Origin of the sequence: Methylophilus sp. 14, from assembly GCF_015354345.1 — a bacterium.
Lineage (GTDB): Bacteria > Pseudomonadota > Gammaproteobacteria > Burkholderiales > Methylophilaceae > Methylophilus.
The window spans coordinates 282,473-340,143 of record NZ_JADKYS010000002.1; the positions used below are offsets into that span (position 1 = coordinate 282,473).

Annotated in this window: 59 protein-coding genes (2 of these 59 running past the window's edge); 40 read left to right on the forward strand and 19 right to left on the reverse strand. The window is 50.6% G+C overall.

Going from position 1 to position 57,671, the window contains the following annotated elements:
* Positions 1-254, forward strand: partial view of an aminopeptidase N gene (gene pepN, locus INP78_RS06560; protein ID WP_194741391.1) — the final stretch only. Its footprint begins 2,353 nt before the window's first position; only the last 254 of its 2,607 coding nucleotides appear in the window; the start codon falls outside the window, past its left edge; the stop codon is at positions 252-254.
* A 180-nt stretch (positions 255-434) separates the two neighbouring features.
* Here the strand turns inward: pepN and INP78_RS06565 are convergent, their stop codons facing one another.
* Positions 435-1,340 (reverse strand): NmrA family NAD(P)-binding protein, encoded by a 906-nt coding sequence (locus INP78_RS06565; RefSeq protein ID WP_228522708.1) that lies wholly within the window; start codon positions 1,338-1,340, stop codon positions 435-437.
* A gap of 78 nt (positions 1,341-1,418) precedes the next feature.
* Between INP78_RS06565 and INP78_RS06570 the strand changes: the two genes are divergently transcribed.
* A complete protein-coding gene (locus INP78_RS06570) occupies positions 1,419-2,318 on the forward strand; it encodes a LysR family transcriptional regulator (protein ID WP_194741392.1) in 900 nt (299 codons plus the stop codon).
* A gap of 62 nt (positions 2,319-2,380) precedes the next feature.
* Here the strand turns inward: INP78_RS06570 and asd are convergent, their stop codons facing one another.
* The 4 genes from asd to ilvB form a co-directional block, all read right to left on the reverse strand.
* Complete coding sequence (gene asd / locus INP78_RS06575) at positions 2,381-3,229, reverse strand: archaetidylserine decarboxylase (protein ID WP_194741393.1); 849 nt, start codon at positions 3,227-3,229, stop codon at positions 2,381-2,383.
* Positions 3,230-3,411: 182 nt separating this feature from the next.
* The gene (ilvC, locus tag INP78_RS06580; protein WP_194741394.1) at positions 3,412-4,428 is read right to left on the reverse strand and encodes a ketol-acid reductoisomerase; all 1,017 of its coding nucleotides are present in this window, start codon (positions 4,426-4,428) and stop codon (positions 3,412-3,414) included.
* Between the two features lie 55 nt (positions 4,429-4,483).
* Positions 4,484-4,975: an acetolactate synthase small subunit gene (gene ilvN / locus INP78_RS06585; RefSeq protein ID WP_018987330.1), complete on the reverse strand. Its 492-nt coding sequence runs from the start codon at positions 4,973-4,975 to the stop codon at positions 4,484-4,486.
* Positions 4,975-6,738: a biosynthetic-type acetolactate synthase large subunit gene (gene ilvB / locus INP78_RS06590; RefSeq protein WP_194741395.1), complete on the reverse strand. Its 1,764-nt coding sequence runs from the start codon at positions 6,736-6,738 to the stop codon at positions 4,975-4,977. The genes ilvN and ilvB overlap by 1 nt, the downstream gene beginning before the upstream one ends.
* A 205-nt stretch (positions 6,739-6,943) precedes the next feature.
* Here ilvB and INP78_RS06595 point away from each other — a divergent pair, with 205 nt between their 5' ends.
* From INP78_RS06595 to INP78_RS06720, 26 genes are all read left to right on the forward strand, one after another.
* Positions 6,944-7,267: a hypothetical protein gene (locus INP78_RS06595; RefSeq protein ID WP_194741396.1), complete on the forward strand. Its 324-nt coding sequence runs from the start codon at positions 6,944-6,946 to the stop codon at positions 7,265-7,267.
* Positions 7,268-7,331: 64 nt separating this feature from the next.
* Complete coding sequence (rpsD, locus tag INP78_RS06600; protein ID WP_194741397.1) at positions 7,332-7,949, forward strand: 30S ribosomal protein S4; 618 nt, start codon at positions 7,332-7,334, stop codon at positions 7,947-7,949.
* Between the two features lie 194 nt (positions 7,950-8,143).
* Positions 8,144-8,371 carry a hemin uptake protein HemP gene (gene hemP / locus INP78_RS06605; protein ID WP_194741398.1) on the forward strand — a complete coding sequence of 76 codons (228 nt, stop codon included), beginning with the start codon at positions 8,144-8,146 and terminating at the stop codon, positions 8,369-8,371.
* 78 nt (positions 8,372-8,449) lie between these two features.
* A complete protein-coding gene (locus tag INP78_RS06610) occupies positions 8,450-9,313 on the forward strand; it encodes an energy transducer TonB (RefSeq protein ID WP_194741399.1) in 864 nt (287 codons plus the stop codon).
* A 44-nt stretch (positions 9,314-9,357) separates the two neighbouring features.
* Positions 9,358-10,101: a MotA/TolQ/ExbB proton channel family protein gene (locus INP78_RS06615; protein WP_194741400.1), complete on the forward strand. Its 744-nt coding sequence runs from the start codon at positions 9,358-9,360 to the stop codon at positions 10,099-10,101.
* Positions 10,101-10,517, forward strand: coding sequence for a biopolymer transporter ExbD (locus INP78_RS06620; protein ID WP_194741730.1), 417 nt, complete (start codon positions 10,101-10,103; stop codon positions 10,515-10,517). The genes INP78_RS06615 and INP78_RS06620 overlap by 1 nt, the downstream gene beginning before the upstream one ends.
* A 21-nt stretch (positions 10,518-10,538) precedes the next feature.
* Complete coding sequence (locus INP78_RS06625) at positions 10,539-11,675, forward strand: PepSY domain-containing protein (protein WP_194741401.1); 1,137 nt, start codon at positions 10,539-10,541, stop codon at positions 11,673-11,675.
* Positions 11,676-11,754: 79 nt separating this feature from the next.
* Positions 11,755-11,961, forward strand: a complete 207-nt coding sequence (locus tag INP78_RS06630; protein ID WP_194741402.1) for a hypothetical protein — start codon at positions 11,755-11,757, stop codon at positions 11,959-11,961.
* A 225-nt stretch (positions 11,962-12,186) separates the two neighbouring features.
* Entirely contained in the window at positions 12,187-12,735 is a 549-nt protein-coding gene (locus tag INP78_RS06635) for a HugZ family protein (protein ID WP_194741403.1), read from the forward strand.
* A gap of 17 nt (positions 12,736-12,752) precedes the next feature.
* A complete protein-coding gene (locus tag INP78_RS06640) occupies positions 12,753-13,829 on the forward strand; it encodes a hemin-degrading factor (RefSeq protein ID WP_194741404.1) in 1,077 nt (358 codons plus the stop codon).
* A gap of 2 nt (positions 13,830-13,831) precedes the next feature.
* Positions 13,832-14,749 (forward strand): hemin ABC transporter substrate-binding protein, encoded by a 918-nt coding sequence (locus INP78_RS06645; protein WP_228522709.1) that lies wholly within the window; start codon positions 13,832-13,834, stop codon positions 14,747-14,749.
* 23 nt (positions 14,750-14,772) lie between these two features.
* Positions 14,773-15,807: an iron ABC transporter permease gene (locus INP78_RS06650; RefSeq protein ID WP_228522710.1), complete on the forward strand. Its 1,035-nt coding sequence runs from the start codon at positions 14,773-14,775 to the stop codon at positions 15,805-15,807.
* Positions 15,808-15,809: 2 nt separating this feature from the next.
* Complete coding sequence (locus INP78_RS06655; RefSeq protein ID WP_194741406.1) at positions 15,810-16,613, forward strand: ATP-binding cassette domain-containing protein; 804 nt, start codon at positions 15,810-15,812, stop codon at positions 16,611-16,613.
* 153 nt (positions 16,614-16,766) lie between these two features.
* Positions 16,767-18,902: a TonB-dependent siderophore receptor gene (locus INP78_RS06660; RefSeq protein ID WP_194741407.1), complete on the forward strand. Its 2,136-nt coding sequence runs from the start codon at positions 16,767-16,769 to the stop codon at positions 18,900-18,902.
* A 194-nt stretch (positions 18,903-19,096) separates the two neighbouring features.
* A complete protein-coding gene (locus tag INP78_RS06665; RefSeq protein ID WP_194741408.1) occupies positions 19,097-21,190 on the forward strand; it encodes a TonB-dependent siderophore receptor in 2,094 nt (697 codons plus the stop codon).
* Positions 21,191-21,253: 63 nt separating this feature from the next.
* A complete protein-coding gene (locus INP78_RS06670; protein WP_194741409.1) occupies positions 21,254-23,452 on the forward strand; it encodes a TonB-dependent siderophore receptor in 2,199 nt (732 codons plus the stop codon).
* Between the two features lie 17 nt (positions 23,453-23,469).
* Positions 23,470-24,774, forward strand: coding sequence for a PepSY domain-containing protein (locus INP78_RS06675; protein WP_228522711.1), 1,305 nt, complete (start codon positions 23,470-23,472; stop codon positions 24,772-24,774).
* Positions 24,775-24,960: 186 nt separating this feature from the next.
* Positions 24,961-27,207 (forward strand): TonB-dependent siderophore receptor, encoded by a 2,247-nt coding sequence (locus INP78_RS06680; protein ID WP_194741410.1) that lies wholly within the window; start codon positions 24,961-24,963, stop codon positions 27,205-27,207.
* An 8-nt stretch (positions 27,208-27,215) separates the two neighbouring features.
* Positions 27,216-27,896: a Fe2+-dependent dioxygenase gene (locus INP78_RS06685; RefSeq protein WP_194741411.1), complete on the forward strand. Its 681-nt coding sequence runs from the start codon at positions 27,216-27,218 to the stop codon at positions 27,894-27,896.
* Positions 27,897-27,901: 5 nt separating this feature from the next.
* Positions 27,902-28,945 carry an alpha-hydroxy acid oxidase gene (locus INP78_RS06690; RefSeq protein ID WP_194741412.1) on the forward strand — a complete coding sequence of 348 codons (1,044 nt, stop codon included), beginning with the start codon at positions 27,902-27,904 and terminating at the stop codon, positions 28,943-28,945.
* Between the two features lie 16 nt (positions 28,946-28,961).
* The gene (locus tag INP78_RS06695; RefSeq protein ID WP_194741413.1) at positions 28,962-29,240 is read left to right on the forward strand and encodes a PepSY domain-containing protein; all 279 of its coding nucleotides are present in this window, start codon (positions 28,962-28,964) and stop codon (positions 29,238-29,240) included.
* Between the two features lie 8 nt (positions 29,241-29,248).
* Positions 29,249-29,794 (forward strand): cytochrome b/b6 domain-containing protein, encoded by a 546-nt coding sequence (locus tag INP78_RS06700; protein WP_194741414.1) that lies wholly within the window; start codon positions 29,249-29,251, stop codon positions 29,792-29,794.
* A 219-nt stretch (positions 29,795-30,013) separates the two neighbouring features.
* Entirely contained in the window at positions 30,014-31,441 is a 1,428-nt protein-coding gene (locus INP78_RS06705) for a TolC family protein (RefSeq protein ID WP_194741733.1), read from the forward strand.
* A gap of 19 nt (positions 31,442-31,460) precedes the next feature.
* A complete protein-coding gene (locus INP78_RS06710) occupies positions 31,461-32,702 on the forward strand; it encodes an efflux RND transporter periplasmic adaptor subunit (RefSeq protein ID WP_194741415.1) in 1,242 nt (413 codons plus the stop codon).
* Positions 32,703-32,706: 4 nt separating this feature from the next.
* Complete coding sequence (locus INP78_RS06715; protein WP_194741416.1) at positions 32,707-33,426, forward strand: ABC transporter ATP-binding protein; 720 nt, start codon at positions 32,707-32,709, stop codon at positions 33,424-33,426.
* On the forward strand, positions 33,419-34,648 hold the full coding sequence (locus INP78_RS06720) for an ABC transporter permease (protein WP_194741734.1): 1,230 nt from the start codon (positions 33,419-33,421) through the stop codon (positions 34,646-34,648). The genes INP78_RS06715 and INP78_RS06720 overlap by 8 nt, the downstream gene beginning before the upstream one ends.
* Positions 34,649-34,675: 27 nt before the next feature.
* Here INP78_RS06720 and INP78_RS06725 read toward each other — a convergent pair whose 3' ends face one another.
* Both INP78_RS06725 and nadC read right to left on the reverse strand, forming a co-directional pair.
* The gene (locus tag INP78_RS06725; RefSeq protein ID WP_194741417.1) at positions 34,676-36,466 is read right to left on the reverse strand and encodes a GspE/PulE family protein; all 1,791 of its coding nucleotides are present in this window, start codon (positions 36,464-36,466) and stop codon (positions 34,676-34,678) included.
* Between the two features lie 987 nt (positions 36,467-37,453).
* A complete protein-coding gene (nadC, locus tag INP78_RS06730) occupies positions 37,454-38,326 on the reverse strand; it encodes a carboxylating nicotinate-nucleotide diphosphorylase (protein ID WP_194741418.1) in 873 nt (290 codons plus the stop codon).
* Positions 38,327-38,490: 164 nt separating this feature from the next.
* On the opposite strand from nadC, the gene INP78_RS06735 reads away from it, so the two are divergent.
* From INP78_RS06735 to INP78_RS06750, 4 genes are all read left to right on the forward strand, one after another.
* Complete coding sequence (locus INP78_RS06735; RefSeq protein ID WP_194741419.1) at positions 38,491-39,114, forward strand: glutathione S-transferase family protein; 624 nt, start codon at positions 38,491-38,493, stop codon at positions 39,112-39,114.
* A gap of 257 nt (positions 39,115-39,371) precedes the next feature.
* Positions 39,372-39,566, forward strand: coding sequence for a hypothetical protein (locus tag INP78_RS06740; RefSeq protein ID WP_194741420.1), 195 nt, complete (start codon positions 39,372-39,374; stop codon positions 39,564-39,566).
* 151 nt (positions 39,567-39,717) lie between these two features.
* Positions 39,718-40,374, forward strand: a complete 657-nt coding sequence (locus INP78_RS06745) for a PEP-CTERM sorting domain-containing protein (protein WP_194741421.1) — start codon at positions 39,718-39,720, stop codon at positions 40,372-40,374.
* A gap of 79 nt (positions 40,375-40,453) precedes the next feature.
* A complete protein-coding gene (locus tag INP78_RS06750) occupies positions 40,454-42,805 on the forward strand; it encodes a TonB-dependent receptor plug domain-containing protein (protein WP_228522712.1) in 2,352 nt (783 codons plus the stop codon).
* Between the two features lie 8 nt (positions 42,806-42,813).
* On the opposite strand, the gene INP78_RS06755 is transcribed toward INP78_RS06750, so the two are convergent.
* From INP78_RS06755 to INP78_RS06790, 8 genes are all read right to left on the reverse strand, one after another.
* Complete coding sequence (locus tag INP78_RS06755; RefSeq protein WP_194741422.1) at positions 42,814-43,143, reverse strand: hypothetical protein; 330 nt, start codon at positions 43,141-43,143, stop codon at positions 42,814-42,816.
* 80 nt (positions 43,144-43,223) lie between these two features.
* Entirely contained in the window at positions 43,224-44,318 is a 1,095-nt protein-coding gene (mnmA, locus tag INP78_RS06760; protein ID WP_194741423.1) for a tRNA 2-thiouridine(34) synthase MnmA, read from the reverse strand.
* Entirely contained in the window at positions 44,315-44,746 is a 432-nt protein-coding gene (locus INP78_RS06765) for an NUDIX hydrolase (protein ID WP_194741736.1), read from the reverse strand. The genes mnmA and INP78_RS06765 overlap by 4 nt, the downstream gene beginning before the upstream one ends.
* 164 nt (positions 44,747-44,910) lie before the next feature.
* Positions 44,911-45,468: a DUF2971 domain-containing protein gene (locus INP78_RS06770; protein WP_194741424.1), complete on the reverse strand. Its 558-nt coding sequence runs from the start codon at positions 45,466-45,468 to the stop codon at positions 44,911-44,913.
* A complete protein-coding gene (locus INP78_RS06775) occupies positions 45,434-45,865 on the reverse strand; it encodes a hypothetical protein (RefSeq protein ID WP_194741425.1) in 432 nt (143 codons plus the stop codon). The genes INP78_RS06770 and INP78_RS06775 overlap by 35 nt, the downstream gene beginning before the upstream one ends.
* 98 nt (positions 45,866-45,963) lie before the next feature.
* Positions 45,964-46,599, reverse strand: coding sequence for a YchE family NAAT transporter (locus INP78_RS06780; protein WP_194741426.1), 636 nt, complete (start codon positions 46,597-46,599; stop codon positions 45,964-45,966).
* A 73-nt stretch (positions 46,600-46,672) separates the two neighbouring features.
* Positions 46,673-47,230 carry a PEP-CTERM sorting domain-containing protein gene (locus INP78_RS14535; RefSeq protein ID WP_368667971.1) on the reverse strand — a complete coding sequence of 186 codons (558 nt, stop codon included), beginning with the start codon at positions 47,228-47,230 and terminating at the stop codon, positions 46,673-46,675.
* A 127-nt stretch (positions 47,231-47,357) separates the two neighbouring features.
* Positions 47,358-49,295 (reverse strand): U32 family peptidase, encoded by a 1,938-nt coding sequence (locus INP78_RS06790; RefSeq protein WP_194741427.1) that lies wholly within the window; start codon positions 49,293-49,295, stop codon positions 47,358-47,360.
* Between the two features lie 106 nt (positions 49,296-49,401).
* On the opposite strand from INP78_RS06790, the gene INP78_RS06795 reads away from it, so the two are divergent.
* The 7 genes from INP78_RS06795 to INP78_RS06825 all read left to right on the forward strand — a co-directional run bounded on the left by INP78_RS06795 (position 49,402) and on the right by INP78_RS06825 (position 54,238).
* Positions 49,402-49,689, forward strand: coding sequence for a CopG family ribbon-helix-helix protein (locus tag INP78_RS06795; RefSeq protein WP_228522715.1), 288 nt, complete (start codon positions 49,402-49,404; stop codon positions 49,687-49,689).
* Positions 49,686-49,979 carry a type II toxin-antitoxin system RelE/ParE family toxin gene (locus INP78_RS06800; RefSeq protein ID WP_194741428.1) on the forward strand — a complete coding sequence of 98 codons (294 nt, stop codon included), beginning with the start codon at positions 49,686-49,688 and terminating at the stop codon, positions 49,977-49,979. The genes INP78_RS06795 and INP78_RS06800 overlap by 4 nt, the downstream gene beginning before the upstream one ends.
* Positions 49,976-51,289 (forward strand): adenosylmethionine--8-amino-7-oxononanoate transaminase, encoded by a 1,314-nt coding sequence (gene bioA / locus INP78_RS06805; protein ID WP_194741429.1) that lies wholly within the window; start codon positions 49,976-49,978, stop codon positions 51,287-51,289. Before INP78_RS06800 ends, bioA begins: the two co-directional genes overlap by 4 nt.
* On the forward strand, positions 51,289-52,698 hold the full coding sequence (dacB, locus tag INP78_RS06810; RefSeq protein WP_194741430.1) for a D-alanyl-D-alanine carboxypeptidase/D-alanyl-D-alanine-endopeptidase: 1,410 nt from the start codon (positions 51,289-51,291) through the stop codon (positions 52,696-52,698). The genes bioA and dacB overlap by 1 nt, the downstream gene beginning before the upstream one ends.
* A gap of 64 nt (positions 52,699-52,762) precedes the next feature.
* Positions 52,763-53,227, forward strand: a complete 465-nt coding sequence (locus tag INP78_RS06815; RefSeq protein ID WP_228522716.1) for an FKBP-type peptidyl-prolyl cis-trans isomerase — start codon at positions 52,763-52,765, stop codon at positions 53,225-53,227.
* A 169-nt stretch (positions 53,228-53,396) separates the two neighbouring features.
* On the forward strand, positions 53,397-53,822 hold the full coding sequence (locus INP78_RS06820; RefSeq protein ID WP_194741431.1) for an OsmC family protein: 426 nt from the start codon (positions 53,397-53,399) through the stop codon (positions 53,820-53,822).
* Between the two features lie 11 nt (positions 53,823-53,833).
* Positions 53,834-54,238: a VOC family protein gene (locus tag INP78_RS06825; protein WP_194741432.1), complete on the forward strand. Its 405-nt coding sequence runs from the start codon at positions 53,834-53,836 to the stop codon at positions 54,236-54,238.
* A 67-nt stretch (positions 54,239-54,305) separates the two neighbouring features.
* On the opposite strand, the gene INP78_RS06830 is transcribed toward INP78_RS06825, so the two are convergent.
* The 3 genes from INP78_RS06830 to INP78_RS06840 are packed head-to-tail and all read right to left on the reverse strand — an operon-like array spanning position 54,306 to position 56,796.
* Positions 54,306-54,623, reverse strand: a complete 318-nt coding sequence (locus tag INP78_RS06830; RefSeq protein WP_194741433.1) for a DUF2322 family protein — start codon at positions 54,621-54,623, stop codon at positions 54,306-54,308.
* A gap of 25 nt (positions 54,624-54,648) precedes the next feature.
* Positions 54,649-55,311 carry a 2-polyprenyl-3-methyl-6-methoxy-1,4-benzoquinone monooxygenase gene (gene coq7, locus INP78_RS06835; RefSeq protein WP_194741738.1) on the reverse strand — a complete coding sequence of 221 codons (663 nt, stop codon included), beginning with the start codon at positions 55,309-55,311 and terminating at the stop codon, positions 54,649-54,651.
* Positions 55,312-55,368: 57 nt separating this feature from the next.
* Positions 55,369-56,796 (reverse strand): S41 family peptidase, encoded by a 1,428-nt coding sequence (locus tag INP78_RS06840; RefSeq protein WP_194741434.1) that lies wholly within the window; start codon positions 56,794-56,796, stop codon positions 55,369-55,371.
* 174 nt (positions 56,797-56,970) lie between these two features.
* Here INP78_RS06840 and INP78_RS06845 point away from each other — a divergent pair, with 174 nt between their 5' ends.
* On the forward strand, positions 56,971-57,267 hold the full coding sequence (locus INP78_RS06845; protein WP_194741435.1) for a SelT/SelW/SelH family protein: 297 nt from the start codon (positions 56,971-56,973) through the stop codon (positions 57,265-57,267).
* A 22-nt stretch (positions 57,268-57,289) separates the two neighbouring features.
* On the opposite strand, the gene INP78_RS06850 is transcribed toward INP78_RS06845, so the two are convergent.
* Positions 57,290-57,671, reverse strand: partial view of a C40 family peptidase gene (locus INP78_RS06850; RefSeq protein ID WP_194741436.1) — the 3' portion only. The gene runs 173 nt beyond the window's last position; the window shows 382 of its 555 coding nt (coding positions 174-555); the start codon falls outside the window, past its right edge; its stop codon occupies positions 57,290-57,292.

Genomic DNA, 57,671 nt, shown 5'->3' on the forward strand with positions numbered 1-57,671 from the left:
CATTTGCGATTAATAACCCGGTGAAGTTCCATGATGTTAGCGGCAAAGGCTATGCGTTCTTGCGCGATGTGATTATTGAGCTGAATACCATCAACCCACAAATCGCCGCACGCATGGTGACGCCGTTGCGTGAGTGGAAGCGCTACACCCCTCAATTGCAGGCGCATATGAAAGCCGCACTGGAAGCCATTCTCGCCACGCCGAGTTTGTCTGGAGATGTGTTTGAGATCGTGAGCAAGAGTTTAAATGCCTAATTGGATATTAATGTGCTTGGCTTGTGTTGATTACGTGTTATCCGTTTGTCCGTGAGTGCTAAGCCGGATGATTCGGCTGTAGTTATATGAGACGAAGGCGTCAGTGAAGCGGCGCCTTCGTTTTCGAGTTGATCGATTTCTATCTACTAGAAATTTAGTGTAATTGAAAAACAAATCATCTTAATTGTTGGCGTTGGCTATCAGTTTCTCCAATACACGTTCCATTTTCACTTTACCTTTCCTGATTTCTGTTCCATGTGGGCTAAACTCAATCCAACCTTGGTTAAACCCATTAAGCATTTGAATTCGAGGCAGAGGATTCTTCATTCCTTGAGAGGTGAACAAAATGAACCAGATATCTTGGGGTACAGATTCAGCATTGACCGTTTTTCCTAGTGTTTTCGTAAAGGCGGCCGCGATATCATTGGGGCTTATACGGACTTCCGTTTCTAGATTGATAATGCGAATACCTTGCCAATCTTCCTGTAGCAATTCCGCTGCGGTCTGACCTACATCTGCTGTGGCAATCATGGGGAAAGGTTTGTCCAGTGGTTGCAGGAAGGAATAGATCACCCCCTTCTCAAGAGCTGATGCAATATCCCAGTTTGAATTCTCCATAAACCAGGCCGCACGCAAGAATGCGATTGGCATGTCGAGTGTACTCAATTCATGTTCAAGCATACCAAGCTGATTGAGCAGGTTTGGATTCTTACTGTCGGCACCTATGGTCGATAAACATACCACTTTAGGTGGGTTGGCTCTCGCAAGCGCCTCCCGGATGACTTTGATTGTCTGTCTGGCTTCAGTAAATCCCGCAGACGGGTCAAATGTTGGGGGGAGCATAATGAAAACGCCTTCAGTGCCAGTAAAGGCTTTGGTTAGTGCGGTAGCATCATTCATATCTGCAATGAAAATGTGGCTCCCCGGCTTTTCCCAGTGTTTTGCCTTATCAGCATTACGCACAACCGCACGTATTTGTTTTTCGTTTGCCATTAGGTTTCGGGCTACTTCCCCACCCACTTGCCCCGTAATTCCAGTAATCGCGAACATAACATTCTCCTTAATAATTGCGACGTTTGTCGTCATGTGTGAAATTCTCTACTCTTTAACTAAGTTATGCGATAGCATGAGTGTCATTTTATATATGACAAAAAGGCATTAATTGTGGCGTTTGATGAGAAACTGCTAAATGGTATAAGCGTCCTTTCAGCCATTATTGATAGCGGCTCTTTTGCTGGCGCAGGTGATATATTGGATATGTCACAATCTGGCGTCAGTAGGGCCGTGGCAAGACTTGAGGCTCGGTTAGGCGTGCGTATGTTTGATCGTACTACGCGCTCTGTGAGTCTGACGGATGAAGGGCGCCGATTTTACGAGCAAATCCTGCCGTTACTGACAAAAATGGAAGAGGTCACAACATCTCTCGCTACAGACAAGGTCGAAGTGCGAGGGCGTTTGCGAGTAACGGTTGACCCCTTTTTCTCTAGACTTGTATTGGGTCCGCAATTAGGTGCATTCATTGCACAGCATCCCGGACTACATCTAGAAATCATGACAAGACATCAGCTTGGTGACATGGTGGCTGATGGTTTTGATCTGGCGTTACGCTTTGGTAATCCCCGTACATCCAGCTTAATTGCCAGCAAGTTGTTCGATACCAACATCCTTACCGTTGCTTCGCCCGCTTACATTCAGCGCCATGGGCGACCGCAAACGCCGCAGGATTTGGTTGCTCACGCCTGCATTCAATTCAGAGATCCTGAAACTGGTAGGCCATTCGAGTGGGAGTTTCATACAGCAAAAGAGAAAGTGGTGATTCCAGTCAGTGGACCGATTACTGTAAATGATGCAGGGACGCTTCATAGCGTTTGCCTGGCAGGCGTTGCGATCGCCCAAACGATGAGTTTTGGAATCAGCGAATTGTTGGCCGAGGGGCGGTTGGTTAACTTGTTTCCGGATTGGTCAGAAGAGCAATTTCCTCTGTATGCGCTCTATCCAAGTAGGGCGCATATGCCCTTGAAAACAAGTGTATTTCTTGATTTTGTGCGAGGTTTGAAAGGCTAAACTGATTTGCAGAGTGAGATGGGCTGCTGCGTATTGATCTTGTCTAAACCACAGAGATGACGTTATTTCCCCATCGCTTCACCGAGGCGAATCGGTTTGCCCGCATGCCAGCTATCATTAAAGGCGAGCACGTCTTTTTCAAACAGCATCACCACCGTAGAGCCTAGCAGGAAGCGGCCCATTTCTTCGCCTTGCTTCAGGCTGATGTTGCGGTCGCTGTAGTCCCAATGCACCACTTTGCCTGGGCGTGGCGGGTTGATAATGCGGTCTTTAGCATCGTGCCAAACAGTGGCCATGCTCCCAACAATCGTTGCGCCAACCAGTACTAATACAAACTTGCCATGCTGGGCAGATTCAAAGGTACACACGACACGCTCGTTGCGCGCAAACAGGCCGGGCACATTGGTCGCGGTGAGTGGATTCACTGAGAATAAGTCGCCTGGCACATAAGTCATACTCAGTAGCTTGCCATCGCAAGGCATATGAATGCGGTGATAGTCTTTGGGGCTCAGATACAAGCAGGCAAAGCTGCCGCTATCGAAATTAGCCGCTAGTGTCGTATCGCCGCCGACGAGTGTCTGCGCTGTGTAATGATGCCCTTTGGCCTGGAAGATCTGGCCGTTTTCAATCTTGCCAAACTGGCTGATGGCACCATCGACCGGGCAGACAAACGCATTATTCGCTAAAGGTCTTGCGCCTGGTTTGAGTGGGCGGGTGAAGAACAGGTTGAAGGTCGCGTAGCTGCCAATATCGCCATTGAGCGCTTCTTCCATATTGACGTGGTATTTGTTGACAAACCAGCCGATAAACGCCGTGGTCAGGCGTCCAGCTTGCCAGTGCGCCAGTTTGCCGGCGGCGGCCGTCAGTAATTGTTTGGGGGCGATGTATTGCAGCAGAATGGCGAGTTTCACTTTTGTCCTTCTTCTCTTGTATCCCTTATTGGGCGGCTCTCACTTTGTTGCAAGAATCCGTTTTTATCATGTCTTTATTAGTGTGATTTTACAAATAAAAAAGCACAGGCGATATATCAGCCTGTGCTTTTTGCCTACCGTTGTTTAATTAAACAGAGTTCAGCTTGGTTGAATTCCAAAAATTAGTTCTTAGATTGATCAACCAGTTTGTTTTTCGCAATCCAAGGCATCATGGCGCGCAATTTGTTACCGACTTGCTCGATTGGGTGAGCAGCGTTCAAACGACGGCGTGCAGTCATTTCTGGGTAGTTTGTACGGCCTTCCAGGATGAACTGTTTAGCGTAGTTACCGTTCTGGATGTTAGCCAGGCACTGACGCATTGCGTCTTTAGACTGGCTGTTGATCACTTGTGGGCCTGTCACGTACTCACCGTACTCCGCGTTGTTGGAGATGGAGTAGTTCATGTTGGCAATGCCGCCTTCGTACATCAGGTCAACAATCAGTTTCAGTTCGTGCAAGCACTCGAAGTAGGCCATTTCTGGCGCGTAACCAGCTTCAACCAATGTTTCGAAACCAGCTTTAACCAACTCAACCGCGCCACCACACAGCACAGCTTGTTCACCGAACAAGTCAGTTTCTGTTTCTTCACGGAAGTCAGTCTCGATCACGCCACCTTTGGTGCCGCCGTTAGCTGCTGCGTATGACAATGCGATGTCTTTCGCTTTGCCAGAAACGTTTTGGTAAACAGCGATCAGTGAAGGTACGCCGCCGCCTTTGAGGTATTCGGAGCGCACGGTGTGGCCTGGGCCTTTAGGCGCGATCATGATCACGTCCAGATCGGCGCGTGGCACGATTTGGTTGTAGTGAATGTTAAAGCCGTGGGCAAATGCCAACGCTGCGCCTTTTTTCAGGTTAGGTGCGATTTCGGCATTGAAGATTTCTGCCATGGTTTCGTCTGGCAGCAATACCATCACAACGTCAGCTTCTTTCACTGCGGCTGCGATTTCTAAAGTCGTGTGGCCAGCGCCTTCGGCTTTTGCCCATGAGCCGCCGCCTTTACGCAAACCGATAGTGACGTTCACACCGCTGTCACGCAGGTTGGCTGCGTGTGCATGGCCTTGTGAACCGTAGCCCACGATAGTCACTTTTTTGCCTTTAATGATGCTTAAGTCGGCGTCTTTGTCGTAATAAACGTTCATGTCTGCTTTTGCCTTTCAATACAAATGCTTAGGTAATAGGTGGAAATACTGTCGATTAAACTTTGAGGATGCGGTCGCCACGACCAATGCCGGACGCGCCGGTACGCACGGTTTCCAGAATCGCGCTGCGGTCTATGGCTTCAATAAATGCATCCAGTTTGCTGCAAGAGCCGGTAAGCTCAATGGTGTAACTATTGTCGGCCACATCGATAATACGGCCGCGGAAAATGTCGCACATACGCTTCATTTCGTCTTTATGGACGCCGGTGGCTTTGACCTTGACCAGCATCAGTTCGCGCTCAATGTGCTTGCCATCGTTGAGGTCCAGCACTTTGACCACGTCAATCAACTTGTTGAGTTGCTTGATAATTTGTTCAATCACATCATCGGAGCCAGTCGTTACAATAGTCATGCGTGACAGGGTAGGGTCTTCGGTGACCGCCACGGTGAGTGATTCAATGTTGTAACCGCGCGCAGAAAACAGGCCTGCCACGCGTGACAGGGCGCCTGCTTCGTTTTCCATCAGCAGTGAAATAATATGGCGCATTATTCTTCCCCTTTCAGACGGCTGGCGGTGCGTGGGCTCAATACCATTTCGGAGAGGCCCTTGCCGTTTTCAACCATCGGGAAGACGTTTTCGGCTTGGTCAGTTAAGAAGTTCATAAACACAAACTTGTCTTTTTTATCAAATGCTTCTTTGAGCGCGCCTTCTACATCGGCAGGGTTGGTAATGTTCATGCCCACATGGCCATAAGACTCGGCCAGTTTGACGAAGTCTGGCAGGCTGTCCATGTAAGACTCGGAGTAGCGGTTCTCATAGAAGAACTCTTGCCACTGACGCACCATGCCCAGGTAACGGTTATTGAGCAGGATGACTTTGATCGGCAAGCCGTATTGCGCACAGGTTGACAGCTCCTGGATATTCATCTGGATGCTGCCTTCACCGGTGATACAGGCCACTTGCGCATTTTTATCCGCAAACTGGCAGCCCATGGCGTAGGGCAAGCCCACGCCCATGGTGCCCAGGCCGCCAGAGTTAATCCAGCGACGTGGTTTGTCGAATTTGTAGTATTGCGCAGCCCACATCTGGTGCTGGCCCACGTCAGAAGTTACATAGGCTTCGCCTTTGGTCACTTCCCACAGTTTTTGCACCACGTATTGTGGTTTGATCACGGTGTCTGAATAGGCGTAATCCAGTGACTGGATGCCACGCCATTCGTTAATCTGCGTCCACCAGTCAGCGGTATCCGTGGTCTGGTTTTCTTCCTGTGACAGGATTTCATTCATGTCAGCTAATACAGACTGCACATCGCCCACAATCGGCACATCAACCTTCACGCGTTTGGAAATGCTGGAAGGATCGACGTCGATATGAATAATGGTACGTTTCTGGCCGGAGAAGTGTTTTGGGTTGCCAATCACGCGGTCGTCAAAGCGTGCGCCTACCGCCAGCAACACGTCACAGTGCTGCATGGCCATGTTGGCTTCATAGGTGCCGTGCATGCCCAGCATGCCGACAAACTGTCGGTCAGTGGCTGGATAACCACCCAAGCCCATCAGGGTGTTGGTCACCGGGAAGTTGAGTGCCTTGGCCAGTTTAACCAGCTCAGCTGCGCCATTACCCAATACCAAGCCGCCGCCGGTGTAAATCATCGGGCGTTTGGCACCCAGCAGTAACTTGACTGCTTTTTTGATCTGGCCGCTATGGCCTTTCAAAATTGGGTTGTAAGAACGCATTTCTACCGTTTTTGGGTAGATAAAGTCTGCCACGTGCGCCGTGATGTCTTTAGGAATGTCGACCACGACTGGGCCTGGACGGCCGGTTTTGGCAATGAAGAATGCTTTCTTGATGGTAGGCGCAATGTCTTTGACATGCTTGACCAGGAAGTTGTGTTTTACACAGGGGCGAGTGACACCCACCATGTCCACTTCCTGGAAGGCGTCCATGCCAATGGCCGGTACAGGTACCTGACCACTGATGACCACCATAGGGATGGAGTCCATATAAGCCGTGGCAATCCCAGTCACCGCATTGGTGGCGCCTGGGCCGCTGGTGACCAAGGCGACGCCCACATCACCTGTTGCACGTGAATAAGCATCTGCCGCGTGTACGGCTGCCTGTTCGTGGCGCACCAGAATGTGCTTGAAGCCATTCTGTTTGTAGAGTGCGTCGTAAATGTGCAAGACCGCACCGCCTGGATAGCCAAAGACGAATTTGACTTTTTCCTCATTCAGGCAGGAGACAACGATGTCCGCACCTGTCATGGATTTGGCGTGGGTGTCTGTCGCGGAGTGGGCTGAAGCGTCCATAAAACCTTGATTTTTCGGCTAATAATTGTTGAACCCTATACATTAGCTTGCTTTACTAATTTGGTCAAGATTGTCGATCAATCGGGCGGGTTGATATCTCTGGGATGTTGGGTGTATGCCTAATAGCAGGAAAGGCTTTGCTGGTGATTGCAAACAATAGTTGACATCATAAATGAGAAACATTATCATTTGCATAAACGATTAAATGAAAGTCATTGCAATGCAAGTTGATTACGCAGCGCCAGCCAGTCATTTGTTTGATCCAGATTTGCCAACGGCTAGTGCGGTGTTGGTTTCACTGAGTTGTGTGGCCACGCGCTATGCGGTGAATCCTTCTGAGGACCTGGCTTTGTTGGGTTGTAGTCTGGCGCAGACGCTGACCGCGCCTGAATATGCGGAAAGCGGGTTGATTCAATCCGCAGCCAAACAGTTGTTGCAGGATTGGCAGGCTTTGCTGCAGGCACACCAGGAGTTTGCGATGCAGCAGGCGGTGACAGATTTTGTGCCGCAGCCAGCCACCCTGCAGTAACAAGCGGCTGACGATACATTTAAAAGATAGTAATAAAAGATAAATCAAGAAAGGCTATAGATTCATGGCAAGAACCACAGGACCCAGACTGAAGATTATGCGTGCATTGGGCGTTGAGCTGCCCGGATTGTCACGTAAGTCGATTGAAAATCGCCCTAATCCACCAGGTCAGCATGGGCAGCAGGCGTCACGCCGCCGCCGTTCTGACTTTGCGGTCAAGCTGGTTGAAAAGCAGAAGATTCGTTTTAACTACGGTGTGAGCGAAAAGCAGATGCGTCGCCTGATCTTGGAAGCGCGTAAAGGCAGCGAGCCAACGGGTGAAAAGTTGATGTCTTTGCTGGAGCGCCGTTTGGATAACGTGGTGTTTCGTGCGGGTTTTGCGCCTACAGGCATTGCCGCGCGTCAACTGGTGAACCATGGCCATGTGCTGCTCAACGGTAAATCAGCCAACATTGCCTCTATTCGTTTGCAAATTGGGGATGTGGTGACGGTGAAAGAAAAGAGCCGCAAAATCCCAATGGTGGTCGATGCCATGGCAACGCCTAGCCTGACGATTCCTGAGTGGTTGTCGGTAGAAACAGCGTCTGCAAGCGCAAAAATCGGTCATTTGCCGTCTATTGAAGATGTGCCGTTCCCGATTGATGTGCAGCAAGTGGTTGAGTATTACTCTAACCGTGTTTAATTTCACTGGCGGTCCTGATGCATCAGGGCTGTTGGTAAAGCATTTGAGCAATGCTCCTAACCCCAACATGTCATTGCTCAAATTAGGCGTGATTATTCATGCGCCAAATTACCCCTGGTAAGGGTGTTCCTTGAAATCCTATGCCGCGATGCTTTTGCATATAAGTCGGCCTTTTTTTGACTGGATTATAAAGCATGACGAATCGCTTGCAATCATCGTTAGGTGAGGCGCAGAATGCGACCGGTATCACATCGCAGCGGGTGCCGACGATAGAAGCCGGGCAATTGTTGGGCGAAGCCGGCGTATTGGCGATTGTGCATGGTGGTGAGACTTACAGGTTGACCCGCACCAAGCAAAATAAATTACTGCTGACCAAGTGCCCAGGATATTCGGTGTCAGAATGTGTTCAGCAAGATCAATAGAGGTTTTTGCGTGAGATGTATGTGTAATGCAGGCAACCATCGTGTTGCCTTTTGTGGTTTTATCAGAGGAGTGTGCTAATGGTGCAACGTGAGTCCTTGCGTGGGATATCGTTAAAGCCTGAGCGCAGCCAGGTGTCGCAGATGCCTGAGCTTAGCCTGCATCGTCGGCAGTTGGGCGAGTTGGCCGGTATTTTTCGCTGGTCTGTGCTGGCTGCTGAAGACTGGTTATTGCGAGAGCAGCGTCAGGGTTGGCATGGTCTCGGTATGCTGGCTGTGGTGGCGTTGCATGCCGCAGTGATTGCCTGGTTGGTGTTACATGAAGAGCCGCAGATTATTGAGCCTAAACCTGAGCCAATGACAGTCTCCCTGATCACCTTGCCGGCTAAGAAAGAAGAAGCGCCTGCGCCGGAGCTGGTGCCTATCATCAAACAGCAACCCGTGGTCAAGCCAGTGGCGAAGCCCAAGGACACCCCCAAGCCTATAGAGCGTCCGGCCCCGGTGGTGGAGCGTATTGTAGAAACCACGCCGGACCAGCCGCGGTTTGAAGCCAGCACACAGCCATCGGCGCCGCCATTAGAGGCGCCTGTGGCTGCTGCGCCGAGCAAGGCTGCGCCAGTCGCCGCCGCGCCGCCTAAACAAGAGGTTGAGGAAAAAGAGGAGCCGCCAAAATTCGGGGTGGCTTACCTGAATAATCCGCGACCAGAGTATCCTAGATTGTCTCAGCGTGCGGGCGAAGAGGGTAAAGTGCTGATGAATGTACTGGTTTCTGTTGAGGGTCGTCCGGAATCCGTAGAAGTGATTAATAGCAGTGGTTTTGAGCGCTTGGATAAAGCGGCGGTGGCGGCGGTGAAACAGTGGCGTTTTGTGCCCGCACGCAAAGGTCAAAAAGCCATCAGTGCTTATGTGCATGTACCATTGTCATTCTCGCTGACGCAAGAATAGTCAGTTTGCGGGATAAGTAAGTTTAAAGTGAAAGGGAATTTTTGATGCAATCAACAAGTGGTTTGGCTTTTATCACCGAAGGCGGTGTGGTGTCGGTTTTGGTGGCGCTGATTTTACTGACCATGTCAGTATTGAGCTGGTACTTTATCCTGGTGAAATCCTGGCAAGTGTTTAAGCGCAAGCGCGATGTGTCTGCCTATGTGCGCCAGTTCTGGCGTAAGGCCACCTTGCAGGAGGCATTGCAAGAGGCGCAGTTGCAGTCACCAGCGTTCCGTCTGGCGCTGACTGCGGTTGAATCTACTCAGCACCATCAGCAATATGCCAGCCAGTCATTAGGCGCGGCTTGCAGCCAGGATGAGTTTATTGCGCGTCAATTGCGCCGCACACTGTCGCAAGAGCAGGCCGCGTTGGAGAGTGGTTTGTCCGTGTTGGCCTCTGTCGGTAGCGTAGCGCCATTTGTTGGTTTGTTCGGTACGGTGTGGGGCATTTACCATGCGCTGACAGCCATTGGCCAATCAGGCGTTGCGACCATTGATAAAGTGGCCGGCCCTGTCGGTGAAGCGTTGATCATGACGGCGATTGGCCTGGCGGTGGCGATTCCTGCCGTGCTGGCGTATAACGCGTTTATCAAGGCTAACCGCAGTGTGATGGCTGAGCTGGAAAGTTTTGCCCAAGATCTGCATACCTTGTTGACGACAGGTGCACCGCTGGTGATTAAAGCCGGTGGCAAACCAGCCAATGTCACAGAGCTGCACGCCAAAGTGGCAACCAAAGGTGGCAATGTATGATGGGCCAAAATCCATTCAGTGCGGGTGAGCACACCCAGCCCATGAGTGAAATCAACACCACGCCATTGGTGGATGTGATGCTGGTGTTGCTGGTGATTTTTATTATCACGGCACCTTTGCTCACGCATGCGGTGAAGATTGACCTGCCGCAAGCGACCTCGCAACCATTGGAAGAAAAGCCGGAAGTCATTGACCTCGCGGTCGATGTGGATGGCAAGATTTTCTGGAATGACACTGAAATCCAGTCTGCTGACCTGGCTACCCGCATGTCCGAAGAGGCTGGCAAACAACAGCAGCCAGAACTGCAGATTCGTGCTGACAAAAATACACGTTATCAGGTGTTGGCCGAAGTGTTGGCGAAAGCACAGACGGCTGGCATGAAAAAAGTGGGTTTTGTTAGCCAGCCGCAACCGTAAGCACACCGCTAGAGTTTTTATATGACGCAGTCCTCTATCCGAACCTGGGCATGGGTGCATAAATGGTCCAGCCTGGTATGCACGGTATTTATGCTGTTGCTGTGCCTGACCGGGCTGCCATTGATCTTTCACCATGAAATTGGTGACTGGTTAGGCAACCATATCGCAACGCCCGAGATTGCGCATCAAGGGCCGATGGCCAGTATGGATGCCATGCTTGCTGCGGCCAAAACCAAACAGCCCGGCATGGTGCCTTTGTATATGTACCGTGAAGAGGATGAGCCGCTGCAATGGGTCATCAGCATGGCTAAAACGGTAGATGCCGAGAGCGGGTTCAGGCAAGTGGTGCTGGACGCACGCACGGCACAAGTGCTGGGTGAGCCGCCGGTAGAAGAAGGCTTTATGTACATCATGTTCAAGCTGCATGTGGATTTGTTTGCCGGTTTGCCGGGCATGTTGTTTCTGGGCTTGATGGGCTTTTTGCTGGTGATCGCGATTGTGTCGGGTGTGGTGCTGTATGCGCCGTTTATGCGCAAGCTGGCATTTGGCGAGATTCGCCGTCAGCGTGGCAAAAAACTCAAGCGGCTGGATATTCATAACTTCCTCGGTATTGTGACCTTAAGCTGGGCGCTGGTGGTCGCTGCGACGGGGGTGATTAACGCCTGGTCTGATTTGCTGGTGAAATATTGGCAGTTTGACCAGATGTCGCAAATGATTGCGCCTTACAAAAATCTGCCGCCGCCGGAGAAATTTGCCTCATTGCAGGCTTCTGTACAGGTCGCGCAACAAACCGAACCCGACATGCAATTGGGCTTTATTGCCTTCCCCGGCACGGCTTATGCCAGCCCACATCATTTCGGTATTTTTATGCGTGGCGATTCACCCATCACCAAGCGCCTGTTTAAACCTGTGCTGGTTGATGCACGTACGGCCACCTTGACCGATAGCCGTGACTTACCTTGGTACCTGGTGGCCTTGCTGATTTCGCAGCCACTGCATTTTGGGGATTATGGTGGCACCACTTTGAAATGGTTATGGGCGGTGCTGGATGTGATTACGATTATTGTATTGTGGACCGGTTTGATGCTGTGGTGGAAAAAACGGCACCAGTATGTGCCGGATATCCGTTCAAGAATTACGCTAAGCGAGGCTTATTGAAAAACAAAGCCTACTAAAGCGACACTGATCAAACGAGTGAAGCCTATGAAACGCAGTTTTTCTGTGGAGGTTGAGCAATATGGTGACGCACTTATTTATGCCTAATAAACAACTCTCCCAAATTTTTTTCTGGCCCTTGCTCATCGCCGTGATTTCATTGGCCGGGCTGATTTTTGCCCTGGTCTATGACGATGCGCGTGAGTGGCTGGCGAATGCCGCCATTGGCATCCCTGTGCTGGTCGCTATCTTTTTCTATTGGCTACAGCCACTCATCATCCGTCGTTAAATGGCTGGCGGCTTGCTTTTGCGCAAGCGCTGTCATGACGCCCTGACTTTTCATAAAGACCTCTTGAACCTGCTGTCGGCAAGCATCAAATCATTATTGTAAATAATAATGATTATCATATAGAATATCATTAATTGCTGTGATGGTCTGTCGCAGTGTCTGCAAGCGCTGTGTGAATAAAAACAATACGCAGTGTATTGCTTCATGAACAATAGGAGAAGTTGCATGAACGAGAACGAAAAGTTGCAATCCGTGGGCGAGGAAGCCATTGCTTTTAAAGGGTTGTTTAAATCTGTGCAGTTGGCGACGACCAATGCCCAGGGCATCCCTGAGGCGAGTTATGCCGCATTTGTTGAGCGCGATAACAAGTTTTATATCTACGTGAGTGAGTTGGCGACGCATTGCGCTAATCTGCGTGAAACTGGCCGTTGTTCAGCCATGTTTATCGAGAGTGAAAAAGACGCTGGCCACCTGTTTGCCAGAAAACGCCTGGTGTTCAAATGTGACACGCAAGAAGTGGCTAGAAACACGCCCAAGTTTGATGAAGTGATGGCTTTGTTCTATGACAAGTTTGGCAAGTTCATGGATGCGATTGGCAAACTGACCGATTTTCATATGGTGGAATTAACGCCTACCCATGGTAGTTATGTGGCTGGGTTTGCTAAGGCCTACCATCTCAATGGCCAGGATTTGCTGCAAATCACACACCGTAATGACCAAGGCCATGCTGCGCCAGACCAGGCCAGCCAGCAAAAACTGGACGAATTGGCTTAAGCCTGAGAGATGCCGTCATGAGTCACACGAGTGCGTTTATCCGTCAGCAATTTGTCATTGAGCGCCAGTCGGGCAAGGCGCGCCATCGCGATATTGCAGAAAAGCTGCAGATTTCTGAAGGCGAGCTGATTGCTGCGCATGTGGGTGCCGGACATGAGGAGCCCTTGATGCGTGCGACCCGCCTGCAGCCTGTGTGGCCAACGTTAATCAAGTCGCTGGAGCCATTGGGCGAGGTGATGGCTTTAACGCGTAATCTTTCATGTGTGCATGAAAAAACCGGCGTCTATACCAATGTGAGTGATAGCAATCACGTAGGGCTGGTGCTGGGCGCAGAGATTGATTTGCGTGCGTTTTATGGGCAATGGGCACATGGTTTTGCCGTGTCAGAAAGCGGCGAAAACAGCATTCAACAGAGTTTGCAGTTTTTTGATGCCACTGGCACCGCGATTCATAAAGTCTTTATCAAACCGCAAAGTCATGTGGCAGCCTATGAGGCTTTTGTGGCGCAGTTTGCGGATGCAGACCAGCAGCCCGGATTGGTGCCCCTGCCAGCCGCCACGCCAGTTGCCGAGCAAGCTGATGACAGTATTGATGTCGATGGTTTTCAGGCGGCATGGGCAGCGTTGCAGGATACGCATGATTTTTTTGCCTTGTTAAAAAAGTTTGGTGTGTCACGCCTGCAGAGCATGCGCCTCGGCGAAGCGCGTTTTGTGCAGCAAATCAATCCCGCCAGCGCCCGTCAGTTGCTGGAAACGGCTGCCAGTGACAACGTCGCCATCATGATCTTTGTCGGTAATCCGGGCATGATCCAGATTCACTCTGGCCCAGTGAAAAAGATTGCGGTGATGGGCCCGTGGCTCAATGTGCTGGATCCCGGTTTTAACCTGCATTTGCGTGAAGACCATATTGCCAGTGCGTGGATTGTGCGTAAGCCAACCGTCGATGGCTTGGTGACTTCACTGGAGCTGTTTGACCAGCATGGCGAGGTGATTGCCATGTTTTTTGGTGAGCGCAAACCTGGCAAACCAGAGCTTGCTACATGGCGGATCTTGGTTGAAGGTCTGCTCAATGATAATGCGTTATGTCTGAGTTAAATATGTCATTTTTAAATATGTCCCAAGACGATCTGGCAATCATACCCGCTCGCCGTCAATTTTTGTTGCAGGCGGGCGCGCTGGCTGCCAGTGTTTGCCTGCCGCAAAGCCTGTGGGCAGCGGATAAAAAGTCTGCACGCCGTATCGTCAGTATCGGTGGTGCACTGACGGAGATTATTTATGCCTTGGGTGCCAGTCAGGAGCTGGCGGGGGTAGATACCACTTCGCTGTATCCGGAGGCGGCAACCAAGCTACCGAGTGTGGGCTATGCGCGCACTTTGTCCAGTGAAGGCATTCTGGCATTGGCGCCCAATCATGTCATCGCGACTGAAGATGCCGGACCGCCTGCGGTGCTGCGTCAGATCAGTGCTGCGGGCGTGCCGGTCACTATTTTGGCCGCGAATGATAAATTTGAAGGCGTGCTGGATCGCGTGGCTCGACTAGGCACTTTAATTGACCGCCCAACACAGGCAACACAACTGGTCGAGAAAATGAAAGCGGACTGGCAGCGTGCACGTGAGCCTATCCTGGCCCGTAAATCGCCTGCGCCACGTGTGCTCTTTATTCTCTCGCATAGCCCGGGTCAGGTCATGGTGGGCGGCAAGGGCAGCAGCGCGGAAGCCATGCTGCATTATGTGGGTGCACAAAATGCCGTGCAGGGTTTTGATGGCTTCAAGCCATTGACGCCGGAAGCCGTGATTGCGGCCCAGCCGGATGTGGTGTTATTTACTGACCAGGGCTTGAGCATTGTCGGCGGGATTGATGGCGTATTGAAACTGCCGGGCGTGGCGCAAACCCCTGCGGGGCAAAAGCGTCGCGTCGCTTCGTTAGAAGCCATGTTTATGCTGGGCTTTGGCCCGCGCATGCCACAAGCACTGACTGCGCTGGACAACGCATTGCTGAAAGTGATGAGTACATGAGTGCAACGGCAGGAGCGATATCCTTGACTTCGCGTTTCACCACCGGCCTGCTCAACAGGCCGGTCTGGTTTTTATGGATAGTGTTGCTGCTCTGTTTTTGGGTGGCGGCCTGGGCGGGTGCAGTGCCTGTCACTGCTGATGACTGGCGGGTGTTGTGGCGTCACGAAGAGCCGCTCACCAGTGGTGCCTATGTGCTGTGGAACCTGCGTTTGCCGCGTATTTTGTTTGCGGCTTTGGTGGGCGCGGTGCTTGGCTTGTCTGGTGCATTAACGCAAGGCCTGTTTCGTAACCCGCTGGCTGATCCTGGCTTGTTGGGTGTCACCAGTGGCGCCGCCTGTGCGGCGGCTTTGACCATTGTGGTGCTCGCGGGCAGCGGCATTGATATCCCAATTGCCTGGCGTTTTTGGGTGCTACCGCTGACGGCGTTTGCGGGTGCTGTGGGTGTGTGTTTGCTGCTGGATACGGTCGCCCGTTGGCTGACAGCAGATTCGATCGCCGGATTATTGCTGACCGGCATTGCGCTCAATGCGCTGGCTGCGGCCATCATTGGTTTGTGTACTTACCTGGCGACTGACGAACAATTACGCAGCCTGACCTTTTGGACGCTGGGCTCGCTGGCAGGTGGTAGCTGGTCGTTAGTGGCGGCATTGTCGTTGTTATTGCTGGCCGCGATCTGGTATGCGCGGCGACTGGTAGGCGCCATGAATGCCCTAGCGCTAGGCGAAGCCGCTGCCGCGCACGTGGGCATTCATGTCCGCCATCTGCGCCGCTGCGTGATTATTCTGGTCGCGCTGTTATGTGGCTTCTCAGTTGCCTGGTGCGGTGTGATCGGCTTTATTGGCCTGGTGGCACCGCATATTGTGCGGCTGGTCGTAGGGCCCGACCAGCGCCGTCTAGTGCCATTGGCCATGCTGGTCGGTGCCATCATTTTACTGGTCGCTGATACCACTGCCAGAATCGTCGCGATCCCGGCAGAAATCCCGGTGGGTATCTTTACCGCCTTGCTTGGTGCACCTTTCTTTCTGGCCTTGTTAACCAGCGTTAGAAAGGGCGGTTAGACATGCCTCACGCACAACAAGACACGCCCATGCTATCGCTAGACCGTGTCACGGTGAATCTCGGTCAACGCACATTTGGCCCCTTTTCACTTGCCATTCAACCCGGCGAGCGTGTCGCCGTATTGGGCCCCAGCGGGGCGGGCAAGTCGACCTTGCTTAAACTGCTTGCGCGAGAGTTAAGTCCGGCGAGTGGCCACGCCGATTTTTGCCAGCAACCACTCCAAGGCTGGTCACTGCCGGATTTAAGCCGCCGTCGTGCCATTTTGCCGCAGTCGCATGAAGTCGCATTCGGGTTGCCGGTAGACCTGGTCATTGGATTGGGCCGTGTGGCGCGCATGCATGATCCATCCCTGGCCTCCATTGTGCAGCAAGCGGCCGAGCAGGCCTGCGCCGCGCATCTACTGGGTCGCCGGTTTGATACCTTGTCAGGCGGTGAAAAAGCGCGCGTACAAATGGCGCGCGTGTTTGCCCAGCTATGGGACGTAGAGCAGGGCTTGTTGCTGGTCGATGAACCGTTGGCCGCGCTGGATCCCGGCTTGCAGTTCAGTTTGATGGAGGCGATTTATACGTTTGCCGCCAAGCGCGGTCACGCCATCCTGGCTATCTTGCATGATATTAATCAGGCCTTGCAAGGTTTTGAACGGCTGCTCTTTATCAAACATGGCGCCATGGTGGGTGACTATCAAACCCCACACGTCACTTTGCCATTGCTAGAGGCATTGTACGACGTTAACCTGGCCTGTGCCGTGACCGAAGCGGGCGAAATGATTGTCGCACCTAGTCTGAAACAGCGAATTTCTGCTTAAGGTGAAACGCTAATTTGATTTGTTTCCAACCGGATACAATTAAATATCCAGCATTTTGTTGATGAGTTAAATGATAATTGTTATCATTTAAGGCTTAGTGCAAGCCAACGAGTATGACTCCTGTAGCCAGCAATCAATTTACTGGAGCTTTGAATGTACTCGTTTTGTATTAATGCGATTTCGCTGGCCTTAATGCTGGCTTTCCCATTTGCTGCTGTGCAGGCAGAAGAATCTGCACAGGCGGATCAGGCGCAAACCATGACGGAGGTCAAGGTAAAAGCACAAAAAACCGCTGATATTCCTTCAGAAAAAACAAAGTCCTACACCATCCCTGCATCAACGACTGCGACCAAAATGAACCAGTCGCTCAAAGATACGCCGCAGTCTGTTTCTGTTGTGACCAGAACGCTGATGGATGATTTTCACTTGAATAACATCAACGATGTGTTGGATTACGCCACCGGCATCAAAGTTGAAAGAGTGGAGCCAAGCAGAAATTATTACACTGCACGTGGCTCTGATATTACTAACTTTCAGATTGATGGTATCGGTGTTCCATTTGCTTACGGGCTGGTATTTGGGGATATTGATACGGCCGTTTATGACAGGATTGAAGTGTTGCGTGGTGCGAATGGTTTGATGACCGGGGCAGGTAATCCTTCAGCAACAATTAACTTTATTCGTAAGCGCCCAACAGTCGATACACAAGCCAAAATATCGGCTGGCGTAGGGAGTTGGGATTATCGTAGATTGGATGCCGATGTTTCAGGCCGTTTAAATGAATCAGGCTCCGTGCGCGGTCGTTTAATCGCTGCTAGCCAGGAAGGTAACTCTTATCTGGATCGTTATTCTACTGAGCGGAATGTGCTCAGCGGTATTGTTGAAATGGATTTGTCTGAGCAAACTATGTTAACGGTTGGGCATACCTTCCAACAGCATAACGCTGATGGCGTCATGTGGGGCAGTTTGCCATTGTTATATTCTGATGGATCAAAGCGCCAATACTCACGTTCCGCATCAACGGCACCGGATTGGACCTTTTGGCATACCAAAAACAATGTCACTTTTGTTGAGTTGCAACATGCCTTTGATAATGAGTGGAAGCTCAAGGCGCAAGCCACTAGGCGAGAAACCAATGCGGTCTCTGAGTTGTTCTATATTTCAGGTACTCAAGATAGAACTAATGGGACTGGGTTGACCGGGTCGCCAGGCTTATATCGTGACACTATTAAAGAATATGTTGCGGATATTTACTTGAGTGGTCCGTTTGATTTAGGTGGTCGGACACACGAGATGGTGGTTGGAACGACATGGTCAAGAACGCGGTTGGCTGAAACTGAGGCAAGTGCATTAGATGTTGCTTTAAGTAGTTTCGATACTATAAGCAGTGTCGCAGAGCCTGCTTTCGTTCGTTCAGGTAATTTTGCTGCGATGCGGAATTTGCGACTGAATACATATGCAGCAGGTAAGTTTAATCTGACTGATGCGCTGAAGTTGACAGTTGGTGCCAATATGCTGACCTATAAATATAGTGGGGAAAGTTATGGTGCGTCGCAAGATGGCGATGCCAAAGATAAAGTGACGCCATATATCGGTGCCGTGTATGCGCTGGATGAGCAGCACTCGGTTTATGCTAGCTACACTGAGATCTACAACCCTCAGGTTGCCGTGGATGTAAATACAAAACAGATTTTGGCGCCACTGCAAGGCTCAAATCGTGAGGTTGGCTTAAAGAGTACATGGTTTAATGACAAGTTGAATACATCTGTTGCCTATTTCGATAACAAGCAAGAAAATTTTGCGCAAGGCACGGGTGTTTATCAGGGTCGGCAAGAGTTTTCTGAAGCGATTGATATCCGCACAAAAGGGTTTGAGTTCGATGTGTCGGGAGAAGTGGCTGATGGCTGGAGTGCAAATGCCGGTTTTACCCGCCTTATGAGTCTTAAAAATGATGATGGGCAAACTGCCAGAACCTATATCCCGCGTAATATGGCACATATTGCAACGACTTATAAAGTTGCTTCAGTGCAGGGTTTAAAGGTGGGGGCTAGCGTCAATTGGCAAGATGAGATTTATGTCAATATTGGTACCGTTAAATATACCCAGAAAGATTATGCTGTGCTGAATTTAATGTCGACCTATGATATTAATGCGCATTGGCAGGCTGCTGTAAATGTTAATAATGTCACTAATCAAAAATATTTGGCCAGCATGATGTGGGCTAACTATGGTCAAAGTTATTATGCGCCTGGCATGAATGGCTATGCGACACTGACATGGAAGTACTGAGTCAAACTAGCTGAGAGCTGTATATTCTTGAAAGCCCTGCCCCGTCGGCAGGGCTTTATTTTTTATTGGTATAAATAAATTAACGTGCCAGTCTATTGTTTTTAAAAATGAGAATTGTTATTATTATTGATTGATCAAATTGCAAGCCAACGAAGCCTTCCAGTAGCCAGCAATCAATTTACTGGAGTTTTTGTATGTCTGCATCCCGTATCCATGTGATACCGCTAGCGTTGGCGTTGGCTTTCCCTTCCATTTATACAGGCGCAGAAGAGGCTTCCAAAGGCGAGGCTGATACCTTGCCCGAGGTTGCTGTGAGCGCCAAAAAAAATAACAAAAAAGACAAATTCATTACGCAAGACCGTGCAACATCCGTGGGTAAGAGCCCGGTTGCAGTTCAAGACATGCCGCAGTCTGTGACGGTGGTGGATGTGGAGCAGGCGCGTGAAATGGGGGCTTTAAATATTCAGGATGCCCTGACATATAGTGCCGGTGTCTATGCGGGTAATTTTGGATTTGATACCAGGGGTGACTCGGCTTCTGTGCGCGGACTGAATCCCTCTATGTTTCAAGACGGTTTACGTAATTTGTATGGCTCATACAATAATACGAGAACTGATATCTACATGCTGGAACGTATTGAAGTGCTGAAGGGGCCATCGTCATCGGTATTTGGTCAATCAGACTTGGGTGGGATTGTGAATAGTGTTTCCAAACGCCCCAAAAAAGTCGCTGCACGTGAAGTTAATTTGCAATATGGTATGTATGACCGTAAGCAAATTGGTATTGATTTTACAGGCCCGCTCACTGAGGACGGTGAGTGGCTTTATCGGCTGGTCGCTTTAAAGCGCGACAGTGGTACTCAGGTTGATCATGTGAGTGATGATGCTGTGGTGTTTATGCCCTCGGTCACATGGCAGCCAAGTGATAAAACCAGTATTACCATGCAATACGTGCATCAGGAAATTGATAGCACGGTGTCAGCGCAATTCTTGCCATCACGCGGAACCATACTCCCAGGACCTTTGGGTCAAATATCCAGCAAAACGTTTGTGGGTGAGCCTGGTTGGGACCGCTATGACACCAAAAAGGATGAATTCTCGCTGTTTGTCGATCAAGCGATTACCAATCAGATCAAGTTCATCGCAAATCTGCGAAAAGTGAACTCAGACACCATCACTCGAGAACACTGGACCCGCGTCGGGGCTACCCCAGATAGCGCTGGCAATATACAGCGCACCATTCATGCGGCAGATCGCAGCACCAACGTCTTTGCAAGCGATACCCGTTTGCAAGGTGATTTTTTTTTAGGGCAGACCAAGCATTTAGTGTCTTTGGGGATGGACTATCAGGACGCTTTGTGGACTGAAAGTAATTACACTTCCACAACTTCTGCATTTGGTATCAATGTGTATAACCCTGTATACGGTAATGTTGACTACGGTGCTCTGGTAGGCGCAGAGCGCGACAACAACAAAATTGTGCAGACTGGCTTTTATCTGACTGATCATATGGAATGGGGGCCATGGGTGGTCTCCGGCGCCATCCGTCGCGACCATGCCACCAATACTTTACTCAAGGTGGGGGCTACGCCAGATGTTGACGCTCGCAATTCGGCTACTACCGGACGTTTAGGCCTGATGTATCGTTTTGATAACGGCATTTCACCTTATGTGAATTATTCCGAGGCCTTTGTTCCCAACTTGGGCACCGATGGTTCTGGCGGTGTGTTGAAGCCGACGGAAGGCGAGCAGCGTGAGGCCGGGGTGAAGTTTCTGTCTCCTGACAGCAATACTTCTATGGCCTTTGCCTGGTTTGAGATCGAGCAGCAGAACCGCGTGATACAAGGCAATACGCCTGGTGGTCTGCAGCAAGCGGGTGCCCTGAGCCGAGGCTGGGAGCTTGAAGCTAAACATCGTATTGGGGATTGGGAGTTACTGGGTAATTACACCCATATGAATGCATTCAACGACACCACAAAAATCCGCCTGTCTGCCGTCGCCGAAAAGTTTGGCTCAGCCTGGGCGCAATACCGTATTAACGAGCATTGGCGTGTCGGAGCAGGTACGCGTTATATCGGCGACATTGTCGGTGGAGGCGGGGCGCCTAGCATTGATGCGGTGACTTTGTTCGACGCGATGGTCGGTTATTCTCATGGCCCCTGGGATGTGCGGGCCACCATTAGAAACATTGCCGATAAAGAGTTTGTTTCCTGGTGCCGTGGCGTTGGCCAGGATTGTGGATACGGCGAGCGTCAAAATGCTGTCCTTTCTGCCAATTACAAGTTTTAGCCGCATCACGCAATCATGGATGACATGCTGCTATCGCCCGGTTTAATCACAACAGGATCAACAATGAAATTCACCCCTAGAAGACTCTCTTTTGCCGTACTGTGTGCTCTTTCCATCAACCACGCGGTTGCAGAGGAGAGCAAGGCCGCAGAGTCTGGCGTTGAAACGCTGGAAGAGGTAAAGGTAAAAGCGTCGGCAGATGCCAATGCCAAAGGGTTGATGAAACCTTATGCCGGTGGGCAGGTAGCCAAAGGCGGACGTCTGGGTGTGCTCGGCAACAAAGATGCCATGGATACGCCATTTTCAATCAATGCTTATACCAATGAGCTGATACAGAATCAGCAAGCGCGCAGTGTGGGCGATGTTTTACTGAACGACCCCTCTGTGCGCGTTGCACGTGGCTTTGGTAACTTCCAGGAGTCTTATTTTATTCGTGGGTACATTTTGAACTCGGATAGTGTTGCCTATAACGGGCTATATGGCATTCTGCCACGACAGTATATTGCTGCTGAACTGTTTGAGCGCGTGGAAGTTTTGCGGGGGGCATCCGCATTTTTAAATGGAGCCAGCCCAAACGGAGATGGTATTGGTGGTTCTATTTCGCTTTTACCCAAGCGTGCACCCAATGATCCATTAAACCTTGTTTCAGCAGGATGGAGCTCTGGTAATCAGCAGTTCTTCTCGGTAGATGTCGCCAGGCGTTTCGGTCCTGATGATCGTGCGGGCGTCAGGTTAAATGTTTCCCGGCGTGATGGAGGGACTGCGATTGATAAGGAAGGTGCGGAGCTTGATCTGGTGTCTCTGGGATTTGACTGGCGTGGTGATGACGTACGCTTCTCTGCTGACGCGGGTTATCAGGACAACAAGCTCAAGCAAACAAGAACCAATGTGACACTGAGTGCTTCCAGCGCAAATATCACCGCTGTTCCCAGGGCGCCATCCAGCGACAAAAACTGGGCACAGCCATGGTCATACTCGAATGAACGTGATGTTTTTGGCACCATGCGAGGTGAGTGGGATATCAATCGTAAAGTGACAGCTTTTGCGGCACTGGGTGCGCGACATACCAATGAGGCAAACTCGCTCGCTAATCTGACACTGACTAACTCCACGACGGGTGCGGGTACTCAATCCAGATTCGATAACATTCGAGAAGAGTCGGTACTCACCGGCGAAGCTGGTTTGAAAGGCACTCTCCAAACGGGTTCGGTGGAGCATGATTGGGTACTTTCTACCACTAGCTATTCAACCGTGCGGAAGATTGATTTCGCTTTTCAGAATAGTTTGAACACGAATCTGTATGCGCCAATTTATTATGCGAAACCTGCATTTACAGGCGCTAATGCTGCCCCATTTGATCTTTATGTCAACTATGAGGCAAACCTGCAAAGCACGGCAATTGGCGACACGCTCTCATTGATGGATAAAAAGATTCTGGTGACTGCAGGTCTGCGTCACCAGAATTTGAAATACCTCAATAAAGGGGCAACCGGGATTGTCACCAGCCAGTATGATGAAAGCAAAGTCAGTCCGATCTTTGGCGTGGTGGTCAAACCGTGGGAAGGCGTTTCATTGTATGCCAATTACATCGAAGCTCTGGCACAAGGTGACACTGCCCCGGCGACCGCAAATGGATCGCCTGTAGCAAATGCTGGGCAGGTACTTGCACCATTTGTTTCAAAGCAAAAAGAGGTAGGTGCCAAGTTTGACTTTGGCAAGGTAAGGCTGACAACAGCTTACTTCACTACCGAGAAGCCACGAGGAATCACCAATGCGGCACAGCAATTTACAAGCTCAGGCAGCGAAGATCATCAGGGGATAGAGTTGATGACCTATGGTGAGGTCATGCCCGGCCTGCGTGTACTAGGTGGTATTACCTGGCTGCACACCGAGCAAAAAAACACAAACAATCCAGTCACCGAAGGTAAACAAACGATTGGTGTACCTGATAAGCAAGCCAACTTTGGGGTTGAGTGGGATGTGATCGGACTTTCTGGACTGACGCTGGATGCGCGTGTCATATCTACAGACAGCATGTACGCAAACGCTAGCAACTCGCTTCAGGTTCCAGGCTGGACAAGGTTTGATCTTGGTGCGAGATATGTCACAGACATTAAAGGTAAACTGCTCACCTTCCGCGGCCGGATTGATAACGTGGCTGATCGAGATTACTGGGCCTCCAGTGGCGGCTTCCCCAATAATGGCTATCTAGTCTTGGGCGCCCCGCGTACGGTCACCGTCAGCGCTCAGCTTGATTTTTAAAGGCAAGGGATTTCAATTTGCGCTCTTCACTATTATTGATTCATCGCTGGCTCGGCCTGGCAAGTGCTGCGTTCCTATTGCTCACTGGGCTGACTGGCGCCATTATTTCCTGGGATCACGAGTTAGACGAGCTGCTGAACCCAGCATGGATGCATAGTGACTCTGAAGGTTTGCATCAATCGACATTGGTGCTTGCAAAGCAGGTCGCTGAGCGCTATCCGCAAGTTCAGGTCAGTTCGATTCCGCTGTATGTGGAAGAAGGCCATACGCTAGCGATTGGTGTCAGGCCATTGCCAAACCCACCAGAGGGCACCAGGCCCGTTACATTTAATCAGGTATTTGTTGACCCTGTCACAGGCCATGAACTTGGCAAGCGCGAATGGGGCGCTGTTTGGCCAATAGATCGCACCAATGCGGTTTCTTTCCTCTACAAGCTGCACTATAGCTTGCATCTGCCAGAAATGTGGGGCATAGACCGCTGGGGCATTTGGTTGATGGGCGTGGTGGCGATTATCTGGCTGATCGATAGCTTTGTGGGTTTTTACCTGACACTCCCTAAATCGGTCAGCAGACCACACACAAAGTTGCATAAAGCGCAGTCCATGCGCGCTGCCAATCAAGCTTCAGTGTGGCAGCGATGGTGGCCAGCATGGAAAATGCGCTGGAACAGCAGCAAGCACAAACGTTATTTTGATATGCACCGTGCGTTTGGGCTATGGACCTGGATATTGCTGATTATTCTGGCATTTTCAGCCATGGCACTTAATCTACGTCGCGAGGTGTTTATGCCAGTGATGCAGTCTGCATTTACGCTGACGCCTACTCCTGCGGACTTGCGTCCACGCTTGCCCGTATCGCAGCAATTGCCGCCCAAACTGGATTTTGCCCAAGTGCTTGAGGTTGCAGTAAGCGATGCGCGAACCCAGGGCTGGCAAGAGCCTGCCGGGCGTATTTCATATAGCGCTGCTTACCAGCTTTTTAATGTCGACTTTTACCATCCCGATGCCGATCATGGCGTAGCAGGTGCAGGCCATAAGCGCTTATATTACGATGGTCTGGATGGCCGTTACGTCGGTAAGCGCATCCCTTGGCAAGGCACGGCTGGCGATCTGATTGTACAAGCACAATTTCCGTTGCATTCCGGCCGCATTTTAGGCATGCCTGGGCGCGTTTTGATTTCAGTCATGGGCTTGATCGTCGCCATGCTCTCGCTCACCGGTGTCTACCTTTGGTGGAAAAAACACAAGGCCAGGCAAGCCTCTCAGAAGATTGTGAATGAAGTTTCTATTTCTTCACCCCGGCTAAAGCGTTCGGCACCTTAATGCAAGACACACAAAAAACCTGCTAAAGCAGGTTTTTTATTTTTATATCAATAGATTAACGCACTACTTACAATTGATTTCAAAAATGAGAATTGTTATCATTAACGATTAACTGTTTGCAAGCCAACGACTGTTGTTTCCAGTAGCCAGCAATTTAATAAACAAAGAGTGAATTAGGGAAAGATTATGCCATCCGGCTTTAATAAAAAAACGATGACATTAGCGCTGATGATGGCGCTGCCAGCAGTTGCAATGGCTGCTGATGAAGAGAAAACAGTAGATGCAGCGCAAACGATGACCGAGGTCAAGGTGAAGTCGCAACGCATTCAAGATGCGCCAAACAAAGGCTACCAAGCGACAAAAACCCGTGTAGGTAAAACCTATCAGGATCCGCAAGATGTACCGCAAGCAGTGACTACATTAACTAGAGAGTTGCTGCACGACCAGCAAGTTGGTTCATTACGTGAAGCTTTGCGTAACGTGGTGGGTTTGTCTGTGAATGCTGCCGAAGGTGGTCGTGCTGGTGATAACTTCAACCTGCGTGGGTTCTATACTTTTGGCGACATTTATCTGGATAACATGCGTGATACCGCGCAATATAACCGTGAAACATTTAACCTCGAGCAGGTGGATGTATTGCGTGGTTCTGCAGCGATGCTGTTTGGTCGTGGCCAGGCCGGTGGTGTGATTAACCAGGTCAGCAAGATGGCTGAATTGCGTGATAAAAATACGATTACAGGCAGTGCGGGTAATTACGATTATCATCAGTTCACTGGCGATTTTAACAAGCAACTGACTGAAACTGCTGCGATTCGTGTCAATGTCATGGACAGACATGATGAAACTTATCGTAAAAACCCAACGACGGGTGACCGCCCATCATTTGACCGTCAAGGGATCGCTGTAAGCTTTGGTGCGGGTATCGGAACTGAAAATGAGTTCTTCTTGAATCATATCTACACACAAACACGTGATGTGCCTGACTTTGGTATTCGCTTCTTGAATAAACGCCCTCTCAGTAGTAGCAGTGATGGCCGTTCAGATCGTACTTTCTGGGGCAGCAATAACAACTTCGACGATAGTGACACGCGAGTTACTACGGGTATCTTCACCCACAAATTTAGTGATGATACGCAGTTAAGAACACAGTTGAGACAAGCCGAGTATCAACGTGGCTATTGGGCAAAAACGCCTGCAAATACATTACCAACAGCTAATGATGCAGTTGGCGGTAACGTGACGCGAAAAATGGATTACAAAACGCTTAATTTGCAATCTGACTTCAGTACCAAATTTGAGCTTGCTGGCATGAAGCATTCTTTGTTGACGGGTGTGGAATATTTAAAAGAAGACTCGTATCGTCACACTTTGCAAGCATTTGATCCAGTCACAGGGTTGCCTTATACCCAAACTACCAATGCGGCATTGAATGCGGCGATCGCAGCAAATCCAAATGGTGTGACATTCAACCGTCATATCGCTAGTGCGTATATCGGGACGCCGACCGAATTTAATGCTGACAATTACGCTTTGTATGTTCAAGACAGTGTCGAAGTTGTTAAAAACTGGACCGTGTTGGCAGGGATTCGACGTGACAAAATGGATGCAGACTACTCCAGTGCAACCTCGCCGAAACTCAAATACTATGAGAACAGTTATCGCACAGGGTTGTCATGGCAGCCGAATGCTGACCGTCATTACTATTTAACGTTTAGTGACTCCTTTAGCCCAACCGCTGATTTGTATCAGTTGTCTGTGCAGAAGTTGCCACCTGAGCGTGCACGTACGCTGGAGTTAGGCACCAAGTGGTTATTTATGGATGGTGATCTGGCCGTGCGCACCGCGGTGTTCACCACCACAAAAGATTGGGAACGCAACACTGATCTGGAATCTACCGCGGCTATTCTGACTAAACGCCGTCGCACTAACGGGGTTGAGTTTGAAGTGACTGGTAAGATTACAGATCGCTGGGATATGTTTGCTGGTGTTGCCTTGCTGGATGCCAGAATTATCAATGTGGCAGATAACGTGAATGCCACCACTGGTGTGATTACTTCTGCTGACCCCAGACTTGAAGGTCAGCGTGCACGTAACACCCCAATTGGTACGTTCAATTTGTGGACAACCTATGCATTGAACGATGCCTGGAAAGTGGGTGGCGGTGTAGAAGCCAAGGGTGAGCGTTATGCTTATCAGCCAAGTGCGACTGATGCTAGCGCAAGCTTTACCAATGGCCGCTTTGATCCAAACGCTGCACCCGGTTACGCCCGTGTTGACTTGATGGCAACTTACGAACAACCGAAATGGGCTGTACGTTTGAATGTCAAGAATTTGCTCAACAAAGTGTATTATGACGCAGTGTATGACAATGGTGGTTTGGTGACGCCGGGTAATGGTCGCCAAGCCATTATTACCACCGAGTATAAATTCTAGGAGTTGATTTGCTGCTGACGTTGCCGGATGTATTGCTCAAAGACGAGTTAACGACGATTCGGGGCCTGCTTAAACAGGCGCAATGGATCGATGGTCGCAATACCGCCGGGGCGCAGGCAGCACAAGTCAAAAATAACCAGCAACTGGCTGAACAAGACCCGTTGCTGGATCAAATTCGCAGGATCGTGTTGCAGGCATTGCAGCGCGATCCTTTATTTTTTTCTGCGGCGTTGCCAGACAAGATTTTGCCGCCGTTTGTGAACCGTTATTCCGGTGAAACAAACCATTATGGTTTTCATGTGGATAGTGCCATGCGTAGCATGCCGGATGGCAGTGCGCGGGTGCGGGCAGATGTGTCTGCCACATTGTTTTTAAATGACCCCGATGAGTATGAAGGCGGTGAGCTGGTGGTGCAGGACGTGTTTGGCGACCAGCGTATCAAGCTTAAAGCGGGGTCAATCGTCATTTACCCTTCCAGCTCGGTGCATGCCGTCACCCCGGTGACGGGTGGCGAGCGCCTGGCCAGCTTTATGTTTATCCAGAGCATGGTGCGCGATGCCGCACACAGGCGTATGTTATTTGATATGGATATGGCACTGGTCAGATTGCGCCAGCAGCATGGGGAAACGCCAGAGGTGGTTCAATTGACGGGGGTCTACCATAACCTGTTGCGCCAGTGGGCGCTGTAATACACATGCAATCCTTACCGTTGTTACCTTATTTTGCGCAGCAGGCGCAAACCAAGCTGCCTGCCAATATCTGGCATTATCTGCAATCTGATGCGGGTAGTGGCGCACAATTGCAAGTCAATGAAGCCGGATGGCAGGCTAACAAGCTGATGCCTCGCCCGTTACAGGCTTTGCAAACCCCCAATACACACTGCACGTTATTCGGTGAGCAATGGGCACATCCTGTGATGCTGGCGCCGGTGGCTTATCAAAAACTGTTTCATGCCGATGGTGAAATTGGCACGGCGATCGCGTGCAATGCCCAGCAGGGGCAAATGATGGTGAGCAGTCTCGCCAGCCAGCCGGTCGACGAGATTGTGAAACAGGCGCAGCAGCCGTTATGGTTTCAACTCTATTGGCAGGGTGATCGTGCACGTACCGCGGTGCTGTTGCAAAAAGCGTTGGCAGCAGGCGTCAGTGCCATCGTGTTTACCGTCGATGCGCCAGTCAAGCAGGCGTTGATTGATTTACCAGCAGGGATTTCGGCCGTGAATCTAGCGCAGCCATTGGCCATGCAGCCCATACAGCCTGGCCAGAGCCAGGTGTTTGATGGCTGGATGACGCAGGCACCGACCTGGGACGATGTGGCCTGGCTGCGGCAGCAGGTCAAGATTCCGCTGCTGATTAAGGGCCTGATGCATGTCGCGGATGCCAAGCGCGCCGTTGAGTTGGGCTGCGAGGGTATCGTCGTCTCTAATCACGGTGGGCGTGTGCTGGATGGGACGCCGTCAGCCGCTGCGGTGTTGCCGGAAATTGTGGCGGCCGTGGGCGGGCAATGTAAAATCCTGGTCGATAGCGGCATTCGCTCCGGGCAGGATGTGTTTAAAGCGCTGGCCATGGGGGCAGATGCCGTGTGTATCGGCCGCCCTTATGTGTGGGGCCTGGCGGCAGAAGGCGCGATGGGGGTGGCCAAGGTCATCCGTACCCTGCGCGATGAATTGGAAATGACCATGGCACTCACAGGTGTATCGAATCTTGCTGAGATTCGCCAGGTCGAATTATATGCGTAACAGAAAGGAAGCAAACATGAAAAAAATTGGTTTTTCACTTTTATTGGCCATGGGCCTGTTGGGTTCTCAGGCAGCGTTTGCCGCAGCTGACTGCAAGTCTTACCCGAAAGAGGAGTGGGCTTCTGAAGACACGCTGAAAGAAGCGCTGGAAGCGGAAGGCTATACCATCAAGAAGTTCAAAATTGACGGTAATTGTTATGAGATTTATGGCCGTAGCAAAGAAGGCAAAAAGGTCGAAATTTATTTCGATATGAAAACGCTGGCGATTGTGAAAGCGATTGGCCTGAAAGACTAGTCACACGGATGCAAGCACGTGCTGAGATGCTGTGGCCGTGGTGGGTGCGGCTGAGCCATTGGCTGGTCGCGGCCGGGGTGATCTCGCTGTGGCTCATGAGTTATGTCTGGTATGAAACAGACTGGCTGCATCGTGCAGTTGGTTATGCGGTACTTACCATGGTGGTTGTGCGTATTTTGCTGGGCTGCCTGAGCAAAGTCAGCAGTGCACGTTTTTACCTGCCCGGCTGGCGTGCATTGCGCGTACATATTGCCGAATTGCGGCAGGGCCATATCACCGCGCATCGTGGCCATAATCCGTTCGGCCAGTGGTCGGTTTACCTGATTTGGCTGTGCATTGCCGCCCTGGCCTTGACTGGCTGGCTCAGTCGCACCGATGCCTTATGGGGCGAAGATTGGCCGGTTGACCTCCATGCCGCCCTTAGCTTGACTTTGCTTGGCCTGATTGCGGTACATGTGATGGCGGTGATTGTGGTGTCGCGGCTGTCTGGCCAGCATTTGTTAGCACAAATGATACATGGGCGTTCGGCGCCAATAAAAAGCAAGTCACACTAAGTGCTGGCAGTCGCTGGCATTTACCCCTATTTTCCTCCTGAGTCTTATCTACTTTTTCTGCGCTTAAAAGTATCAAAATGTATCGCTCTCTTTAGTCTCGCGCAGGGTTCATTTAAGATGGCACATCTGCTGATTGGAATGATGTGTATGACCCTGGTTTTATTGTGCTGTCTGGTTGATTAAATGTGGAATGACATGCGCATATTGTTATGGATCATCATGCTGTTCCCCCTCTCCTGCGTGCACGCGCAGGAGTCGCTGTTTTACAGTGATGGTGATCCTTTAGACACGCAAGTACAAACCCTGCCTAAAGTCCCGGGTGCGTATTGGGGGAGTGCAGCTGCTTGCGGCGAAGTGGACTGGCAACAAGCATTGACGCTGGCAGAGGTGGCAGAAATCAGTTTATGCCATAACCCGCAAACCAGTGAAATGTGGGCCAGTGCCCGCGTGCAAGCGGCGCAACTAGGCGTGGCCAAGTCTGCCTATCTCCCAAGCGTGACCGATACGGTCTCCAGCAATATGGGCGTGCTCAATCCTGAGTCGGCCACGCGTGGCAACCCTAACCTCAATCTTTCCAATAGCCTAGTTGCGAGTTACCTGTTATATGACTTCGGTAACCGTAAGGCCAATGTCGAGAGTGCGCGCCAGCTACTGCTGGCAGCCGGAGCAACACAAAGCAGTACCGTGCAAGCGGTGTTGCTGAATACCATTGTTGCCTATTACCAGGTGCAAGCCAATATGGCAGCACTCACGGCCGCCCAGCAAGCTGAGCGCGCGGCAGAAGAGAGTTTCAAGGCGGCGAATTCACGCTATCAGGCTGGCGTGGCAACCCCGGCAGACAAATTACAGGCGCAGACCGCGTATGCGCAACTGACCTTGCAACGTATTACCATTGAAGGCACATTGCGTGTGGCTTACGGCAGCCTGGTGAATCTGATGGGGTGGCCGGCTAACCGTAGCGTGAGGCTGGCGAGCAGCAGCACTGATGTGCCACCAGGCATTGTGGACGATGTAGGCACATTAATTGAACAGGCTAGGCAGCGCCGCCCGGACTTACTGGCTAGCGAGGCACAGGTGCGCGCCGCCGAGGCCGGCATTGCTGCCAGTAAAGCGGCGAGCAAACCGACCATTAGCATGGGCGTCTCCAATAATCTGCAGGATGGCTCACAATATGCCGCCAACAGCGCTACCACATTGGGCGTCACGGTTTCCATCCCCTTGTTTGCCGGTTATGCGCCTACCTACCGTATCCGCGCGGCTGAGGCCACGGCTGATTTACGCCTCGCCCAGCGTGACCGTCTGCGATTGCAGATTTCACTGGATGTGTGGAGTGCCTACCAGAACCTGCGCACGGCCTTGCAGTCAGTCACGGCTAGCAAGGTTTTGCTTGAAAGTGCGGAGCAATCTTACCGGGTGGCTTTCGGCCGTTATACGTCTGGCGTTGGCAATATCATCGACACTTTGAATGCACAAAGTGCCTTGGCCGCGGCCCGCCAGCAAAATATCCAGGCGGGGCTTAACGCTAATATCTCGCGCGCGACGTTGGCGCAAGCGATAGGCGTGCTCGACCATGCCATGATTCAATCATTACCCGGTGCCCAGGCACCTCTTGATCATTTGCCCGGTGTGAAAACACCTGGTCAATAAAATAAATGGACACACATTGATGAAGCGCATCAAAAACATTCTGGTGTTGTTGCTGTTAGTGGCGATTGCCGCCGCGGCGTATTGGTACTACAAACATACCCATCAACCCAAGCCGGAAGACTTGTACCGGCTGGATGAAGTGACACAAGGGCATGTGGAGCAGACGGTGTCGGCGAATGGCACACTGAATCCGGTCAGCCTGATTAGTGTTGGTACCCAGGTATCGGGCATTGTGCGCAAAATGTATGTCGACTTTAATGATGTGGTTAAAAAGGACCAGGTGTTGCTGGAGCTGGATAGCCGTTTGTTTAACGCGCAGATTGCACAATCACAAGGCAGTGTTAGGAATAACGAGGCGGCGGTAGAGCTCGCGATTGCCAATGAAAAACGCATGCGCCAGTTGTATGCGCAGGAGTACGTTTCTAAACAGGAGCTGGATACGGCCGTGCAGGTATTAAAGTCAGCCAGGGCGCAACTGGAAACGGCGCGCGGCTTATTGGCGCGTGATGTGACTAACCTGAATTTCAGTATTATTCGTTCGCCGGTCTCGGGCGTGGTGGTTAACCGAGTGGTCGACGTTGGCCAGACCGTGGCTGCCAGTTTTCAGACGCCGACCCTGATTCAGATTGCGCAAGACCTCTCGAAAATGCAGATAGATACCAGTTTTGCCGAGGCGGATATCGGCAAAATCAAAGAAGGGCAGAAAGTGAATTTTAATGTGGATGCCTTCCCCGACCGCAGTTTTGAAGGCGTGGTAAAGCAGCTACGTTTAAATTCGACCAATACCTCTAATGTGGTGACCTATAACGTGGTGGTGTCCGTCGATAACCAGGATTTAACCTTGCTGCCCGGCATGACTGCCTACGTCAATATTATCGTCGATAGAGTCAGCCATGCTTTGCTCGTCCCCAATGCTGCTTTGCGCTATAAACCCAAACTGGACAGCGCTGCAACACCTGATAGCTCAAAACCAGAAGCCGGTGGTGGGGAAGGTCAGCGTGGTTGGCGCAAGCATGGCGCGAAAGGTGAAGGCCAAGGCCCTGCTGTCAGCAGTGTCATGGGTAAAATTTATGTGCTCAGGGCCGGTAAACCGGTCATGGTGCGCGTGCATACCGGGATTACAGATGGCCGTTCCACCGTGATCTCCGGTGATGGCCTGGTGGCGGGTGATAAAGTCATTGTGAGCGAGTTGCAAAGTGGCAGTGCGCCCAATAAAGGGCAGGGCAATAATAACGGCCCGCGCGGCCCGAGAATGTTCTAAACCCATGCAACAGTCCGTCATAGAGGTGAATCATCTGTACAAAGCCTATCAAACGGCAGCGGGAGATTTTCCGGTATTAAAAGACGTCAATTTGCAGGTATTGTCCGGGGATTATGTCGCCATCATGGGGCCTTCCGGTTCTGGAAAATCGACCTTTATGAATATTCTGGGCTGCCTGGATATGCCCACCGCTGGCAGTTATGTGCTGGATGGTTACGCCGTGGCCACCATGGCGGCGGACCAGGTGGCTAAAGTGCGTAACCAGACTATAGGCTTTGTGTTCCAGGGCTTTAACCTGCTGGCACGCGCCAGCTTGCTGGATAACGTGGCCTTGCCGCTGGTGTATGCTGGGGTGAGCAAAGAAGCGCGTCATGCCCGTGCCAGCCTATTGCTGGAAAAGGTGGGCTTGAGCAAGCATATGCATTCCCACCCAAACCAGATTTCCGGCGGCCAGCAACAGCGTGTCGCCATCGCCCGGGCGCTGGTGAATCAGCCACGCTTGATTCTGGCAGATGAACCCACCGGTAACCTGGACAGCACCACCAGTGAAGAGATCATGGCTATTTTTGATGGCTTGAACCAGGAAGGCATCACCATTGTGCTGGTGACGCATGAAACGGATATTGCCGAGCACGCCAAGCGGCAGGTGAGATTCCTGGATGGGCGTATTGTGCAGGACACTGGTGCGGTTGCATCAACTGAAATAGGACATGACCATGTTTAGCGCCATGTTAGGCGAAGCCTGGCATGCCATGGGCGCTAACCGTTTGCGTACCTTCCTGACCATGTTAGGCATGGTGATCGGTGTCGGTGCAGTAGTGCTGATGATGGCCATCGGCCAGGGGGCTGAGGCTTCGGTCAAGCGCTCTATCAGCGCCATGGGTAGCCATTTGTTTGTCGTGCTTTCTGGCCCGCCACGGATGGGTGGCGCCCGCACGGCGACCGGCAACGCGCCTTCACTCAATGTGCGTGATGCCAATGCCATTGTGGAGCTGTATGGCGTGGTGGGCGTCGCGCCGGTGACCATGGGCAAAGGGCAGGTGGTCTACGCCAGCAACAACTGGAATACCGATATTATTGGCACGACAGCAGAGTATATGGATATCCGTGGCTGGGGCTTGTCAGCTGGTTATCCGTTCTCAACCTCGGATACCCGTTCTGCCACCCGTGTGGCATTGTTAGGTAAAACCGTAGTGCAAAACCTGTTTGGTGAAGAGGATGACGTGGACCCGATTGGCAAAACTATCCGCATCAACCAGCGGCCGTTTGTGGTGCTGGGCGTGCTGGATAGCAAAGGTCAAACGCTGGATGGGCGTGACCAGGATGACACCATTATCGTGCCGCTGACCACCGCACAGCGTAAGCTATTTGGTAACCAATTACCGGGCACCGTGCGGCAAATTATGGTGCAGGCCGAGTCGGATAATGTGATGAGCATGGTAGAAGATGCGTTGAATAGCTTGCTCAACCAGCGCCACAATATCCGCGAAGGCGCTGACAGTGATTTCTCGGTGCGTAACCTGACGGCGATTGCCAACTCGGCAGCTGAAACTGCGCGTACCATGTCTTTGCTGCTAGGGGCGATTGCCTCAGTCTCTTTGCTGGTAGGCGGTATCGGCATTATGAATATCATGCTGGTGTCGGTGACGGAACGTACACGCGAAATTGGTATCCGCATGGCGATCGGTGCGCGTGAACGCGATATCCTCATGCAGTTTTTGCTGGAGGCGATCATGATCTCCATTGTCGGTTGCCTGATCGGCATTGCCATCGGCGTGACGGGTGCGGTGCTGGTGAGTGTGTTTACGCAGGCGGAGGTGATTGTTTCCAGTGCTTCTGTGTTGATTGCTTTTAGTGTGGCCGCCAGTATCGGCGTCTTCTTTGGTTTTTATCCGGCCAGAAAAGCCGCCAGGTTAAACCCGATTGAGGCGCTGCGTTATCAATAGGCTTTGCAAAAGCGCAGCGCGTGATGGCTAGTCCATTTCAATCGGCGGGGCAACTTTGAGTACTTCTGCCACGGTGGTCAGGCCCGCGGCAATTTTTTCTGCGCCATTGAGCATCAAGGGTTGCATGCCCGCTTTGGTCGCGGCTTGACGTAACTGTAGCAAGTCGGTTTCCGGGGTAATTAATTTGCGCAAGGCGGGGGTCAAAGTCAGCATTTCATAAATGCCGGTACGGCCACGATAACCCGTCTGGCGGCATTCCTGGCAACCGACCGCTGCCATGACTTTGGCCGGTTTCTTGGCCTTGAATGGATGCGTGACGCTGGCCCATTCATCGTCTGAAATCTCTGACTCGGTTTTGCAATGCGGGCATAGTGTACGCACCAGACGCTGCGCCATAATGCCGAGCAAACTGGAGTGGATCAGGTAAGCAGGCACGCCCAGGTCCAGCAAGCGCGTGACGGCGGAAGGCGCATCATTGGTATGCAAGGTAGACAGCACCAGGTGGCCCGTCAATGCGGCCTGAATGGCCATGTCTGCGGTTTCCTGGTCGCGAATTTCGCCGACCATGATAATGTCCGGGTCTTGCCGCATCAGGGTGCGTATACCTTCGGCAAAGCCAAGGCCGATATTCTGCGTTACCTGCATCTGGTTAAACGCAGGTTCTATCATTTCAATCGGGTCTTCCACCGTACACACATTCACCTCATCTGTCGCCAGTTGCTTGAGCGTGGTATACAAAGTGGTGGTTTTACCGGAGCCGGTAGGCCCTGTGACTAAAATAATGCCATTTGGTTGGTGCGTCCATTGCGCCCATTGTTCGCTCTGGCGTTTGGAGAAACCCAGTAGCTGAAAGTCCTGCACCAGGATATCCGGCTTGAAAATCCGCATCACCAGCTTCTCGCCAAATGCGGTTGGCATGGTCGATAAGCGTAACTCGATTTCTTTGCCGTCTGTGCCTACGGTTTTGACACGACCATCCTGCGGACGACGCTTTTCTACCATATCCATACGGCCCAGCAGCTTAATGCGGCTGGTAATCGCGTTCATGATATTGCTAGGCAACTGGTAAACCTGGTGCAACACCCCATCAATGCGGAAGCGCATCAAGCCCATATTGCGGCGAGGCTCCAGATGGATATCACTGGCACGCTGTTCAAATGCATATTTAAACAGCCAGTCAACAATGTTCACCACATGCTGTTCATTCGCATCGAGCTGGCGGTCTTTACCCAGCTCAATCAATTGTTCAAAGTTTTGTACGCCAACAATCTGCCCGGCCTTGGCCGCATTGGCCGATTGAATCGCGGCAGACAGCTGATACACCTCAGGTAAATAGCGCTGTAAATCCAGCGGGTTGACCATCACCACTTGAATTTTTAGCTTGAGCAAGCGCTCCAGGTCATGCAGCCACTCCTGGTGAAACGGATCGGCCGTCGCAATCGAGGCGATGCCATCCTTGACCGTGATCGGCATGATGCGCAAGCGCTCGGCATAGGCTTGAGACACAATTTGCGCCGCCGCGCTGAAATCAAGTTTCAGCGGGTCAATCTGGTAATAAGGCACATCTGCTTTTTCCGCGACATAACGGCTCAGGCTGTCCACCGTCAGCAATTGTGACGGCTGCCGCTGGTCGGTCCATTTCTGTTCGGCCACGATCACAATCGGGTGGATTTTCGAGCTGTCGCGCTTGCGGTCCTGATGCAGTTTTTCTGCCCATGCTTTTTCGATACGCCCATCGGAAACCAGCATGCGCAGCAAATCGCCCAGACGCAGGCTTTCTAGGGTTTTAGGCAGTGAAAATGGGATCGGGCTATTCATGTCATATCTGGGCAGGAGTACCAGCATATGGTGCAAGAATCATGCCATTGGAATGTGGCAGGAATGGTCACTTTTTGTTGCAATTTAAGTGCCTATACGGCGCTGATATTTTCGTTATTCTTGTGTAGGTTTGAGTCTATGCGTGGTGAGATTGTAATAAAAGGTTGTTCTTTGATTGTTAGTCTTCATCATCGTAGTCGTTGTATGGTGGGCGTGAATGCCCGCGCGGATGGTTTGTGTGTTTTGTGTTGCTCATCTCTCGTCATTCCGGCGCAGGCCGGAATCCAGGCAGGGTGATTTCTCGCAACTGATTATTCGTTGGACGGTTGCTTTTCGCTTTGTCAGCGAGTTACTTTTCTTTGCTTGCACAAAGAATAAGTAACCAAAAGAAATGCACCCCAGCTTCCGCTTTTATCCTGTGCTACTCGGCTTGCCGGGCGTCAATCAAAAACTCGTCCTGACAAGCCACAAACAACGTGGCTTGTTGCGGGACTCAAACAGTTGATTGCCGAAGGCCCCCGTCAATCCTGCGCTACTCGGCGCGTCAGATGGGGACCCCGAACACCATGCGACTGCAATCGTCCGTGAGTTCAATAAAAAGAATCTGGTTTTTTAACCGTCCAAATTTCCACGCTGCTACTTAAATGAGATAAATCCCATTCATCACGCTGAGTAGCGGAAACAAAATAAGAGTAGAGGGAGCGACTGTCCGAATCCCGCGGTGGGCTGCGGGGTTTGTAGCCCGCTAGGTTGAATTTCGTGACCGGCTTATGCCTAAGTCCAGCAAAGCATCGGACGAAAGTCCTAAGCTGAGCAATGCAAGGGAGCCTTTAGGCCGTGATGGCTGGGTGCCCTCTTCTTTGGTTACTTTCTGAGGGGCAAGCATCAGAAAGTGACTCGCCAACAAGGCGAAACGAAGCGCCAGAGAGATCAGTCAGTGTTAGAGTATCTGGACTAGGCTCACTACAGAATTACTTTGAAGCTGATCTATAGCTTCATCTCAATCCGCATACTCAAATCCACTGCCTGTATATTTTTAGTCAGCGCGCCAATCGAAATTCTATCCACGCCAGTGTCTGCAATCGCTCGCACAGTGGTTAAATCGACATTGCCTGAAGCTTCCAGCAAGGCGCGTTTCTGGTTAATCGCCACAGCTTCGCGCAGGTCTGTTAGTGTAAAGTTATCCAGCAAAATACTGGTCGCGCCAGCGGTTAATGCTTGTTGCAGTTCATCCAGGTTTTCTACTTCAATCTGAATATTATTGGTTTGTTTTAAGGCAAATGCCGCCGCGAGTACTGCGGCAATTGAGCCTGCGGCCGCAATATGGTTTTCCTTAATCAGGATGCCATCGTATAAGGCGAGCCTCTGGTTGGCGCCACCACCGGTAAGTACGGCATATTTTTGCGCCAAACGCAGCCCTGGCAGGGTTTTGCGGGTATCGAGAATCTGTGTTGGCAACCCGGCAATCGCATCGACATAGCGGCGGGTATGCGTCGCCACGGCAGACAGGGTTTGCAGAAAGTTGAGTGCCGGGCGCTCTGCGCTAAGCATGGCGCGGGCATCGCCTTGAATGTGGACCAGTGGCTGGTTAGGCGTCACCTGGTCGCCATCTTTGACCAGCCATTCCAGTTGTATGTCCGCATCCAGTTGCGCAAAGCATTGGGCGAACCAGGCGCAGCCACAAATCACGGCGGCTTCGCGGCTGATAATGGTGGCGCTGGCTTGCGTGCCTGCCGGGATCAGCGCCGCTGTCAGGTCGCCGTTGCCCATGTCTTCTGACAAGGCCAGGCTTACCTGTTGGCTGATGATGGCGGCGTTCAAATAAGCGGGTAAGTGTTGGTAAAGTGCAGAGGTGGTCATTAGGTTGCCAGCAAGGTTAAAAATTATGCATGTGACCATTCTAAGCCCATGCCAAAAGCTATTATAATAAAACTACCCCAAGACACGCGATGTTTGGACATGCGCTTTTTGTCATGGGGTATTTTTTCGGTAAAAGTATCTAACCTTTTGGCTCACATCACACTATGCAGCTTTTATATACGGTAAACAGTCCTTATGCACGCAAGGTGCGTATTGTGGCCATTGAAAAACATGTTGATTTAACGCTGACTGAGGTGGTGCTGTCGGCACCAGACTGTCCGGTGAGCCAACATAACCCGTTAGGGAAAGTACCTGTACTGGTACTCGATGATGGTGATGCCTTGTATGACTCGCGGGTGATTGTTGAGTACCTAGATCACCGTACGCCGGTGGCGCATCTGATTCCGCAAGATCACTCTGCCAAAATTAAAGTACGCCGCTGGGAAGCATTGGCCGATGGCGTTTGTGATGCTGCTGTGGCCGTGATGCTGGAGCAGCGCAAGCCAGAAGCGCAGCAATCTGCGGCCTGGATTGAAAAGCAATTTGCCAAAGTGACTGCCGGATTGACCACATTGGATGATGATTTGCTGAAGAAAAAGTGGTGTGTGAACGAAACCTTTAGCTTGGCCGATATTGCGCTGGGCACTGCGCTGGGTTACCTGGATTTACGTTTTAAAAGCGTGCAGTGGGAAGGTAAATATTGGCAAGAGAAGTTTCCCAACCTGGCCAAACACTATGGTGTGTTAGTCAAGCGCCCCAGCTTTAAACAAACCATGCCGCAGCCCTAATTTGAGGCTTTTGCAGAATCTCGCGCATCCGTGCGAGCATTCTGCTTACTCTCATCTCTCTCCGCTCTTAAGCCGATGGTATGCGCAAGGCACGCCTGTATTCATCCAAGCTATTGTTCTGTTTTGTTTTTTCTCTGAAATAGCGATTTCTGCCATTAACTATTCTTTACGCATGCGTTTTGCCTATTTTTTATTGATAAAGCAAATGATAATTGTTATCATTTAGGAATAAACAAAACAAATGATGAATAAATTCTATGCAAGCAATGAATGCCCCCGTCAAAAAGAGATTGCTCGAACTGCTCGATGAGCTGATTGCGCATGATGGTTTTGGCAGTATCAAGGTGGATATCCGCTTGTTAAAACGCGGACAAAAAGAAGTCATTATCGACTGTGGCAAGCAGTACCGCTTTGTCGTCGATTTTGAAACGGCAACCGCCATAGAAAAATAAATTTATTCTCTCAATTTCAGTTTTTAACCATGCGTTGACAGCATGGAGATTGAAATACTCAACGGTGTGGGTCCGTGAGACTTATTTTAGAGGTAGCGCAATGGCCTTCGAGAGGAAGGGGAACAAGCGCTTGTTGAGGAGATTTAAAATCATGAAAGTTTCAGCATTAATTATCGCTTTGGGCATGGCATTTAGTGGTTCTGCTTTTGCTACACAAGCAGTTTGGAATTCAACTACCCCATGGGGTACAGCGACACCAACCAGCTACGCTGAGTGGAATATTTTTAATGGCACGACCGATACGACACCAGAAGTGGCTTTGACAGCGGGCACGACTGCTTCTGTACAAGAAACGACTGGTGCTTCTTTCATCACTGGTGGCGGCAACATTTACAGCTTTTCTGGCGCAACGTCTTTCACCGCAACATTGAGTGGCGCAACCAGCGGTTTGTTTGACGTTTACCTGCGTATCGGTACCTTGGGCACTCTGGCCAGCACGACTGCCACATTGAATGGCGTGTCTGCCACGTCTGTGCTGCAATTCAATGAAGATCAAGGCACAGTCATGGGCGGCGCAACTGCTGAGCAAGAACTCTACTGGAAGTGGAGCAGCGTGAGTGCAGCCAGCCTGTACACCTTCAAATTCAACTCTACTTCATCAAGCATGAGCCTAGATCAATTGGCACTGGCTGCTGTGTCTGTTCCAACTGTGACACCAGTACCAGAACCAGAGGCTTACAGCATGATGGCATTGGGCCTGGGCTTGATGGCTTTCGCTGCACGTCGTTCTGCTAAAAACAATGCCTAATTTTAATTAGTGCGACGACTACAAAGGGGCGTTCGGCCCCTTTGTTTCTATCCAACTCTAGAATAAAAAGTGCTCCCTCATGGCAAGCTCTGATTCCTCCTGGCAACAACTTTTTAAAAAGCCTGATTTATTGCGACGATCTGCCGGTGTGATCGTTATTTGCAGTTGGCTAGCGACCGCTTCATGGTCTTTGTTAGTACAGGCAGAGGAACAATTGGTTGAAGATGTCGTGAGTGAAAATGCGCAGACCCCAGCAAACAAACCGCCGAAAAAGGCAGACTCAGAGCAGGTAGAAACCTTGCCTGAAGTGTCTGTGACAGGAGCCAAAATAAAAGAACCGGAGACGGGGATCAATCGGACGTTGCCGATGACCACAATTACTAGCGAACAATTGCAGCGCGCCCAGCCCAGCAATATTTTTGATGCCGTGCGGTCTGTGCCTGGTGTGTCTATTTCGGGTGGTCCACGACCTAGCGGCATGACATTCAATATTCGCGGTTACGGCGATAACGAAGATGTCATGGTGAAAGTAGATGGCGTGCCCAAAGGATTTGAAAAGTACCGCATGGGTGGCACGTTTATCGAGCCTGAGTTATTGAAAAGTATCGAGGTGCAGCGTGGCCCGCAAATCACCAGTGGTTCAGGGTCATTAGGGGGCACCATTAATGCGACCACCAAAAACGCCGAAGATTTTTTGAAGCCCGGCCAGAAATATGGCGGCAAGGTCAAGTTTGGCTATGGCAATAACAGTGATGAGTATTCGCGCTCTTACCTGTTGTACGCACGCCCAGATGAGCGGGTGGATATTTTGTATAACTACTCTAATCGCCAGGCAAATAACATGACGTTGGGCGATGGCACCAAGCTTGAGAGTTCGGCCATTGAGTCCGTTTCGCATTTGCTCAAGTTGAGCTTATTCCCTACTGAAGATCTGCAACTAGTCACTTCTATCGTCAAATTCGATGATACTGGCTTACAGCCGTACGATGCGACTGGTGGTCAGCCTGGGTTTTTTGGTAACGTGATTCGTACAGTCGACGATTTGACCTGGTCTGAAACTGTGAATTATGACCCGGAAAGTCGATTGGTTAATTTGAAAGCGACCGTAGGTGCTGGACACACTAATCTGCATGATTTAATCGGACAGGGGCCGTCATTTGGTTCTACATTTAATCCGCGACAACCTCAGTGTAATGGGGTTGTTAATACCTCAAATCCTGCTGATACAACGACTTGTCGCGGCAATCTGAATGATACTTACGAGTATAAGACCAAGACGGTAGATATTAGCAACCGCGCTGTACTGTTCGAGTCAGATTCATTCACGGCTTCATTGTTGGCAGGTTATCAATACAACTCAAGTGAACGGGAAATTTCAAGGCTTTATGATAACCTCAATACGTTCATGCAATCCTTATATCCTAATGGATTCAATGCCTCAGCACCACCCGGACGTAAGTCGTTTGAGGCGATGTATCTACAGCCCAAGCTGGAGATTGGTCAATTCACGGTGACCCCAGGCTATCGGCAAGACCGTTATAAAGTAGAGGCCGCTGGTGGGACGCTTGCTTTACTGGAGCCGTATGATCAGAAAAGCACGATTCGATTTAAAGAAGAAACCTGGAGCTTGGGCCTGGCTTATGATGCGTTTGCCAAAACTAACCCGGACAAGCTGACCTTTTACAGCAACTATGGCCAAGGTTTTCGGCCACCGCTGGTTGATGAATACTTTACGCAAGGCCCTTTTAGCCGTTGCCGTAATGGGTTGATGCCCATCAATGGCCCTGCATCGCTGATTTGCGGTGAGTTATATCAACCACAGCGTTCAGAGACGACGGAGGTTGGCGTGAGTTACCAAACACCCCATCTGTTTAATACTGATGTCTGGTTCTCCGGCAAACTTAACTTTTACCATACCTACACGTCACATTTGTTGCTCTCATTACGAGAGGATGACGATGGCAATATCACTCAAAATGGCTGGGAGCGCCGTAACGGTGTAGAGGTCGAAAGTTTTATGCAGTATCACGGTTGGTATATGCGCAGCGGTTACTCACGGATTAATGGTGAAATATTTAATGGCTTGGCTTTCGCACCATTGTTTACAGCGCCCGGTAACGCATTGAATATTAATCTCGGTGCAGAATTGACCAAAAGCCTGGATGTGAATGTGACTTATAGAAAAGTCTCAGAGCGTGACATCCTGATCAGCGGGGATGGCACACAAAACAGTCGTTATGTGTTCGGCCAGCAGGATGGTTATGAAATGTGGAATGCCGGCATACGGTTAAAAGTGAATGAACAGCTGACATTGAGGCTGATTGGTGAAAACCTGAAAAACGAACAGTACCGCCTTGATGGCAGCATGGGCGGCTTGGGTATCTACGGTCCCGGCCGCAATGTGAAGTTTTTGGTGGAGATGACGTATTAACTGCCGCCTTACAGCGGTGGCATATCGTCATCTGCCAGCAGTTGCAGGTTGTTTTTATGACGCAATGACTGGCGCTCGTTCAGACGTTTTTGGGCTGGGCTAGGGAAGTCGGTAAAGCTGATCAGGCTGCGATCAATCAAGATACTGATTAAATCTTCCAGTACCCGCGCCAGCTGAATATCACTCTCGCGGAAAGTGTGATGTTTTTTGAGTTCGTCATCCAGAAAACACAGATACTCGGTATCCGAATTATCAATTTCAACCCAGTCTGCGTTCACTTTCGTGTCTGGGCTGGCAGCAATAATTGCACCTTCATTATTTTTGAGTACGTAGGCCATCAGGTGTCATTCCTCGTCACTTGGCGTTCATTATGATTATATTATGCAAGCAGAAGCAATAACCATGCCTCGCGAATGGGTTAAATGGCGCCAGTGATAATCCCACCGCCCAGACAGACATTGCTTTCATACACCACCACGCTTTGACCAGGTGTGATCGCCCATTGGTGTTGACCAAAACGGATAGTCGCTTCTTCGGCATTCACCGCATCCACTTCACATGGCGCATCTGGCTGGCGGTAGCGCGTTTTGGCGGCATAGACCCAATTGGTGCGAGGCTCTTCACCACTAATCCAGTGCAACTGGCCCGCTTTCAAGCCATCGCTTTGCAACAGTGGATGGTCATGACCTTGCACCACAATCAGCTCGTTATCCGCCATATGCTTGGCCACGACAAACCAGGGTTCGCCATTGCTGTCACGGCTACCACCAATTTTAAGCCCTTGGCGCTGACCAATGGTGTAATACATCAGGCCCTCGTGTTCGCCCACCACTTTGCCTTCTGGTGTACGCATCACGCCAGGGTGGCGTGGCAGGTAGCGTTGCAAAAATTCCTGAAACGGACGTTCGCCAATAAAGCAAATGCCGGTGGAATCCTTTTTCTCGGCATTGGCCAGGCCGTGTTCACGCGCGATTTCGCGCACTTCACGTTTGAGATATTTGCCGAGAGGGAACAGCGTTTTTGACAGTTGTGCCTGGTTCAGACGTGACAAAAAGTAGCTCTGGTCTTTGCTGCCGTCATCGGCTTTGAGCAGCTGAAAGTTGCCAGGTTGAATCGGGTTTTCACGCACTTGTGCATAATGGCCAGTCGCAATCAGGTCAGCCCCCATGCCCATGGCGTGGTCCAAAAACGCTTTAAACTTGATTTCTGCGTTACACAAAATATCCGGGTTGGGCGTACGGCCCGCCTGGTATTCCTGCAAAAAGTTAGCGAACACTCGCTCTTTATACTCGGCGCTAAAATTCACGGTTTCAATGTCAATACCGATCCTATCGGCTGCAGAAACGGCGTCGATTAAGTCTTGGCGCGAAGAACAATATTCATCATTATCATCGTCCTCCCAGTTTTTCATAAACAAACCGGTGACTTGATAGCCTTGTTGTTTCAGCAACAAGGCAGTGACGGAAGAATCAACACCGCCGGACAACCCGACGATGACATGTGGCTTACTCATAGTGCTTGGCCCAAATGCTTCAAAATGTCTAAAGAATAACGCTTGCCTGCCAGGTAATCCTGCACGCACAACAATACTTGTGGGCTACGCATCAACTCGCCTTCGGCGGCAATTTCTGCTTCTGTTTTCCATACGGTACGAATAATGCCATCATCTAATGCCTGCTCAGAGTAGTGCGCGCCCAGCATGCCGCAAAACGCAAAGCGTAAATAGGTAATGCCATTGAGTGGATGCTGCCAGTGGTAAATGCCGACCAGCGCCTCTGGCGTGAAATCGTAGGCGGTTTCTTCCAGCGTTTCGCGGATGGCTGCAGCGATAATCGTCTCGTTTTCTTCGAGATGCCCTGCAGGCTGGTTAAAGCGATTGCCGCGGTCTGTGGTTTCTTCAACCAGCAAAAACTTGCCATCCTGCTCGATGATGGCCGCCACAGTGACATTAGGCTTCCATTGCTGGGAGGATTTCGATGGATTTGAAACGGTGGAATTCAAGATGTGCAGGCTTCGTTAAAAGCGTTATTTTACCGCTATGTGATTGATTGGGCGAGCCATTTTGAAGGTTGAATTAAAGCTGCGATTCAAATGACAGTAGATTATTAAACACGTAATGGTATTTCTGATATTTGGACGATTTTTTCAGGATGTTCAACATCTAGATCTCTTAACAGTAATACAAAAGACTCGTAAGTAATCCATGGATGTTCGCATGGGCCAATAATCACCTTCTTAATCATATCTTTGAATTGCTTGTTACCCCAATTCATAGAGGAAAATTTTAACTTTAGAATTTTCTGCGGTGTGCCATTAATTGTTTCAATATCAAACGCAATATGCTCTGTATTATGCCTTTTCTTTTCTGGAAGAATGCTTGGATTCATTATTAGTCTCCATTCTTTTTCCTCTTGAAAGCCTTGATGTTTATTACAAAGTGCAGTTAGTCGCAGAATGTCAAATAACATATGACCAATGTTTTTAATCTCCACGGTCTTTATAAGGTCTAAATTTTTTGTTATTGAGGTTGCTAAATTAGCTATCTCTTCTTTTAAATGTTGGTCTGATAAGTACGCTACAGAGCTAAAAGCGCATGCTACCGGAGGACTATTAAAAAATAATTCTTGATCAAAAACGATAGAGACCCCCAGATCTTCCTCCATAAGCACGCCACATAGAAAGTGTGCCCAATTCATCTTTTGGCAGATGTTCTGAGAAGCAGGATATAAATTGATCATTTTTAATGAAAAATCCCCAGTCCTTGAAGTTGCCAAAAACTTCATCGAATAAATTAGGGGCTAATATATTAAATGCATCCTTTAATGCTTTGCCTTCAATTGAGTTTTCTATCAAGTTACAAAGAAGATCTTTACCATGTTCGAACTCTTTAACATCATTCATTACCATCACATTTCTAAGCCAGATTTCTTGGTTCTGAATAATTTTTAATGCCGTTGCCGCTTGAGTGTAATGGCTAAAGCACAACTCATCATTTATGACTCTATCAACTTGACACATATGATAGGGGAAGAATACATAGTCTAATTTTGTTGCAGCCATTATTATTTTGTCTCAATTATAAAAATAATTATGCCATCAGAGTGGATGCCTTATCGCTATCGCTTTAATAACGCATATCGACAAAGATATCCTTAGGGCTATCCAAATAGTTTTGGAAACAACCCTTCCAGCCCATGCGCAATAAATTCCACCGACATGGCTGCCAGAATCAATCCCATTAATCGTGTCACGATATTAATCCCGATCCTACCCAGGTAGTGGGTAATTCCATCTGCGAGTTGTAGCAGGCCCCAAATAAATAATGCAATCAGCGCAATGGGTAGCATCAGGCTGACATGACCCCAAAAACCGGGGTGCTGTTGTGCAGTTAGGATCATGCTTGAGATAGCGCCTGGTCCTGCTAGTAATGGGATGCTGAGCGGCACAATTGCAATCACTTCGCGTTCGCTTAGGTCTTGTGCTTCTTCAGGCGTTTGTCGTGTGGCGCTCTGTTTGCCATGCATCATAGAGATTGAAATTAGCAGGAGCAAGATGCCACCACCCACTTGAAACGAGGGGATGGTGATGCCGAAAAAGTCGAGAATCAGGTCGCCAAAAAAGGCTGAGACGCCTAAGACGATCATGACGGTGATGGCGACCGTACTTGCTGTTTTTGCGCGCTCGGCTTTGCTCCAGCCGCTGGTGGCGCTGATAAAAATAGGCAAGCAACCGATGGGGTTGACGATGGCAATCAGGGCGATCGCCACTTTGAGCAGGTAGGCGTATTCAGTCATGGTGAAGTCCGTAGCAACAAACTTCAGCTTGCCTGAAAAAAATGGCCTTGGCAAATCACCAAGGCCGCAGCGACTAAGGCTGGCGACGTTTGCTTAAAGCAGCGATGCCCAGCAGACCTGCGCCGAACAACCATGCCATTTCAGGCTCGGGCACAGGGCTGGCCGTAGGCACTGCCACGCCGGTGATGCTGCCAGTGACGCTGGTTGCTAAATTGCTGGATCCACCTGCCGTTTGAATTCTGCTGGCATTGAGTGTGCCGCCTGCGTTTGTGAGCAGCGCACCACCGAAATCAATGGAGTAGCTGATATATTTGCCGCCTGCGAAGGTGGCTTGAAGGTTAAAGACGCTGTAATTGGGGCTGACGGAAACCACATTCCAAAAATTGGAAAATGAAGTGCTTGTCGCAGTCCCCAGGAATCCTGTGAAGTTCAGGTTGACGTTCGAGCTCACACCCGTATCTGCATCATAATCAATGGTCCCTGTGAGCGTGTCGACAAATTGTGACCCTCTAGTTGCGCCTCGTTCTGTAATTTTTAAGTTATCAAATGTCCAGGTGACTAGCTGTGCTTGGGCTGCGGTGGCTGAGCATAGTAGGCTGAGGGCGATAAAGGATTGGTGGATGGCTTTCACGAGAGGTTTCCTGTTAGTTATTGTGATAATTGTTGCTGGCAATTATATTTGGCAGCTAGCTAACAGGCTATTACCCATGTGGGCTACTATCGCGATGGAAGTAAGAACTCCCCTCTCAAAAAATGCTTTAAAACTGCGGGCGTTTATCAAAAAACGTAATCGGTTGCGGTGGCGCAATCTGCAAGATGTGTTTGCGCACTTTGCCCATCACGTGCATTTCGCACGGTTTGCAGTCAAATTTGAGCGTATAGCGGTCGTTGCCGCTAATCAGTGTCATTGGCTCAGCGGTCACCGTGCCTTGTACGCCAATCACACCTTTGGCCTCTTTGGGGCACAGGCCGTGGCTAAAGCGCAGGCAATGCTTGGTGATCATGACTGGCACTTCATCCAGTGTTTCATTGGCTTCATAGGCGCTGTCTATCAGTTTGACGCCGTGCTTGTGGTAAAAGTCGCGTGCTTTCTGGTTGTAGACGTTGGCCAGGTAACTTAAGGAGTCTTGCGGATAAATAGCTGGTGGCTCGGCCGCGGCTCGCAATGGCGGGCGCTCGTAGGCAAGTGTTCTGATGTCAATCAGTTGCTCTACTGCATCGCGACGTAGTTGATTGACCACTGATGCTGGTAAAAACCAGCATTGGGTGAGCTCCAGGCTGATTTCTGTTGCCACAAAATCCGTATTGCCCAGTTTGGCCAGATTTTCGCGCAGGGAGGCTTCAGCCTTTTGGGTGTCGTTGGCGGGCTGTTTTTCAGCCGCTACTTGCGCGGTGGCAATCAACCCTTGCTCGTCGGTAAGGGTCAGTGCAAAACCGTCGCGGGTTTCATAAAGCACGGCATCCACCGCGATTTTGCGCGTGGCGGAGTCTTTTTCCAACAGGCGCATAAAGGCATGGTCACGGTTGCGATAGAGCTGCGTGTTGTTGCGGATATCCGCTGGCATTTCATTGGGGAACAGCCGCTGGGTATATTTATCCAGCGCTTGTACGGTGTTGACACGCAAGCCCACCAACTCTTTGTGCACATCAAAAAAGCACACGCCATCGCCATTGTGCAATTCAACGTCCGTGGCAACATCGATAAAATCTTTGCCCACCTTGCGTACTTTTCCCAACTCTTCGCCTGAAAATTTTGGCGTATCAAATGCCCCGATATCCGCCTGGCGGCCATTGGCAAAGTAGTCGGTCGCGCTGCGGTTAAAGGTTTTTTCCGGCTGTGGCGTAAACGTGTAAGTGGCATGCCCGGCAGACGATTTCGCATATTGCGGCATGTCTTGCAGAATCTCATCCAGCAACTGGCGGTAATGCGCCGTGGCGTTTTTGACATAGGGTAGGTCTTTGTAGCGGCCTTCGATTTTAAAGCTGCTCACGCCCGCAGCGATCAAGGCACGCAGATTGGCACTCTGGTCATTATCTTTCATCGACAAATAATGTTTGTCTTTGCCGATGATGCGGCCTTTCTGGTCTTCCAGCGTATAAGGCAAGCGGCATTCTTGCGAGCACTCGCCACGGTTGGCGCTACGGCCCGTATGTGCATGGCTGATAAAGCACTGGCCGCTAAACGCGACACATAAAGCACCATGAATAAAATACTCCAGATTGGCAGTTGTCGCGTCGGCAATTTTTCGCACCGTGGCAATATCCAACTCGCGTGCCAGCACAATCTGGCTAAAGCCGACCTGGTCTAAAAACTGCGCTTTTTCAACGGTGCGGATATCGGTTTGTGTACTGGCGTGCAGCTGGATAGGCGGTAAATCCAGTTCCAGCAAACCCATGTCCTGCACAATCAGGGCATCGACGCCGCTGTCATACAATTGATGCACCAACTGACGCACACCTTCAAGCTCGTTATCGTGAAAAATGGTATTCAGCGCCACAAACACTTCGGCATGGAATTTATGCGCATGCTGTACCAGGCGTGCAATATCCTGCACCGTATTCGGTGCTTTGGCGCGCGCGCCAAAGGCCGGGCCACCGATATACACGGCATCAGCACCGTGGTTGATGGCTTCAATACCGTAATCGGCATTTTTGGCCGGGGCGAGCAGTTCGAGGTGTTTGCGGTTTTTTTGCATGGATTATGCATATAAATCAATAAGATGCGCACTATAACACAAACCCGGTTTGACTGTTCAGGTATTAGGTGTTACCTTGGTAACACTTTTTGAATCGATGGAATACATGATGGCTACCACGAGCTTAAAATTACCCGATAGTCTAAAAGAGCGTATTGCAAAGTTAGCCGAAGCTGCTGGTAAAACGCCGCATGCTTACATGGTGGAGGCGATTGAACAGGAAGCCAGTCGCGGTGAAAAATATCAGGCGTTTCTGGCCGAGGCAGAGGCTTCGTGGCAGGAGTATCAAAAAACAGGCATTGCCTATGCTGCAGAGGATGTGCATGCTTACGTACGCGCCAAATTGCGCGGGGATACATTGCCAGAGTTGGTGCCAGTAAAGCGTGATCGATGACCGCGATACAATATACGCCCAAGGCAATAGACGATATATTGCGTTTGGTGTTATTCGTTTTAGAAACTGAACCAGCCTACGCCGAACAAGTGACCGACGTGATTGAAAGCGGCATACTGGTTTTGCAACATCATCCCTACATCGGGAGATTTTTACGCCAAGAAGACGCAAGAGAGCTGATTATTTCCCAAGGTAAATCAGGCTATATTGCATTATACAAATACGAAGTTTTTCGCGACATTGTCACTATTTTGGCGATTCGCCACCAACGTGAAGTTGACTATCATTGAATAATCATCACTTACTACAACGCTCACTGCAAGCCGTCTGGCATCCTTGCACGCAAATGAAACATCACGAGCGCTATCCTTTGGTGCCTATTGCGCGAGGCGAAGCTGCCTGGCTGTTTGATACCGAAGGCAAAGGCTATCTGGATGCCGTCAGCAGTTGGTGGGTCAATTTGTTTGGGCATAATCAGCCTGTGATTAAAGAGGCCATTAAAGCGCAACTCGATCAGCTAGAGCACGTGATGCTGGCCGGATTTACGCATGAACCTGTGGTCGCGTTATCAGAGAAACTGTCTGCGCTCACCGGCCTGGGGCATGCGTTTTATGGCTCAGACGGTGCCAGTGCGACCGAGATCGCGCTCAAAATGAGTTTTCATTACTGGCGCAATATCGGGCAGCCGCAAAAGACCAAATTTATCAGTTTGCAAAACAGTTACCACGGCGAAACGCTGGGTGCGCTCAGTGTCACTGATGTGGCGATTTTTAAAGACACTTATGCGCCACTGATTCTGCAGTCCGCGCAAATGCCTAGCCCGGATAGCCGTTTGGCTGAGAGTGGTGAGTCGGAAGAGGCTTACGCGTTGCGTTGTGCAGAAGCGCTGGAGCACTATGTGGCGCAACATCATGCTGAGTTGGCTGCGTTTATTATCGAGCCGCTGGTGCAGGGTGCGGCAGGTATGGCGATGTATCACGCTGTTTATTTAAAGCGCGCGCGTGAAATCTGCAGTCGCTACCATGTGCATTTAATTGCGGACGAAATCGCTGTGGGCTTTGGCCGCACGGGCACCTTGTTCGCCTGTGAGCAGGCTGGCGGAAAAGTCAGTGATATTGCTGATTTTATTTGTTTATCCAAAGGTATTACCGGTGGGTATTTGCCGTTGTCGGTGGTGCTGACGACGGATGAGGTTTATCAGGCGTTTTACCATGATCAGACGGTTAAAGGTTTTTTGCATAGTCACAGCTACACCGGCAATCCTTTGGCATGTGCCGCCGCACTGGCCACCTTGAAACTGTTTGAATCGCGTGATGTACTTGGTGATAACCAGCGCACTGCGCAGCAATTATGGTCTGCGGCCGCAGAATATGATTTGCCGCTTAGCCATGTGCGGCAACGCGGCATGATTACCGCCTTTGAAGTGGATACCCAGAACCCGCAATTTGCCCGTGACTGCTATGCCGCAGCCTTGAAGCATGGCTTGCTGTTGCGGCCGATAGGCAACACGGTCTACTGGATGCCGCCTTATTGCCTGATCGCAGACGATATTGCGCATCTGGTACAAACAACGCGAGCCGCCATCGTGGAGAGCTTGTAATGCGCTGGCTGCTGGTATTGTGGGGTTGCTGGGTGACGCTGGCGCAAGCCGCGTTGCCGTTCAATGTGCAAGAGGCGTTAAGCAAAGCACAATTGCCTGCTGATAGCGTGGCAATTGTGGTGCAGCCAGTGGATGGCGGCGCGCCTATCATCAGCCATAATGCCGCCAAAGCAATGAATCCGGCCAGCGTGATGAAGCTGGTCACCACCTACGCAGCGCTCGAAGCACTCACGCCCGCTTATCGCTGGAAAACACAGGTGTATCGCAATGGCCCGCTGAATCAGGGCGTGCTCGATGGTGATTTGATCATCAAGGGCTATGGCGACCCTGCATTGAATATCACTGAGTTCTGGCGCCTGTTGCAACAAGTGCAGCAGCAAGGCATCCGTCAGGTCAAAGGCAATCTCATTCTGGATTTGTCCGTGTATGCGCCAGAAGTCAGTCAGCGGCCCGTGCTGGACGACGAGCCCTGGCGTGCCTATAACGCGAATCCGAGTGCCTTGTTACTCAATGGCCGCAACACCAGTTTCCGTTTTGCTATGGCAAATACTGGCAATAAGCCCGCAGTGCAACTCTCGCAAGAATTCGAATTACCGCAAATCCGTGTGATTAACACCATGCAGACGCGCAAAGGGGCTTGTAGCGATTGGCGGAGCGACTTGCGTTACAGCATCACGCCGCAAGCGGATGGCGTCACGGTGGCGTTTAGCGGCACCTTGCCTGACCAGTGCGATGAGCGCTACCTGGAGCTAAGCGTGCTGAGCGACACCCAATATGTATTTTTCAGCTTTAAAAAATTGTGGGCGCAATTGGGCGGGCAGTTTAACGGCCAGTTAGTGCTGGCACCAGCGACGGACGCCAATACACTAGTGACGACCTGGTTATCGCCGCCGTTGGATAGCGTGGTACGCGATATTAACAAGTGGAGCAATAATGTGATGGCGCGCCAGCTGTTGTTGACGATCGCGCTGGAGGCCGGATTTACTCCTGCTGATGAGGCCGGGGCTGCGTTGACGCTTAAACAGGTGCTGCGTCAACGTGGATTGCAGTTCCCTGAGCTGGTACTTGAAAACGGGGCTGGTTTGTCTCGCATAGAACGTGTGAGTGCGGAACATTTGGCACAATTGCTCGTCACAGCCTGGCAACGTCCGGTGATGCCGGTGCTCATGGCATCCATGCCTATATTAGGCCTGGATGGCACCACCAAAAAACGTCTGGCAGAGAGCGCAAGCAAAGGCATGGCCTACCTGAAAACCGGCTCGCTCGAAGGCGTGAGCAGCATTGCCGGGTATGTGCAGGATCAGGCTGGCAAGCGCTATGTGCTGGTGGTGATGGCGAATCATGCGCGGGCGTCGGCGGTGCGTGCGGTGCAGGATGCATTATTAAAGCAATTGATAGAAGGCCGTTAACCTCGGCATAAGAATTTGTGGCTAAAAGCGCGTAAAATAACGGTCGTTTTCCGGGAGTCAATCAATGAAATCAGGCATTAAATTAATCGGTCTCAGCGCATTGCTGCTGTTGACCATCACGGGTTGCCAGGCGCAATCCAATTCTTCAAAAACCAAGGAATCTGCACAAATGTCTGCCAATGTGACTGAGTTACAAAAAATTGATACGGTGGTCGGATCTGGCCGTGAAGCCGAAGTGGGTTTTAACGTGACGGTGCACTACACTGGCTGGCTGTATGACGCCAGCAAAGAAGACCACAAAGGCCAGAAGTTTGACAGCAGTCTGGACCGTAATTCACCATTCAATTTCTTCTTAGGTGGTAGCCAGGTCATCGAGGGCTGGGATGTCGGTGTGCAAGGCATGAAAGTTGGCGGCAAGCGTACGCTGATTATTCCTTCTGACATGGGCTACGGCGCGCGTGGGGCGGGTGGCGTGATTCCGCCAAATGCGGCCTTGGTGTTTGATGTTGAATTGCTGGGCGTGAAATAAAAATTCCCAGTTTCGTCGCCATACGTTGTTACAAGATTCAAAAATATCGCTTACATACTCAATGTATGCCGCGCGATCTTTTTGAACTTGCGCCTAGTCTGGCTTAGAAACTGAAAATTTTGCCCGTCGTTGGCGGGTACGTTTTTATACTTGTGAAATGAGAGACTAAATGCAAGTCCAAGTGAAATGGATAGATGGTGTCAGTTTTGTCGGTGAGTCAGAAACTGGCCATGCTGTAGTGCTTGATGGCGCACCTGAAAATGGTGGCCGCAATATTGGCATGCGCCCGATGGAAATGCTGCTCATAGGTATGGGGGCGTGTACTTCGTTTGACGTGGTCACTATCCTTAAAAAGTCCCGTCAGCCGATTGTCGATTGCGTGGCCGAAATCAGCGCCGAGCGTGCAGATACTGTGCCTAAAGTGTTTACCAAGATCCATGTGCATTTTGTCGTCACGGGAGAGGGTTTGAATGAGACGCAGGTAGAGCGCGCGGTTAAGCTTTCCGCTGAGAAATATTGCTCGGCCAGCATCATGCTGCAAAAGGCGTGCGAGATTACGCACGGCTATGAAATCAAAGCGCCAAGCTTTGATTAACGGAGACACGCATGAGTATTCCTAAGGGCATGATAGGTATCCGCCATGTGGCGTTGTTTATCAAAGAGCTAGAATCTGCGGTTGATTTTTATACGCGGATTGTCGGCATGCAGATTGAATGGCAGCCTGATCCAGATAATGTGTATTTAACTAATCATGGCGATGTATTTGCCCTGCATCGCGTGGATTACAAAGCAGATCCGTTGCAGCGGCTGGACCATATTGGCTTTGTGCTGACCGATGCACAGGCCGTGGATGACTGGTATGCACACATGGTTGCCCATGATGTGCGCATTACCGAGGCGCCGAAAAGTCACCGCGATGGTTCGCGTGGATTTTATTGCCTGGACAGCGTAGGCCATTTGCTGGAGTTTATTTATCACCCGCCGATTGCCCGCCATTTGCAAAGTGAGTGATGTGGTTGAATCATAAAAAAAGAAAAAGCCTCCAGTTTATGGAGGCTTTTTTATTGCTGACGTTTGCTTACTCAGTAATTAATTTGATTGAAAGCGTTTGCTCTTTATCCAGCACATTCAGCAAGCGGTCAATATTGGGGTGTTTACCCGGATGGTCTTCGGCATCCTCGGTATGTTCAGCGTAAAGGGCTAAGCCTTCTACCGCCGCATCGGTATTAATTTCACCAAATACTTTAAACAGGTGATGATAGACCTTGATAGAGCCTTGGGTGCCTGGCTTGTTTTCAAGCACACCAGCAGGCTGATTGTTTTCATCATACAGTTCAATGCGTTTCACGTGATCGGCATTGTCCAGTGCGAGAAGGTTGTCACTAAATTTTTGCATGGTTGACTCTAGGTTACTACAAATCTTACAAGCGATACGCTGTACGCGTCATCACTTTTGAGGCCAGTCGCATCGCCAGTTTTACCGGGGTTGGCAGTGTTGCGCCACCCAAATGTTCGGCCGTCTCTGCGTGATGTTCCTCGTCTATTTTCATCTGCGACACAATGGCACGCGAAGCGTGGTCTTGTGCGGGCAATTCTTGCAAGTGGCTATGCAAGTGCGCAGCAACCTGATGTTCGGTTTCTGCCAAAAATCCCAGGTTCCATTTGTCGCCCAGCAAGCCTGCGGTGACACCCAGGCCAAAGCTGGCGCCAAACCACAGCGGGTTCAACAGGCTCTTGCGGCCGCCGAGTTCGTGAATGCGCTGTTCGCACCAGGCCAGATGGTCTACTTCTTCACGCGAGGCCTGTTTAAGCGCCTCTACATTGGCAGGGTCGCGCGACACCAAGGCCTGCCCGCTATACAAGGCCTGCGCACAGACTTCGCCCACATGATTGATGCGCATGAGGGCGGCAGCATGTTTGCGCTCGCTGTCGGTTAGTGTGGCTTCATGTTTGGTATTAGCGTCACTAAGCGTGTCAGCCGCAGGGTAGGGGCGGCTGGCAATGGCCGGACTAAACACTGTACGCAAGCCCATATCCAGCACGTGTATGGCTTTGTCCAGGCTTAGTGGCGGTCGTGTCAACATCATTCGCTCCCTGTGTATCCCGGCGGCAGCTGGTCGGCTGCGCAAACCGGGGCGGTGTTATGGCTTGGCGGTGCTTACTTTAGCCGGTTCTTGTGCTTTTTGCACTGGCAGGCCTTTAAGCAAGTTCATGGCTTGCGTAAACTGGAAGTCATCTTTGCTGGCAGGCTCAATCGGGCCGCGTGTTTCAGCATGCTTCTCTTCTTTCAGTTTTTCAGCCGCAGCACGTGCTTTTGCTTCATCCGCTGCTTTACTGTCTGCATTGCCTTTAGCATCGGTCGGGTTAGACAGGTGACGTTTCAGGTCGGCTTCGTGCAAGCTCAGGCTTGGGTCAGAGCCGTCATCTACGGTCACATCCGGCACGATCCCTTTGGCCTGGATAGAGCGCCCATTTGGCGTAAAGTAACGCGCAGTAGTCAGCTTGATCGCACTGCCGTTGTTCATCGGCAAGATGGTTTGCACTGAGCCTTTACCAAAGCTCTGGATGCCCATGATGGTCGCGCGTTTGTGATCTTGCAATGCACCGGCCACAATTTCGGATGCTGAAGCTGAGCCTGCGTTGATCAACACCACAATAGGCACAGACTTGTACTCTTCAGGCAGGTCTTTCAGGTAGTCTGATTTGCCGCGGCGTGCGTAATCCATCGGTGTTGCATTTAAACGCATTTTTGAATCCACCACACGGCCTTCTGTATAAACGACCAGGTCATCTTTAGGCAGGAAAGCCGCAGACACGCCCACAGCCGCATCGAGCAAGCCACCTGGGTTGTTGCGCAGGTCCAGTACCAAACCTTTGAGTGGTTTTTTGTTTTCAGCCAGCAGCGATTTCAGGGCTTTGGCCAGGTCTTCACCCGTACGTTCCTGGAACTGGGTAATACGGACATAGCCGTAATCCTGTTCAATCCATTTGTTTTTTACGCTTTGTGATTTGATAATGGCGCGGGTCAGTGTGAATGTGAGTGGTTTGTCCTCACCTTTACGAATCACCGTCAATACGATTTTGGTGTCCGGTGTGCCACGCATGCGTTTTACGGCATCATTCAAGGTCAGGCCGCGTACCTGGGTGTCGTCCAGTTTCATGATCAGGTCGCCAGATTTGAGGCCTGCTTTGTAGGCTGGGCTGTCTTCAATCGGGGTGACCACTTTGACCAGGCCGTCTTCCATTGCGACTTCAATGCCTAAGCCGCCAAATTCACCTTGTGTGCCAGCCTGCAGCTCTTTGTAAGCGTCGGCGTCCATAAAGGTGGAGTGTGGATCCAGGCCTTGCAACATGCCGGACAAGGCTTCGTTAATCAGTTTTTTGTCTTCAACCGGCTCAACGTAGTCAGATTTGACTTTAGCGAACACTTCGGCAAACACGCGCAGTTCGTCTATGGGCAGTTGCGACACGGAGGTTCTGTCTGCCCAGGCGGAAATGTTGATGCTCACCAGGATACCTACAAATACGCCTGCACCCAGCAAGCTGAATTTTTCTAATTTGGAACGCATACCATGCCTTGTGTGATCAATTTAAGCGAAGAATATTACTTTAATAAGAGTCAAGTTGCATCTGTTGATGACAGCCTGTTTGCAGAGAGTGGACAGAACGCTGTTAAGTTCATTTTCCGCTATTTCAATAAAATTGACTATACTCTTCACGCAAATAAATGTTTAGAGTGAAATATGCAAAAGCCTATCGTAGAAATTGAGTTTTGTACACAGTGCCGTTGGTTGTTGCGCGCCGCCTGGCTGGCGCAGGAGTTGCTGACGACGTTTGATGGCGATTTAAAGTCGGTCAATCTGGTGCCTGGCACTGGCGGGATTCTTGAAGTGCGGTGCGATGGTGCCGTGATTTTCTCACGTAAAGAAGCAGGGCGGTTTCCTGAGTCCAAAGAGTTAAAGCAGTTGATTCGTGACCTGATTGATCCAGAACGTTCTCTGGGCCATAGTGATACGCCAGTCAAAGGCGCAGGGGAGTAAGTGTTTGTGTGACGTGGCGACGTTATTTTGACGCTTCGACTTCCAGCCGTTTGGCGCCGTTGTAGCGTGTGCTCCAGTAGCGTTCGTCCATGTTTTCGATGCGGACTTTAGCGCCTGCCCTGGGGGCGTGGATAAACTGATTGTTGCCGACATAAATGCCCACATGCGAAAACGCTGATTTTAAGGTATTGAAAAATACCAGGTCGCCGGGTTGTAGTTCTTCACGTTTAACCGTATTGCCCATTTCGCTAATGGTGCGAGCAGAAGGTGGCAGCGAAATTTGAGCGGCGTGTTTAAACACGTATTGCACAAAGCCGCTGCAATCAAAGCCGGTTTCCGGGCTGCGGCCACCGTATTTATAGTCGACGCCGGTCAGGCTCAAGGCGCGAATCATGATTTCTTCG

Bases quoted from the DNA above. Each gene is read 5' to 3' on its own strand.
- INP78_RS06565 (WP_228522708.1), bottom strand. From the start codon at position 1,340: ATGACGACAAACGTCGCAATTATTAAGGAGAATGTTATGTTCGCGATT.
- ilvC (WP_194741394.1), bottom strand. From the start codon at position 4,428: ATGAACGTTTATTACGACAAAGACGCCGACTTAAGCATCATTAAAGGC.
- ilvN (WP_018987330.1), bottom strand. From the start codon at position 4,975: ATGCGCCATATTATTTCACTGCTGATGGAAAACGAAGCAGGCGCCCTG.
- ilvB (WP_194741395.1), bottom strand. From the start codon at position 6,738: ATGGACGCTTCAGCCCACTCCGCGACAGACACCCACGCCAAATCCATG.
- INP78_RS06595 (WP_194741396.1), top strand. From the start codon at position 6,944: ATGAAAGTCATTGCAATGCAAGTTGATTACGCAGCGCCAGCCAGTCAT.
- rpsD (WP_194741397.1), top strand. From the start codon at position 7,332: ATGGCAAGAACCACAGGACCCAGACTGAAGATTATGCGTGCATTGGGC.
- hemP (WP_194741398.1), top strand. From the start codon at position 8,144: ATGACGAATCGCTTGCAATCATCGTTAGGTGAGGCGCAGAATGCGACC.
- INP78_RS06610 (WP_194741399.1), top strand. From the start codon at position 8,450: ATGGTGCAACGTGAGTCCTTGCGTGGGATATCGTTAAAGCCTGAGCGC.
- INP78_RS06615 (WP_194741400.1), top strand. From the start codon at position 9,358: ATGCAATCAACAAGTGGTTTGGCTTTTATCACCGAAGGCGGTGTGGTG.
- INP78_RS06620 (WP_194741730.1), top strand. From the start codon at position 10,101: ATGGGCCAAAATCCATTCAGTGCGGGTGAGCACACCCAGCCCATGAGT.
- INP78_RS06625 (WP_194741401.1), top strand. From the start codon at position 10,539: ATGACGCAGTCCTCTATCCGAACCTGGGCATGGGTGCATAAATGGTCC.
- INP78_RS06630 (WP_194741402.1), top strand. From the start codon at position 11,755: ATGGTGACGCACTTATTTATGCCTAATAAACAACTCTCCCAAATTTTT.
- INP78_RS06635 (WP_194741403.1), top strand. From the start codon at position 12,187: ATGAACGAGAACGAAAAGTTGCAATCCGTGGGCGAGGAAGCCATTGCT.
- INP78_RS06640 (WP_194741404.1), top strand. From the start codon at position 12,753: ATGAGTCACACGAGTGCGTTTATCCGTCAGCAATTTGTCATTGAGCGC.
- INP78_RS06645 (WP_228522709.1), top strand. From the start codon at position 13,832: ATGTCATTTTTAAATATGTCCCAAGACGATCTGGCAATCATACCCGCT.
- INP78_RS06655 (WP_194741406.1), top strand. From the start codon at position 15,810: ATGCCTCACGCACAACAAGACACGCCCATGCTATCGCTAGACCGTGTC.
- INP78_RS06660 (WP_194741407.1), top strand. From the start codon at position 16,767: ATGTACTCGTTTTGTATTAATGCGATTTCGCTGGCCTTAATGCTGGCT.
- INP78_RS06665 (WP_194741408.1), top strand. From the start codon at position 19,097: ATGTCTGCATCCCGTATCCATGTGATACCGCTAGCGTTGGCGTTGGCT.
- INP78_RS06670 (WP_194741409.1), top strand. From the start codon at position 21,254: ATGAAATTCACCCCTAGAAGACTCTCTTTTGCCGTACTGTGTGCTCTT.
- INP78_RS06680 (WP_194741410.1), top strand. From the start codon at position 24,961: ATGCCATCCGGCTTTAATAAAAAAACGATGACATTAGCGCTGATGATG.
- INP78_RS06690 (WP_194741412.1), top strand. From the start codon at position 27,902: ATGCAATCCTTACCGTTGTTACCTTATTTTGCGCAGCAGGCGCAAACC.
- INP78_RS06695 (WP_194741413.1), top strand. From the start codon at position 28,962: ATGAAAAAAATTGGTTTTTCACTTTTATTGGCCATGGGCCTGTTGGGT.
- INP78_RS06700 (WP_194741414.1), top strand. From the start codon at position 29,249: ATGCAAGCACGTGCTGAGATGCTGTGGCCGTGGTGGGTGCGGCTGAGC.
- INP78_RS06705 (WP_194741733.1), top strand. From the start codon at position 30,014: ATGCTGTTCCCCCTCTCCTGCGTGCACGCGCAGGAGTCGCTGTTTTAC.
- INP78_RS06710 (WP_194741415.1), top strand. From the start codon at position 31,461: ATGAAGCGCATCAAAAACATTCTGGTGTTGTTGCTGTTAGTGGCGATT.
- INP78_RS06715 (WP_194741416.1), top strand. From the start codon at position 32,707: ATGCAACAGTCCGTCATAGAGGTGAATCATCTGTACAAAGCCTATCAA.
- INP78_RS06720 (WP_194741734.1), top strand. From the start codon at position 33,419: ATGTTTAGCGCCATGTTAGGCGAAGCCTGGCATGCCATGGGCGCTAAC.
- INP78_RS06725 (WP_194741417.1), bottom strand. From the start codon at position 36,466: ATGAATAGCCCGATCCCATTTTCACTGCCTAAAACCCTAGAAAGCCTG.
- nadC (WP_194741418.1), bottom strand. From the start codon at position 38,326: ATGACCACCTCTGCACTTTACCAACACTTACCCGCTTATTTGAACGCC.
- INP78_RS06735 (WP_194741419.1), top strand. From the start codon at position 38,491: ATGCAGCTTTTATATACGGTAAACAGTCCTTATGCACGCAAGGTGCGT.
- INP78_RS06740 (WP_194741420.1), top strand. From the start codon at position 39,372: ATGCAAGCAATGAATGCCCCCGTCAAAAAGAGATTGCTCGAACTGCTC.
- INP78_RS06745 (WP_194741421.1), top strand. From the start codon at position 39,718: ATGAAAGTTTCAGCATTAATTATCGCTTTGGGCATGGCATTTAGTGGT.
- INP78_RS06750 (WP_228522712.1), top strand. From the start codon at position 40,454: ATGGCAAGCTCTGATTCCTCCTGGCAACAACTTTTTAAAAAGCCTGAT.
- INP78_RS06755 (WP_194741422.1), bottom strand. From the start codon at position 43,143: ATGGCCTACGTACTCAAAAATAATGAAGGTGCAATTATTGCTGCCAGC.
- mnmA (WP_194741423.1), bottom strand. From the start codon at position 44,318: ATGAGTAAGCCACATGTCATCGTCGGGTTGTCCGGCGGTGTTGATTCT.
- INP78_RS06770 (WP_194741424.1), bottom strand. From the start codon at position 45,468: ATGGAGGAAGATCTGGGGGTCTCTATCGTTTTTGATCAAGAATTATTT.
- INP78_RS06775 (WP_194741425.1), bottom strand. From the start codon at position 45,865: ATGGCTGCAACAAAATTAGACTATGTATTCTTCCCCTATCATATGTGT.
- INP78_RS06780 (WP_194741426.1), bottom strand. From the start codon at position 46,599: ATGACTGAATACGCCTACCTGCTCAAAGTGGCGATCGCCCTGATTGCC.
- INP78_RS06790 (WP_194741427.1), bottom strand. From the start codon at position 49,295: ATGCAAAAAAACCGCAAACACCTCGAACTGCTCGCCCCGGCCAAAAAT.
- INP78_RS06795 (WP_228522715.1), top strand. From the start codon at position 49,402: ATGATGGCTACCACGAGCTTAAAATTACCCGATAGTCTAAAAGAGCGT.
- INP78_RS06800 (WP_194741428.1), top strand. From the start codon at position 49,686: ATGACCGCGATACAATATACGCCCAAGGCAATAGACGATATATTGCGT.
- dacB (WP_194741430.1), top strand. From the start codon at position 51,289: ATGCGCTGGCTGCTGGTATTGTGGGGTTGCTGGGTGACGCTGGCGCAA.
- INP78_RS06815 (WP_228522716.1), top strand. From the start codon at position 52,763: ATGAAATCAGGCATTAAATTAATCGGTCTCAGCGCATTGCTGCTGTTG.
- INP78_RS06820 (WP_194741431.1), top strand. From the start codon at position 53,397: ATGCAAGTCCAAGTGAAATGGATAGATGGTGTCAGTTTTGTCGGTGAG.
- INP78_RS06825 (WP_194741432.1), top strand. From the start codon at position 53,834: ATGAGTATTCCTAAGGGCATGATAGGTATCCGCCATGTGGCGTTGTTT.
- INP78_RS06830 (WP_194741433.1), bottom strand. From the start codon at position 54,623: ATGCAAAAATTTAGTGACAACCTTCTCGCACTGGACAATGCCGATCAC.
- coq7 (WP_194741738.1), bottom strand. From the start codon at position 55,311: ATGTTGACACGACCGCCACTAAGCCTGGACAAAGCCATACACGTGCTG.
- INP78_RS06840 (WP_194741434.1), bottom strand. From the start codon at position 56,796: ATGCGTTCCAAATTAGAAAAATTCAGCTTGCTGGGTGCAGGCGTATTT.
- INP78_RS06845 (WP_194741435.1), top strand. From the start codon at position 56,971: ATGCAAAAGCCTATCGTAGAAATTGAGTTTTGTACACAGTGCCGTTGG.